This window comes from Acinetobacter sp. Gutcm_16, from assembly GCF_028649355.1.
In the GTDB taxonomy this organism is placed as follows: Bacteria; Pseudomonadota; Gammaproteobacteria; order Pseudomonadales; family Moraxellaceae; genus Acinetobacter; species Acinetobacter johnsonii.
On sequence record NZ_JAQSUV010000032.1, the window covers coordinates 1 to 57,671 of the forward strand.

The following is a 57,671-nucleotide window of genomic DNA, read 5'->3' on the forward strand; positions in this document are numbered from 1 at the left end:
CGGTAATCCTCCCATAAATAACCGAAGTTAAAAGTAGAGGTTAAGCAGCCATTAGAGGTGGCCTTCCTTTGTTAGCTTGGTGTGGTCTTTCATGATTGTAATGCCACAGCCAATCAGTTGCGTAATCCTGAACTTCTTCTAACGTATCAAACAAATGCTTGCTCAGCCAACTATAACGTATAGTCCGATTATATCGTTCAATATACGCATTCTGCTGTGGCTTACCCGGTTGAATATATTCAATACGAATACCGTGCTCAATAGCCCAGCGCACAAATTCGTGACTGATAAACTCGGGGCCATTATCACATCGGATCACTAACGGTTTTTCTCTCCACTCCAGCAATTGATTCAACGTACGAATGACCCTAATTGTGGGCAATAAGAACCCTGCTTCAATGGCTAGGCCTTCGCGGCGGTAATCATCAATCACATTCAATAATCGAAACTTGCGACCATCGGAAAGTTGATCATGCATAAAATCCAGTGACCAAACCTGGTTTGCACGTATTGGCTCTTTCAGTGGTTCAGGCACATGTCGTTTTAGTCTTCTTCTCGGTTTAATACGCAGATTCAGTGCCAACTCACAGTAAATGCGATAAACCCGCTTGTGATTCCAGCAGTGACTCTCAACATACCGTAAATACGAGAAGCATAGACCAAAGCCCCAATCGGTATTTTCCTCAGTGAGTTCAATGAGCTGTTCTGCAATGAGCACATTGTCATCACTGAGTCTAGCCTGATAACGGTAGCAGGTTTCACTTATGCCAAATGCAGTGCAAGCTAAACGGATACTAACAGCATGTTGGGCCACTGCCTGTTGAGCCATCTGACGTCGACAAGATGGCTTTACCACTTTTTTGACATCGCTTCCTGAATAATTTCTGCTTTTAATCGTTCTTCAGCATACATTTTTTTTAGTCTGGTATTTTCTGTTTCCAACTCTTTCAGCCGTGCCATCAAAGATGTATCCATGCCGCCATATTTAGCACGCCATTTATAGAAGGTTGCATTACTCATACCATGTTCACGACAAAGGGCCGCAACAGGTGTACCAGACTCCGCTTGCTTCAAGATGGACATGATCTGGCTGTCAGTAAATTTAGATGTTTTCATGCAGAATCTCCTGCTTGTATCTTAAGAGAAAATTCTACTTTTAAATCCTATTATTTTTAGGGGGGATTACCCCCCTATCTCTAAATTTACATAAGATTAAGGTAGCTAATAAGTTTTGTCCAAATTTATTTTACTTTCATAGTCTTAATAATATATTTGTCAACTAAACCCATATTCATACGACTTTCTAACTAGATTCATTGAGTAAACAAGCTGAGAGTTGTTAGACTTCAACTAATGTTTTGACTTTAAAATAATTTATGAAATTTTTACTTATTTTAGTTTTGGGGCTCACTTCCATCCAAGTTTATGCAAAAAAATGCGCTGACTTTTCTACTCAGCAACAAGCACAGAAATGGTACGAACAACGCAAAAAATCAGGACAAACAGGCTGGAAAAGTTTAGACCGCGACGGCGATGGTGAATTTTGACGGGATGCAGAGGTTGTGGAGAAGTAGTTTTTCTCAGGTTGAGCTAGATAATGTTGTGTATTTCAGATCAAATTTTGATAAAAAAAATCCAGAAAAAAATAGTTAAGATTGTGTGAGAACTGAAGGATTATGAGATTGCAAAGAGTTAAGCATCTGTAATTAATTTTGATTTTACCTTTGCAATAATTATACATGCAGATCTTTGGTATAGTGCAACAGTTTCTCGATCTATTCAAAACTACAACTACACCCCACCTAAAAACCGTTTTTCACTATGAAAATGACATTAATCCCCGTACTAGCTATTTCATGTTTATTCTTAACGTCTTGTAAAGCATCATCTGATAAAGATGATATTGACCAATTTGTAAAAGTAGATCTGAAAAACTATGCAACTGATAACTATAGAGTTTTTATCGAAGCTAATAAAAACTTTTCTAATGACCCCGCATTAAAAGAGACGCTTTTTAATAATACATACGTAAAGCTGGAAACAGCTCGTAGTCTTTTAAGTGAAGAATATCCTGATTGGGTGGAAGGTTTAGACCGCAATGGTTTCGATTATGCAGATCTCAATACGATATGCTGGATGATGGTCTATATGGAAAATTATGTAGGCGAAATTGATGAGACGTATAGAAAAGATCTTAAAGTTGAAACTCTAAGTGACGTACATCGACTCTATGTAGAAAGAAAAAAGGTCATCAAATTAAGAGATAGTAAAGAACAAACCGCTAAGAATTTTGTTGAAGTCTGCATGTAGTTTTCTATGGGCAGTATTTGATGGCTATGAAAGACCATTATCAGAAATTCGAAAAATGGGAGATTAAACAATGAACAAATTTAAAATACTACTTATTCTTATTGCTAGTTTTACAGCAGCCTGCAGTCAAGCAGACAACTCTAACAAATTGACTGAACAGGAAGTCGAGAATGATTTAAAAAATGCAAGAGAAGCTTCCCTCTATGCACAGTTTAATCAAATGTATTATACAAAATTTGTTTTTAGCGCTGCTTATGATGAGGTTAATCAAGTTTCAAAAACTAATGATCAGTTATTGAATTTTGCTAGTTATCAGGCCCACGCAATTAAAACTACCTACGATACTTTAGGCTTAAATTTATCTGAGGACCTTAAAGCACTTTCGGTAGGAAAAAATAGTACCATGACAATCAATGCCTTAGATTCTTTATGTGTAAGTAATAAATTTATTGAGAAATACTCAGCTGTAAAACTTAAATCAGGAAGCAAAATACCTCCAGATATAAAAGAACTTTCAGATAAGGCTCTGACACTTCAACCTGAAATTGAAAGAATTCTGACTAAAGCACCTAATCCAATGGGTGATATTCAGTGTTTAAAATTGAAATAACATCTGTCTCTGGCAGCTTTGTGATTCATATATAAAGGAACGAACTTACTGATATGGAGAGACCAAATTTAACTCATAAAATGAAAGTCTACTCTGGGAAAAGAGGATCAAATGGTGAGTAATTTCACTGCCTCAACCCCACAACTATACCCAAGTGACTTATCAATAGTATGAGTCACTTGTTCAATAATCCAATCTCCCACAATCCCCTCGCGAAACCCCACAAGAGTAAGTGGCTTTTCGGCTGAGATTTCAGGATTACCTGGTAAATTTAAAATTAATGGCTCTTCACTACGGCGCTCTACTTACGCAAAATCCTGAACCATCTAGATAATAATTATTTTTCAAAAACATAGCTAATCTGATATTATTGATAATCATTCTTAATAACACTTTATAAAATATAATATGACCGATTTATCAACAAACTTTAACGACACCCGCCTCATCAAATCTTGGTTTGGATTTATTTTAGGGTTGTTCTGCGTTGGAATTAGCATAATAGCTTTATTTGAAGAAGTGAATTTAAAAGGCATCCTTAGAACTTTAGGCTTTCTATGCTTTTGGTATCCTTGGTGTCAACTACCCGTTAAGAATTACCCGCTATCAAAATTTTTCCGTAAGAAAACAGAAGGCGAAAAATTAAATAAACTGGCTAGCTACTTAACAATCATTGGTTTACTTTTACTCATAAGCGCTGCAGTTTTGTTTTAGTGAATTTGATTAAGTTTCGCTCATGTTAAATGAATTAATCACAAAGAAACCATGATAGTGCGCTGAACCCTATCATGGTTTCAAATAAGATATTGATGCTCAATGTAAAATTTCAAGATTTTTGCTGAAGGTACTTTATGTTTATTCTAAATAATCTTTATAATATATATTTATCACCAATAATAATGAATAGATTTTAAATCATGAGTTTTTTCACAGAATTACAAGTTAGACATACTGATTTCGATGAACTTGATCTCCCATCCCAAAAAAATAAAATTTTAGAAATATTAACTAATGATGGCATTCATGAAGACGTTTACACCAGTCTAGTGACTGCATTTAGTGAAGGAAAAGAAGGACTGAATATTGATCCTATTTATTGCTTTGAACTTATAGAAAAAATAGCAGAATTGTTCCCTAATTCTAATTTTGAGTGTCGTGGACTTGGTGAGGAATATTTTTATACATGGATTATTTGTGTTGAAAATGGTCACGTGATTTTTAAAAATCAACCATGGGAAAGTGAAAATCCCTTTGTTTAAATCTGTCCTATATAACAAAATGGCAGTTATGCAAATTTCCAAAAAAAGCGAGGAATTTCTCCTCGCTTTTTTACTCAATCAATAAATTAGAAATTATATTTTAATTGAGCATTAACACCATTAAAGCCATCAAAAGCACTAACGTGTGTGTAAGCTACTTCCGCTGCCAAGTTTGGAGTAAAGTTATAGCCAGCGCCAGCTTGAACGATTAAACCTGAATCATCTTCGCTCGTAGAAACTGTATAGCCTCGAAAAGTTGCATCCACATCAAGGTCAACACGCGCATAACCAGCCATACCTTTAGCATAGAAGTTGTTTGCTAAAGGATATTTAGCTGTTAAACCAATACCATAGTATTGAACATCGGCATCAGTTCTTACACCAAATTCATCTAAATCGCCATCGAACTCGATGTCATTTACAGATTTATTCCAGAATACTTCAGCACCAACATATTCATTAAATTGTAAGCCACCATTTAGGCCTAGAAAATGTACATCAACATCATCGTTATTTAAAAATGTATAGCCAGCACCTACATATGGCTGAATTGTTGTACTACCAGCATTTGCTGTAGTTGCTGCGATAGCCCCAAGAAGTGATACTAAAAGCAGTTTTTTCATTGTATATCTCATTAATATTAAAGTTATATAAAAACCTATAAATCATAGATTTAAAAGGCTTGCATATATTGTTAGCATAATTAATAATTTGCAATAAATTTATACCAATTAATAAAATATTTTCTGATTATTTGATCAATAAACAACCAACCGAATTAATTATAATAAATCTTCTATTTAATATAATAGAGCAGTATCCGAAACTGCCATCATATGAGAGCAACTTCAATCCATACACTGAACACAAACAGTGACATGAACTTTTGTCTAAATCGAATGCAGTATGCAGCCTGATAACAATATGCACAGCAGTAAAGTACGGCGCTAAAATTTTATATAAGATCTTGCTTTAGGCCTATATTTTAAAGGTATGCTAAATATACTTAAATGGTTGCATTCTCTTGACTAAAATTGCTTATGCTAAATGCACTATTTAATATGGAATTTAAGTAAGTGCTCAAGAGAATCATGCATTTTTCGTTTATCGTATTAACATTAAGTACAAGTAGTTTAAGCTCTGCAGATTGGATTAAAGAGTCAAGCAATGCAACGGAAGCAAAAACAATTCAACTACGTCAGCATATTCACCAACATCCAGAACTGGGGAATATGGAATATGAAACTTCGAAGTTAGTACAAAAAGAATTAAAATCATATGGTATTGAAGTTAAAACAGGTTTCGCAAAGACAGGTGTAATTGGTATTTTAAGAGGCTCCCAATCTGGTCCAATTATGGCTTTGAGAGCGGATATGGATGCCCTTCCAATGCAAGAAAAAACGAATCTTATATTTGCTAGCCAAACTAAAGCCATGTATCAAGGCAAAGAAAGTTTTGTCATGCATGCTTGTGGTCATGATGCACATACTGCAATGTTATTAGGTGCCGCGAAAGTACTAGCAGCAAACAAAGATAAGATTGCTGGTACTGTAGTATTTGTATTTCAACCAGCTGAAGAAGGTGGAGCAGATATTGATAACTTTAGCCAAGGAGATCAGATCGGTTCACGTAAAATGATAGCAGATGGGGCTTTAAAATCGGTTAAACCGGAGGTAATTTTCGGTTTACACGTGATTGCTGGAATACCTAGTGGACATCTCCATTATAAATCAGGTGCCATTTTGAACAGTGCGGATAACTTAAGAATTCAAGTAAAAGGACAACAAGTACATGGCTCTATGCCATGGGCAGGGCGAGATCCTATTGTTGCCTCAGCTCAGATGATTAATCAACTTCAAACTATAATTAGCCGTCGTAGTGATTTAAGTAAAGGTATGGGAGTGGTGAGTATAGGGAATATTCAGGCTGGTACTGCAGGCAATATTATTCCTGAACAAGTTTCTATGCTGGGTAGCATTCGTTCAAATAATGAAGATATTCGCCAAAATATCTTAAGTACTATACCTAAGATGATTGAACATACCGCTATTGCTAACGATGTAACCGCGACAGTCGAGTTATCAAGTTATGCTCCTGTAACTATGAACCATCCAGCATTAACCGAAGCCATGGGGCCTACTTTTAAAGCTGTAGCAGGCGATCAAGTTAAGATTTTAGACAATAATGCAAGTGCAAGTGAAGACTTTGCTTATTATGGTAAGTTGATGCCGTCACTGTTTGTCTTTTTAGGTGCGACTCCTAAACAACAGGATTTAACTAAAGCTGCACCCAATCATAGCCCCTATTTTATTGTTGATGATGCAACATTAAAAACAGGGGTGGAAACGCATGTACGTTTTATTATGGATTACCCCAAAGTAGCTAATAAGGTACAAATGGCATGGAAGAATACATTATAGTCTTTGAATTTTAAGCTAAATTTAGGGGATTGATTATCCAATATCCCCTACTTCACACCCATTTCTTAAAGGACATGGTTCACCATCCAGTATGTTTTCAAGCATGCTCTGCATCTGTTGTAATTGAACTATCTTCTCTTGGATCGCACCTAACTTCTCCAACAAAATTGCATGAAATTGAGTAGCAGGAATTTCGCTCACATTAACAAGAAGAATGATTTGCTTGATTTCAGCCAGAGTAAAGCCAAGGTTTTTGGCAGTCTGAATTAATTTCAATTGTTGCACAGTCTGTTCGGGATAATCTTTGTAGCCATTACCGCGCACAAAAGATTGAATCAACTCCATTTTTTCATAAAAACGAATGGTATCTCGACTCAAATTAATCTGTCGTGAAAGTTCGCCGATCAGCATATTCCACTTCCTATAATATTTTTTAAAACACTTGACCATGGAGTTTACTCCATGGTTTAGCGTAAGTAATAACAAAATAACCGAGTTTAGTTTTATGTCTACAATATCTCAAACCGCTTTAGTTGTGGGAGCAACAGGATTTATCGGCAAATTCCTTGTAGCACGACTACTTCGCGATAATGCGCGGGTGTTTATTATTTGCCGTAACATCAATGAGCAAGCACCTCAGTAATGAAGCTATTAAGGCAGCTCAGGCACTCAACACCGTGCTTGAGCGCAACCCGGACATTGTGTCCAAAATTCTATCTTCAGTAGAAAAAGCACATAAGCAAAGTAATATTCCAAACTTTGGCCAAGCATTGGATGAATATGAAAATCTGCACTTACCCAAGAAGAAACTTGCCAAAAACACCTTGGTCAATGTCACGGCGAACATTGGTAAATATCAGGATATATGGGGGCAGTTCTATTGCACCGACATTACCCTACTCATGATTTCTGAATACCTGAAACAGCAGACCGACTTTCAGGCAGAAAAGCACCGTTCACAGCTTATCGACATTTGGAAATACTTTGTGGCCAACGGTTGGGCACCTGAAAATATTGCAGAGAAAACCTTAAAGCCGATACGACCAGAAAAGGTCAGAACGCGACATTCCAACGAATCTCTGGAAATTGTAAAAGCTGTTTGCCCGCCTTGGTTAAAACTAGCGATTGATTTGGCACTGCATTCTATTCAACGGCGTGCCGATCTGGTGGTAATGGAACGCTCAAGCATTAACATCAAAGACAACACCATGACCGCACTGCAGCATAAATCGCTGAATTACGACAATCCTGTGTTTATTGAAGTGGATATGCATCCTGAGCTACGGGAAGTCGTATTGCTGTGTATAGGGCATTCGATGCGACTACGCTGCCCTTACCTGATTGCAACGCGACCAGACCGCATTAACGAGCAAATCCGTAATGCGAAACTGCATCCTTTTGCTGTAACTGAGGATCACATTACCAAGCAGTTTAAAAAGTATCGGGACTTGTCAGGCGCGTATGATCATTTAGAACTAAACCAACGACCATCGCTGCATGACACTTACGTGCCTTGGGCATTTATAACATCACGCAGAAGTATGGAAAGAAGTACGCGCAGGCACTGGCTGGCCACGCAACTGTGAAGATGACGGATCACTATTTAGAGGGTCACGAAGCACCTAAACCAGAGCGGATTAGCTATCGTTAGTCTTGCCAATAAGCTGATGCTTCCATTTCATGGATCATCAGCTTTTGATTTCATATAATCGCCAGTATGTTAAATGGGATCAAATAGGTTGAAAATTCTTTTACCAGGGTAATCGTTCAAATACTTATATCGGCTATGTCTATAATATTCGTTCCAATAACTTACCATTCTTTGATATGTTAGATTTTTAAGTTCATGATTATTATTTATAAATTCAATAAAAAATTCTTTATTTTTTTCCATAAATGGATATATATCATTGATGATTTCTACGACATATTCGCCAACTAACAAAAATATATAAGGGATCATAAAGTCTTGAAATTCGATTTCTATAAGTTTTTTGACCATTTCTTGACGTAAATAACCATCAGAGTGTCTAGAATAAAGACAGTAAATTATCGAAAGCTCTTGAGTGGATAAACTATTAAGCTGTGAAAAGTTGGGCAAATCATTATAGATTCTATAAGGAATTTCTAAAATATCTCCATTCAAGCAAACTACTCTTTGCCCTACTGCATTAATGTCAGTTAATAAACTTTTAATAGCTTCTATTCGCTGAATAGGAAAAGCTTGTTCTAATATATTTTTCATTGACTTTAATTAAGTAAAAATCCCTTTAGCAATCTACTAATTTTTTAATATTTTTACAATTAACATAATGCATGTTATATGAAATAAAAAATTTTTCTATCCATTTGATATTTATATAAATTAAAATTTCATATAATCACCATTGTGTTAAATTGGCGAATCAGATCCATCCCCCAGTAATAAAATCTCCTGAATCATATCCAATAGAGTAACCAATCTTTCTCTCTGGGTAAGCAGTTTTATAATGATTCATTGACGCTTGTGCCAGTTTAAGTGCATAAGCTAAGAACAAAGGATATTCAGCATAATTATCCAGTTCTGTTTCATCTGCTAAATCTTCAATAGATCGTAAAATTTCAGAGCTAAAAGCGCCTTGCTCAGGATAGTATGTTTTAGCTTCAGACATCCAATCTAAGTTATCTTCTTCTGCAATGTATTGATCTAATACTGCAAAATATAGATATCCATTATCAGAAAGACCAAACCAAAATCCTTGCTCAATAAAGGGAAAAGCCTCTTTTTCTAAAGAGTCAATTACGTGGGCTGCTAAACTTTTAACTTCTGTTGTGTAATCTAATTCTTTGAATAGATCCCAACTTTTGCTTGGCTGCATTTCATGACAATGATTGATGATCGTTGTCATGAAATTATCAATATCTAGATCATTTTTATGAAGATCAATTTCTTTAAAGATTTTTACGAAGTCAAATGACATAAACAGCCTACATTTTTCCAAAATTTAATTAAGTAAGAATAGATGTCCAATTACTTATTGATTTAGCTACCGTTAATAATTGCTTTTAAGTTTAAATGGGCGAGTTTTCCACATTGGGGAATTACGCCATTCCCCGAAACTACCCCGAATATCCTCCCCCGAAAACAAAAAGCCCACTTTTTAAGTGGGCTTTAAGTAGCTGAATTAACAGCTATATTTGGTAGGCATATCCAGACTCGAACTGGAGACCTCTACGATGTCAACGTAGCGCTCTAACCAACTGAGCTATACGCCTATATGCCATGCATAATATTCACTTTTAAAATACATGACAAGCGCTATTTCTTGTTTTTTAAAGCAGATGCACAAGTTTTAAGCATTCTTTTAAATTGTTGAATATTTTTTGAATTTAACGTTTTGGAATAACGCATTTGTTGATAATAATCAGCTGCCTGATGAAATAAAACTTGCTGTTCAGGTTTAACTTCTTGAGCTAAACGTAACAACCATTGATTTACCGTTTCGGCATCTTGCTTACGCTGCTCAGCCGTTAAGCTTCGCGAAAAAGACTGAATGGCTACGTCATATTCAGAAGTTTGAGCACGTTTATGCCAAGATATAACACACCAGTACAGTAAAACTAATCCACCAATGCTAATCATAATCAGCAATACCAATGAATAACTGGATTGGAGTCCTAGCTTCTGTAACCAACCTCGTTGAGTCTCTGCATTATAGCCAACCACCTTACTTTGCCATTGGTAACTTGCATAGTCACTCCAAATGCGCATTTTGTTTAATACCGAATAGCGCTGTACATGCCATCGACTACTCTCACCCCAAACACTGGTATCTTGGCTCATTAAATCTTGCATACCCTGTTCAATACGCTGCGGTGCAATCATGGCTGTTGGGTCATAGCGTTTCCAGCGCCCATCCACAAAGACTTCCGTCCATGCGTGCGCATCTAACTGTCGAACTTCCCAGCTTTTTGCATCTGGTGAAGGCTGACCACCTTGATACCCAACCACAATACGCGCTGGAATTCCCGCATAACGCATCAGCATCACGAAGCTAGAAGCATAATGTTCACAAAAACCCTGTTTGGATTGAAACAAAAACTCATCAATACGATGCTGTCCCAACAAGCCTGGCTGCAAGGTATAGCTAAAGCCATTGTTGCGATACCATTGCAAAACATTTTGGATATAACGTTTCGGGTTCTCGTCACTTTGCTTAAACAGCTGCTGTGCCAATTGCTGCGCTTTCAAGTCCATGTGCTCAGGCGCTTTTAAGTTTATGCTTCGTTGTATTTTAGATAATTCACTTTGGGAAAATTGAACATTTCCCATCCATTGCAATGCAATAGGTTCCACCCGCTGCACTTGACGATAAGCCTGAATACTCCAATCCTGACGTAGCTGATAACGTCGCTCTAAGGGTTGTGAATATTCCAATGCCATAATCCACGGAATCGCGACATCAGCAGGTAAATATTGATAGTTCCATTTTTTGGATGTAGAGATTTGCGTTAATGTATCATCCGAAATACCTTGTTGATTAATAAAACTACTGGTCCACTTTTGCCCATCATATTGATCCAAGACCATCGCGCGCCAATAAAGCTGCGAACGATTGGGCAGCTGAGTGACATCACCGATAATACGAAAAGCCAAATGACTGGACTGGGATAATTGCGCAATATCTCCAGGCGACATACTGTCACTCATCCCTGTCACCGCCTTATTTTCAGGAATTGGAATATGCCAAAGTGGGGGTAAACGCGGAAAAAAGATAAACAACAGCACAAAAAAAGGCAGTGCGAGACCTACAAATTTAATGACGTGTTTTGCATCTTGCCTTAATGCCATACGATTCGAGTTTTCAGATGCAAAAGCATGGGTTTGCACTCGATACAGCCCCAACAAACAACTCAATAAACAGAGTAAAGCCATCACTGCCGTCATAAATGACTGACTATGTAAAAACATACTCGCCACAACAAATAAAGCAAAGTTAAACAGAATAATCACATCACGCTGCGTTTTGGTTTCTAAAGCTTTAGCAAAGAGAAAGATACTTAAAACGGCTACGCCCGCTTCCACCCCTAAAAAGCTTTGATAGCTCCCAAAAGTGACCACTAGAGCAACAAGGGTCAAAATGTAAATTGCCCATTTCGGGAAATGGTTGCCCGTGGATTTCATGAAATACCATAGACAGCCGATACAAATGGCGAAAATGACACTCAATAGCACAGGACTAAAACTTAGTTGTGTGATCCAAATCAAACTCAGTGTCAGCACAATGGCAATACGAATAGAAGAGTGCATATTACTCACCTATGCCTGCGCCAAAAGTAATTTGGCTTGAAGGTACTGTTCTCGCCCTATCCCTTTGGCCAGTTCAGTATGAGGTAAATACAGGGCATAGGCGTATTGTAACTGCTCACATTGTTCAACCAAGCCCATCATTAAGCTTAATTTTTCTTCATGTGAAGGACTCGGCATATGTGCATAGTGGATGTCTAAACTGTGTTGATCCTGATGTTGTTCAAAGACCTTAATAAATAAACCTTGTCCTTGTGCCACTTGTTTCCATGAAACCGCCTGTAAAGAGTCACCCTCTTTAAAATTTCGCAATTCTCGGAATTCATCCATGTCCGGTTCAAAACTGTGCTGTTGCTGTTTATTTTCTGCCGCTAAAGACTTAGTTTTAGGCGCGATCCACACAGGTGCTTGGATAAAAAAATAACTCCAAGCGCGAACGAGACCAAATGGATAAGTCGAGTAAATTTTAATCTCTGGAAAACTAAACTGTCCGCGCTCTTTGGGAAAAAAATTTAAATCGACCACCTGATGGGTATCTTGAATAAACAACTGTTCTATATGATCAGCATAAGTAATCCAGAGGTATCGAGGCTGCGAATGCAATTGTTTGAAATGCATTTGTAATTGCAATGCACTCTCAACCTGCCCTATTTCAGGGAATACAAGGTCAATACTTAAGCCATGTAGCTGCTTAAAGGTCAAATAAAAACTCATACACAGCACGGCACTGATTAAAAAACAAAACGCTAAAATTAAATTATTGGCATAATTCACCCCAGCAATAAAGGTGATTAAAATCAGCACTACATACACATATCCTTGCTGATAAATAAACACCAGTACATCTTTTTGGGTCAGTTGTTTTTCAGCTTTGAATTGAAAGCGTTTATTTATCCAGTTTTGCCACAGCATGCGTCAGCTTATCCTATCAGTGAACTTTGACTTGCTTCATAAGTTGCTCAGTTTCAGCTTCACCCAGCCCTATTCGATGCGCGGTCACTGCGACAAATACAGCCTGTACATCATCCGGTGTAACAAATGCACGGGCTTTAACCAAAGCATATGCTTGTGCTGCTTTCTTCAAAGCCAGTACGCCACGTGTAGATAACCCATGTCGACCTTTACGGGTCTCAGCCGCCAAATCTAAAATATAGTCCAAGACTTCCTCAGACAGATAAATCTGTGGCACCAAAGTTTGTAAGGCCAGAATGTCTTGTTCGGAAAATACTGTCATCAACTGCTGAATCAAGTCATGACGGGATTGTTGCTGCAATAAAGCCTTTTCTGCCTGACGGGATGGATAACCCAAAGATAAACGCATAAGAAAACGGTCGAGCTGTGACTCTGGTAGTGCATAAGTTCCACTTTGAAAAAGTGGGTTTTGCGTTGCAATTACCCAAAAAGGCTGCGGTAGTACATAACGACTTGCATCGATTGTCACCACACCCTCTTCCATCGCCTCTAAGAGCGCACTCTGCGTTTTCGGACTACAGCGGTTAATTTCATCTGCGAGTAAAATTTGAGTAAAAATTGGCCCTTGCTTAAACTCAAACAGATGTTCTTTTTGGTTAAACATATTCACCCCAATCACATCGCTTGCCAGCATGTCATTGGTAAACTGAATCCGTTTAAATTGAAGACCAGCCAAATGGGCCAAGCTACTGGCCAATGTGGTTTTGCCTAAACCGGGCAAGTCTTCAAATAAGATATGCCCACCAGCTAAAAGGCTGCATAAGGCTAATTGGGTTTGTTGATTTTTATCTAAAACGATTTGATTAACTTGATTGAGGAATTCTTGGATTTTTGGATAAAAAATACTTAACTGTGATTCATCGAGCATGTCATATTGCAACGTTTCTACCGTTTTCTCTTTTCCCCAAAGCACCTTATTCTCCCCAATCAAAATATAAATCAAGGTTTAACATACAGGTTTTTCAACCATACTCAAAGGCGATCCTTATAAATATTCAATGATTTGCGTATGAATAACTTCCCTCACATCAAGCTATTGTTTCACTGCAGATTTCAACTGATCTTTTAAAGTATCTGCGCTCATTGAAAATGATGGAGATGATTTCTCTGCTTGCTTAATCAATTCTATGAGTCGTGCATTGATTGGCGCCTGTCTACCACATTGCTCTGCAAGTTTTAAAACCTCACCATTAATCCAGTCGACCTCTGTGGGGCGACCTGCAATTAAATCATCTTGCATAGACGACCGGGCTAGTGGATCGATTGCCAACATTTTACGACTTAATAATTTAAATAATGGATTGGGTAAACTCAGTAATTTTGGAATCAAATGGGTCGGAACTGCGGTTAACTTTGCAGGTTTAATTTGTGCATAATCAAGCAGCTCTATAGCTTCCTGCTGCGCCATTGCCACACATTGGCGATATTTACGAATCGACAATTGTTCCTTTAGCGGTTTTTTTGACAATGCATTGATTGAATTATTTAAATTAAGTAAAAGCTTGGCCCACTGCACAGCCAGCATGTCTTTTTCAAAAACAATCTCTAAACCTGCTTTTTGAAATGCATTCTCAAGCAAATTTTGATTCGGATATTGCTTAACACTTAATGCACCAGAGGTACCTTGATGATAATGCCCAGCTTCTTGCGTGGCGACGTTAAAAGGAACCATCCCCTCTAAAATCATCGGCCCTTGCAAAACCCTTTTTAAAATAGGGACATTACTTAAACCATTTTGAAAGCTGATGATCAGCGGTGTTTTAGCCCCTAGATATTCTTTAAGTTCATGCGCAACTTGTTCGGTTGCCGCCGATTTCACACAAATTAAAATAACATCGGCATCCACAACCTGAGTAGGATCGGTCGTTAGTTTGAGTTGATGAGGTGCAAGTTTGATCTTTTTGCCTAAATAATCAGTTAAGACTAAGCCCCATTGGGAAAGCTCTGCATGAATACGTGGACGCGTGATAAAAGTAACATCATTACCTGCAGCAACCAACCTTCCGCCTAAATAACACCCAATGCTTCCAGCACCATAAATATATATTTTCATTCAATTTCCCTTTGCAAACATTCCAGTATTTTAAGAGCTCTAATAATCAAAAGCTGTCCGATATACGACATGAACCTTTTATGCCTCACACTCCGTGTTCGTTATGATTTAAGCCGTGATGTAACAACTTGCTTCATGCAAAAAGTACACTGTCGAATCTAACACGAGCAACCGCATGTAATTGAGTATTTTCACAAAAAAACGGCACCGAAGTGCCGTCTTTGAATTGATTAATTATATTAACATGGGCACTTTTTCATGCCATTCGTTGCAGATGGATAACGTGCATCCACACAATGACGATAAAAAGTTTTAGCATCCATCGCTTCTAAATCAGGATGGTGCTTTTTCATATGCTCCAAATAGTTTGGATAATCAGGCACCCCCACCATCAAGCGAAAACTTTGCTGCAAACGTTGCCACAATGTCGCAATTCGAGACCAATTTTTAGGGTTCAGAATCAAATCTTTCTGCGACATCACGGTCATTTTAATGATTTTATAAATCATCGTTTTTCCACTTTTAGCAAATTTTAGATTCATCTGACTCTCCTTAATGTCCAGCTTTTGATGGCTGAATGTCTTCAGGATCACGATAAATGGCTTCTGCTTCATGCACAGTCGGAACTGGGCTTGCCAATGCACGACGAATCACTTTAATCGCAGCAAACAGCATCACAATCGCCACAATCATAAAGAATCCACACAATGCAGCATTGATCTGATTCGACATCGCAACAGTCTGCATTTCAGCAACCGTTTTTGCTGGTGCTAAAATTTCATTGTTTGCAATTGCATTGTTAAAGCGTTCAGCTTGTGCCAAGAAACCAATTTTCGGATTTTCGTGGAAAATTTTCTGCCAGCCCGCTGTCATACAAGTTACCAACAAGAATATGGTCGGGATAATCGTAACCCATACATATTTCTCTTTCTTCATTTTGAAGAGGATAACCGTACCTAAGATCAATGCCATTGCCGCAAGCATCTGGTTACCCACACCAAACAGTGGCCATAAGCTATTGATTCCCCCGAGCGGATCGACGACACCTTGGTAAACAAAGAAGCCCCAACCTGAAACCGCAACTGCTGTACCCAACAAGTTTCCGAAGAAGTTATGTGAGTTTTTCACCGCAGGAATCACAATACCCACGGTATCTTGCACCATGAAACGACATGCGCGCGTACCCGCATCAACTGCCGTTAAAATAAATAGTGCTTCAAATAAAATGGCAAAGTGATACCAAAACGCCATCATTTCACGGCTATTGAAAATTTCCGTAATGATGTGAGCCATACCAATAGCAAAAGTTGGCGCACCGCCAGTACGTGAAAGGATGGTACTTTCACCCACTTCTTGAGCCAGTAAAGTTAATGTTTCTGGAGTAACAACAAAACCTAAGTTACGAACAGCTTCAGCTGCGGTGTCTACACTTGTACCCAGTAAAGCGGCTGGTGAGTTAATCGCAAAATACACACCCGGATCAAGCACTGCGGCACAGATCAGAGCCATGATTGCAACAAATGACTCCATGAGCATACCGCCATATCCAATCATTCGAATATCACGTTCATTGTTCACAAGTTTCGGCGTGGTGCCTGACGACACTAAAGCGTGGAAACCTGAAATTGCTCCACAGGCAATGGTAATAAATAAGAATGGGAACATTGAACCTGCAAACACAGGGCCAGTACCATCAATAAATTGCGTGAACGCTGGTAGCTTCATTTCTGGCATTGCGAAAATAATACCGACTGCCAAACCTGCAATGACACCAATCTTTAGGAAGGTTGATAAGTAATCGCGTGGCGCAAGCAATAACCACACAGGCAGTGCCGAAGCCACGAAACCATAAATAATCAGCGCCCAAGTCAACTGAGTGCCCGACAGTGTAAAGAACGCACCCCAATATGGATGCTGTGCAATATTTTCACCGTAGACAATACCGAGCATCATCAAAACGAAACCAATAATAGATACTTCTGCAATTTTACCTGGGCGGATAAAACGCATGTAAATCCCCATAAAGAGCGCAATTGGAATCGTTGCCGCAATACTAAATACGCCCCATGGGCTGTGTGCAAGTGCTTTGACCACGACCAATGCCAAAACTGCAAGGATAATAATCATTACCCCCAATGCACCAAGCATGACCACAATACCTGCAAAAGTTCCAAGCTCTTGCTTTGCCATTTCACCGAGTGAACGTCCATCACGACGGGTAGAAATAAACAACACCAAAAAGTCTTGTACTGCACCTGCAAGCACTACACCGACAAGTAACCAAATCGTGCCAGGTAAATAGCCCATTTGCGCTGCTAAAATAGGCCCTACTAATGGACCTGCACCTGCAATCGCTGCAAAGTGATGTCCAAATAGAACGCTTTTGTTGGTTGGAACATAGTCCAGACCATCATTCAAACGATGCGCGGGAGTTAAGCGACGTTCATCAAGCTCAAAAACTTTATTTGCAATAAATAAACTATAGAAGCGATAAGCAATACTATAAATACAGCCCGCAGCAAGTACGAGCCAGATGGCATTGACATGCTCACCACGACTCAGTGCCAATATCCCAAACGAGACTGCACCGATGATGGCTACCAGTAGCCAGATGATTTTTGAAGTCAGGGTTGACTTCGGCTGAACAGATTCCATTTCAATCCCTCATATTTGTTGCATTCAATCAGCGTCTTTAATTATTCGAGGTACTGCTGTTTTCCTTTGCGACTTTACTCTGCATCTCCTTGTTTTGATCTAATACTTTGGCATAAAAAAAGGGATGATTTTCATCATCCCTTCCGATAATAGTCTATTTTTAAACCATTATGCACGTTCTAAATAATCGCCAGTACGAGTATCTACACGAACGCTTTCCTCTTGCTGTACAAATAATGGAACACGTACTACAGCACCTGTTTCCAATTTTGCAGGTTTACCACCACCGCCAGAAGTATCACCACGTACACCCGGATCAGTTTCAACAATTTTCAAAACTACGAAGTTTGGTGGGTTTACTGTTAACGGCACGCCATTGAACAACATAATGGTACATTTTTCATTTGAATCATCTTTTAACCATTTTGCAGCATCGCCCATTGCTGTTTTGTCAGCAGCGATCTGTTCAAATGATACAGGATCCATGAAATTCCACATTTCGCCGTCGTTGTACAAGTATTCCATTTCTACTTCTACAATGTCAGCCGCTTCTAAAGAATCACCAGACTTAAATGTTTTTTCTAAAACTTTACCAGAACGTAAATTACGTAGTTTTACGCGGTTAAATGCTTGACCTTTACCTGGCTTTACATATTCATTTTCCATGATTGAACATGGGTTACCATCAAGCATAACCTTAAGGCCTGACTTGAAATCATTCGTAGAATAATAGGCCATGACTGGCGCACTCCAAACTAACTAACTTAAATATTTATGTCTTTATCTTAGACACCAAAGCTTTGAAAAGCAGGGCCATAAAGATAGGGCATCTTTTTTGATGCCTCGTATTGTAAATGAGCAAGGTGTTATGAAGCAATGAAAATCCACTGCCTATAAGCCGAAGATCTTGATAAAATAGCCCTGTTCCGCGTGTTTTTGTGTATTGAAAAAGCCTTTTTAGACCACACACATCAGAACAACTCGTTTCGACATCACCCGATTTGATGACCTAACTTTCTTTTGACCTAGTATTTGACCCTTATTGCATGACTCATTATTTGTACCAAGAGCAAAATTGGCAAGCTCAACTCAGTGATTTAATTACTGATCCTTTAGAATTACTTAATATTCTAGAGCTTTCTCCTGAGCAACTGCTGTCAGGCGCACTGCTTGCATCAATCCAATTTAAACTCCGTGTTCCCCGTGCTTTTGTGACAAGAATGCAAAAAGGTAATCCGCTTGATCCTTTACTCCTTCAAGTCCTGCCCCATCATCTTGAGCTTGAAGAACATCCCGACTTCGTGACCGACCCCTTGGGTGAGGAACAAGCCAACCAACAACCCGGTGTTTTGCACAAATATAAAACTCGTTTCTTACTGACACTAACTGGGGCATGTGCCGTTCATTGTCGTTACTGTTTTCGTCGACATTTCCCCTATCAAGAGAACCTACCAAAGTCAGAAGATTGGATCAATATTCAACACTATATTCAGTCGCAACCTGACATTAATGAAGTCATTTTGAGTGGTGGAGACCCCTTAACGCTGTCCAATCGTAAAATAAAATTATGGATTGAACGCTTAGAAAGTATTCCCCAACTTAAATTTTTGAGAATTCACTCACGAGTTCCTATCGTAATGCCTAACCGTGTCGATGATGAGCTAATTTCCATCTTAAAAAACAGTAGGCTGCGCATTATTCTAGTGGTACACTCAAATCATGCATCGGAATTGGATGATTTTACCTGCCGTCAATTACAGCAATTAGTCGCAGAAAAAATCACCGTTTTCAATCAGGCGGTTTTATTGAAAGGGGTCAATGATCACGTTCAAATTTTGACAGATTTGAGCTACCGTTTATTCGATGCAGGTGTATTGCCATACTATTTACATGTTTTAGATAAAGTAAAAGGGGCTCACCATTTTGATTTAAACTCGCAAGACATTGATTTGCTGTATCAAGGATTATTGGCGAATCTACCCGGCTATCTGGTTCCCAAGCTGGTCAGGGAAATTGCGGGAGAAAAGAATAAGACACCACTTTTCGGGGTTTCAACTTTTTGAGTTAAATAATAACGATGATGACGACGAGTACTTCAGATATCTTCCAAAAACCAACTGAATTAAAGTTGGATAAGCTTAGTTTTTGCCCAAGCACAGTCAAAGGCTTACAAGAATGGTTAGCAAACTTATCCATTTTACAATTGGGTGACTCTTCTCGTTCCTTATTTCAAGCATTACTTGAAGTCTCCGAACTTCAAGTCAGTGAAACACTTCGCTTTGATTTAGTTCAATTGCTGCATCCAAATTTGGAAAATGTGCTTACCAGTTTAGAGAAACATTTTTTTAATCAAGGCCTCATCACCACTGACCGAAATGACCATATTATTGAGCTTGCCTTATTAATGCGTAGTCATTTTGCTAAAGTCTATATCGACATTGCAAAACGTGTTTCTCAGCAAATCACTCAAAATAAGTTTTCTCTATTTGCTTTTAATCAAAAAAAGAACCTACAAACGGCTCGAACCGTATCGAGTTATTATGCTTTACAACAACTGTCACTGCTGTTGTACCAACAACACTTGCTCTATAGTTCCCCGATTCCGGGTCAGTGGCTAGCAGCTCATCAACTCTTGGATTCTGCTATTCAAAATAACTTCTATTTGACCAACATTAATCAAATACAAGGCACGCAGCATCAACTGAGCAATATTAGTCAAGCCTATGCGCAGCTCATTCTATTGGATATTTTTAATACCCATCAAATCCGTCCAGGTGAGATTCAAGGGCTGTTTTTGTGTAGCTTTGATTGGGCGAAACTGATTCAAATTTTACCTAAAGAAACAACCTTATCTCGCTATATTGTCGATGCATCAAAAGATTATCCACCAACTTATAATTCTCAAAAAAACAGTCACATTCAGCCGAATATTTTTATCTCGACGCAAGCCCTGCTTGATCATCTCTCAGAGATGCAAACCAAACGCGCCGAGCCACTGTCTCGCGATGAGAAGATTTTCCTTACCCCTGCTTTGCATTTTCACATTCATAACTTATTGACCAATAATATTGAACGTAAGCATGAACGTTATGAATACTCTGCCCAATTACAAATTTGTTTTGGCCTATCAGTCGCACATTTCTATTTGTCTAAAGGCAAGAACTTTAATGAAACTTTAGAGCTAGAAGGCAACTACAACTTTCAGAATGAAAGTCACGTGATCAACTCCATGAACAGTAATATTCCTGTGGAGACGAGTTCTGCTCGTATGATTGATCGTGAATCGAAACAAATCTACCCTGCCGAAGTTTTAGATATTAGTGTGAATGGTTACCGTATCCGCTGGACTGGACCAACACCTGCACATTTAAAAACAGGTGAGTTTATTTTGGTCCAAGAAAATGCGCATAGCCAATGGCGCGGTGGTGTGATTCGCTGGATTAAACAATCGAGTGAAAAAAGCTTGGAACTGGGTTTAGAAATCTTAGCGCAAGATCTTTTCCCATGTGCTGTTATGGTAAAAACAGACCGAACCACTCAGAACTATCAGCCTGCGTTACTGGTACAAACGTCCCAGCTAGATGAAGTACAGACCAGTCTCATTGTGCCGGGTTCGAATATGTACCGAGAAAAACAAACTATACACTTACGCTTAGGTGATGAAGATCTTAAAATTTATTTAGTAAAAGCACATTTAATTACACAAAGTTTTATTCGTTTTGATTATGAATTATTGAATGACCAACAAGAGCCATTGGTTCAAAGTTTTATTCAAAAGCAAATGAATGCTATTAAGAATCACGATTTATGGGAAGCATTGAAGTGAGAAATCCATTATTATCTAAAAAGTTAAAACGTACGGAAACACGTTTACTCATTATTGATGATAATCAGATCCGTTATAACCAAATTCGTGACCTTTTAACTTCTAGCGATCATCAAGTCCATGCCACCTTACTGGATGACTTGCAAAACTTTGAAAAACAGCTTCATCTGCCTTGGGACGTGGTGATTTTTGGTCGCGCCTATGACTTAAAGTATGAACAAGCACTGACTTTGATTCGCAACTCTAACCAAGTCAATTTACCACTGATTTTATTAAAGCCAGATGAATATCAATCAACCCAATACGCAAGTTTTATTCGTAAAGGGGTCTATGATATTTTGGACTTAGAAGAAGCGGATAACTTTTACTTAGGTCTACTGCGTGCGCTGTCATTAAGTCGTTTATTGCAAAGCCAACAACAACTCATGAATGAGCTTGAAACAGCGCAAAGCCAAGCACAGGCTTTAGTTGAAGAAAGCAATAAAGCCATCGCTTTAATTCAAGAAGGGATTCATGTTTCAGCCAATGCTGAATACTTACAACTGTTCGGCTTAAGCTCTGAAGATGATATTATTGGTCAACCCCTGCTTGATATTCTCCAGCCGAAAGATGTAAACGATTTCAAAGTACGCTTTAAGAAAATTTCACAAGGTCAGTTTGATTTAGGTGCTTTTGAAGTTGCTACTCTCAATAATAATGCCCAAACTAAAAATCCTTTAAAGGTTGAATTTTTAGCTGCACCTGAAGAGGATGCACTCCAACTGACGATTGAAGTCGAATCTGAACGACCTGCTGCTCCATCGATCAACACTGAAAAACACGCGATAAAACCTAATACGTATCAACAAATTAACCGCGCTATGACCAAACAGCCTTCTGATCAGAATGCTTTGGTTAGCTTTGCACTCAGCTCTTGTCCAGATGAAATTTTTAAAGCCAACTGGGCAACCACGCGTGATTATTTTAACAATATTTACAGTTTTTTAAATGAACAGACTCATATTCCTCTGTTTAAGGCGGGTGGGCAAACCATCGTTGGTTTATTCCAAGCAGAATCACAGGCCAAACTTGAATCTAAGCTGATTGCCTTAAATGCGCTCACCAAACCACAGCTCATCACGGTAGAAAAAAATAGCTATCCCGTAAATTTGCGCATTGGCTACACTTTACTGAAAGGTGAAATTTCAAATCAAGATCAGTTTGAAAACTTATTGTGCTCAGCCTTTAAAACCGCTTTACCGACCAATCAAGACGATTGCGAAATTGAGCAAAAAGCCAGTATTGATACGCCTGTAATTGAGTTGATTAATCCTATAGTCAGCGATACTTTAGACACTCAAAAAACAGCAAATGAACCTACGGTGCTTAAAGCCTTACATCTTGCATTAGAGCGTGGCGAGATTCATCTTAAATATCAACAGCTTTACGACAAAGAAGACACTAATTTATACACCTATGAAGTTACTAGTGGCTTTATTTATGGTAATACCTGGAAAGATATATCGAGCCTCAAAGAGTTAAGTGAAGACCACGAACTTTCTATTAAACTTGACCGCTGGATTTTAGTTGAGTCCTGTAAACAGCTACACAATTTTATAACTCAGTATCCTGAAGCAAAGTTGATTGTAAACTTAAACAAAGCCGTACTGTTGAATGACCGCTCTTTCCCTGAATTTATCGCCAAACTGATTACCATTGTACGCAGCAAGTTAAGTCACCCAATTACCCTTCAGTTCTCTGAGGATGATATCAGCCAAAACATTGCTGAAGCGCAAAAATACATTGCCCAGCTTCGCCAATTTGGTGCTGAAGTTTCAATTCGTGACTTTGGTAATAGCATTTATAGTGAATCTATCCTACGTCAGCTCGATATCAACAATCTCACTTTACATGAAAACTTAACTCGCATGCTCAATAGCGACGCCAACACGGAAGAGTTGCAAGAAAAAGTTGCGGTATATCATCAATTGAAAAACATTCAAATTATGCTGCGTGATCTGAATGATATGACGTCATTTGCCAATGCATGGAATGTCGATGCCCGCTTCATTCAAGGCGATTATTTCCAAAAGAAACTCGATCATCTGATTGATGTGCAGGATCAGTAAAGCTTTGACCTTGGATACTAACCTCTAAATTTCAAGACCCCTATACGGGGTCTTTTATTATATGGTCTAACTAGCAGCCCTATGACTCTGTATTCAAATATCATAGGCATAAAAAAAACGGGCAAATGCCCGTTTTTTTCTTTTGCTATTAGTCGCGTTTGATAGAACGTGACATGCCAGCAAAACGTTGTTTGAACTTGTCGATACGACCGCCAGTGTCAACGTTCTTTTGCTTACCAGTGTAGAATGGGTGGCAAGCTGAACATACGTCTAGGTAAACAGTTTCTTTACCAAGTGCTGAACGAGTTTCGATTACGTTACCGCAAGAACATGTAGCAACTAAAGTTTGGTATTTTGGGTGAATATCGGCGCGCATCGTCGATTACTCCATAAAAATTAAAGAAGGTTTTGCTGTCATCGCAATTGATCACTCTCAAAATTGAGGAAAGGGCCACTTAATTAAATTAAGTTGCAGATCAACACCATAACAGACCATTCTTTTGGCCCACCGAGACGGATACCGTCAGAGCTAAGCACAACAAGTGGCAAATATTATACGAGATATAGTATCAGATAGCCAATTATTCTTTCGTTTCAATTTCAGATTGCTTGGCCCAATAGTTAGCAATAATCCCACACACCATCAGCTGGATTTGATGAAAAATCATAATCGGTAAAACAATCATCCCCAAAGGTTGTCCAATAAAAAGAATCTGTGCCATTGGAACACCACTAGCCAAAGTCTTTTTTGAACCACAGAAAAAAATGGTTTTCTGATCGGCACGGTTAAAGCCTAACCAACGTGGTAAAAACAACCCAAGCAACATAATAATCGTCAATAAGACTGAACACACAATAATCAATAGGATTAACGTACCAACACTCACCTCTTGCCATAGGCCCGCTACCACAGCACTGCTGAAAGCACCGTACACCACCATTAATATCGAACCCTGATCGAATGCTTTGACGATGCTTGGCATTTTCTGCATATACGGAAATACATATGGTCGAAGTAGCTGTCCAAGGACAAACGGAACCAACAGCAATAAGGTGATTTGAAGAATAGACGAGGTTGGATCAAAACCATGCTCTGACTGCCCCAAAATGAAAAAGGCTACCATCACAGGGGTAATAAACATCCCGATCAAATTTGAAAATGATGCACTACATACCGCCCCAGCCACATTGCCTTGCGCGACCGAAGTAAACGCAATTGAAGATTGTACTGTCGATGGCAAAAAGCACATAAACAAAAAGCCCCAATACAACTCCTGCCCAAGTAGTGGTACCAATACAGGTTTTGCAAGCAAACCTAAAACGGGAAAAAGGATGAAGGTAAATGCAAAAACCAACGCGTGGAGTTTCCAATGCATCATGCCCTGAATCACGGCTTCACGGGATAGTTTAGCACCATGCAAAAAGAATAATATCGCAATTGCGACCGTCGTCAGTACACCAAATACACTGGCAGCTTGACCTGAAACAGGGACAAAGCTGGCTAAGAGCACCATAACAAATAGCAATAACGTAAACCGATCGAGTGCCAATAATTTCAACATACCAACATCCTGTCATTCCTCTAAAAATGAAAAAGCCCAGCGACTAATTTACCTTTGGGTAAATTCATCTTACTGAGCTATATAAATAAAGCTAGCTTTTACAGGATATGTTCAATATTTTTTTAATTAATACTGTGCATACACGCTGCATATGACCTAATAACAGCTTAGTTATTACGTGCATTATTATCTTGTTGAATCAGTTCAATTTTATAGCCATCTGGATCTTCTACAAAGGCAATAACCGTTACGCCACCCTTCATTGGTCCGGCTTCACGCACGACATTACCACCGCGCGCTTTGATGTCCTCACAAGCTTTATAAGCATCATCTACAGCAATGGCAATATGACCGTAAGCATTACCTAATTCATAGCTGTCCGTATCCCAGTTATGTGTCAGCTCTAAAACCGTATGATTTTCCTCATCACCATAACCCACAAATGCCAAGGTAAAACGACCTTCTTCATAATCACGCTTACGAAGTAAAGTCATACCAAGCACTTCAGTATAGAACGCCAAAGATTGTTCTAAATTGCCTACACGTAGCATGGTATGTAGCATGCGCATTGGAATTTCCTCATGATTTATTCTCAGCCCCCAATATAGGCAAAGCCGTCCTATATTTCAAACCTCAACCATAAAAAAAGCAGCCACAAGGGCTACTTTTTTAATTCGAGACAAGTCGATGCTTTAACTTTGTTCAGCGGCATGCTCTCGTAGAAGTTTCGCTACCCAGACCACTAGGATTAAAATGGGGATTCCAATGAGCGTGGTCAGCAAGAAGAAATTTGGATAGCCAATATTGGACACAATTGTCCCTGAGTAACCACCTAGAATTTTGGGTGTTAAAGTCATCAATGAACTAAAAATCGCATACTGAACCGCAGTAAAAGATACACTGGTCAAACTTGATAGAAATGCAATAAATGCAGCACCAGCTAAACCTGATGCCAAGTTATCAACAATAATCGCAAAATACAGCCAGTTTGAACTATATTCCTTAATCACCTTCCCTTTAACTTCTAACTGTCCATCAACCGCTTTATTCAAGTTGATTGGTTGAAGATCAACATCTAAAGTTGCAGATTTTTCAGCTGCAGGATTCACCTGATAATTCAGTGCAGTGTGTTGTTGCGCACGCTCATTTTGCATCAATACGGCATTCAGCTTTTTAGAATTTGAATCAAGGAGCTGTTTCGCGGGAATTGCTGCGCTAAACACACCTTCTTTGTCTAACTTTGCATCAAAGCTTTGACCATCTAAGCTCAATTGAATCCTTTGGTTTTCAGCCAATGTAGCAAGGTATTGACCTCGTACTACGATACTTCCTTCAGACTCTCGTTGATCAATCACATTATCAGCCGTGATCGGTAGCAATAGCAATGCCGTAGATGCACCCGTTTGACTGATATAAGGCAATGTGACCGAAACAGGCTCTGAAGTATCATTTTGAAAACTGGCCGTTGCAGTTAGACTTTCATGTGCCTGAAGCTGCTCAACAGGAACTTTAATTGCCCATGCACCTGTCTCATCCGCTTGAGCTTTGAAACTTTGCTCACCAACATTGATCACAACATCATTTAAAGGTTGTCCTGATTTGACCAAACCAATAAAAATAAGATTAGTTGAACTAGCTAAAATTGCACCGACAAACATCAACTTCATGATGTTCATGCGCTGTGCCAGTAGCCCTCCTAAAAAGCCACCAACCAAACTAAAAATCACCCCATAAACTTTCACCGCTTCAGCAATCTGTTCTTTGGTAAAGTTTAAGTCTTGATAAAACACATTGGAGATCACACCTGCAATAATGTCGGAAATACGGTAAAATCCAATCAACAACAGCAATACCAACGCCAATTTCACGCCATAACGCTTAAAGAAGTCTGCAACAGGATTCACCCATGTTTCATAGGCCATTTGTTTGTTCACAGCACCCATTTTGACTAGGCTTGAACCCACCACAAATGCAACAGCACCAGAGCCAATAAAACGTAAAGCCTCAAAACAAAACAGTGCAAAACTATCTTTGATCGACCAGAGCTGGATCAGCATTTCAGTGAACTTGCCTGAATAAATATAGCTCAGTACAAAACTCACCACAGATACAAAGAAAACTGCCACTAAACGATAATAATCTACGCGTTTATATTCTTTACGTACCCGATCAACTTGTGGCTCACGTATACATAAAGTGGTCACAATCCCAACCGACATGACTGCCGCCATTGCCAAATACGTCCACTTCCATGCCTCATAAATATAGTTGCCCTTAGCTGTACCCAAATAAGCCGCTAAAAATAACGCGCCTGCACCCGCAACGATCATGCCGATGCGATAACCAGCGTTATAGGTTGAAGCCAACACCGTTTGCATTTGCGTTTCTGCCAGCTCAATACGATAGGCATCAATCACAATATCTTGTGTCGCAGCAGAAAAACCTAAAAGCACAGCACCCGCAGCCATTTGGTAAAGATAGCTCTGACCAAGAGACGGATCTGAAAAAGCCATGATAGAAATGGCACAGATAATTAAGAGTTGTGCGATCAATAACCACGCACGGCGACGACCCAATAATTTGGTCAGCACTGGTACAGGCAATTCATCGACCAAAGGGGCCCAAACAAATTTGAATGAATAACCCAGAGCTGCCCAACTAAAAAAAGTCACCGCGCTCTTATCAATACCTGCTTCCCCTAGCCATAAAGATAAGCTCGAGAAAATTAACAGGATTGGGATACCTGCTGAGAAACCCAAAAACAGCATGATCAACGCACGGCGATCTAAAAATGCAGTAAAGGCGGATTTCCATCCTGAAGATTGTGTTGTCATTACGTTTTTGTTGTCTTAAAACCAATGCTGCTATTCAAACCCTTAATACAATTTGTTTCAACCTGATTTATAAAATCAATGTTCTATTTTTGTCGACAAACACTGCGACTTTGCTTGATCTTTTGCATTAAACCTGTATACCTTTAAGTTTCTAACGCAATCTTTAGTTTCGGATTTCAAAGTGACCCAAAAACACGATCAAATGAGCTCTTCTATATCTGTACCACCCGCATTAAATAGTCAAGAAAATCCAGAAAACAACCTTAGTTCAGCATTTGACCAACCCGAAATTCAAACGACCTTAGCAAAGACACAACTTCAAGCAGAGCAACTGACGCACACACCTGCTCTGGATAAGATTCCAGCCTCAACGCGTCGTATTAAACCGCTCAATAATTTTTTAGGGCAAGACCGCGCACGTGCTTCAGTTGAAGCAGGCATTTCCTTACCTTACTCTGGCTATAACATCTTTGCCGTAGGAACAGCTGGCTTGGGCAAGCGCACCATGGTCAAGCGTTTACTCCAGCAACACGCCAAAAATATGCCGACACCAAACGATTGGGTTTACGTTTATAATTTTAAAAGCCCACGTCAACCGATTGCTTTAGAGCTGCCTGCGGGTCAGGCAGTAAAATTTCAAACCATGTTACATCAAACATGGCAAACCACTTTAAAGCAGCTCGAGCGTCGCTTTACTGCTGAAACCTACCACAACCGTATAGAAGCCATTCGCCAACAAACAGGTGATGTTCAGCAACAAGCATTGATTGAATTGACCCAAGAAGGTGAAGAACTCGACCTCAAGCTGATCTCTCGTAATGATGAGCACTGCTTTATCCCTGTCCAGTATGTAGACGATAAAGTATTGGAAATGACGCAGGCCGACATCAATGCGTTAAGCCCTAAAGAACGTTCTGAAATTAATGCCAATATACGCCACATGGACAAAAAACTTGAGCGTTTAGGCATGCATTTAGGCGACTTGGAGGAAGACGCCCGCGATAAAGTTCAAGTGTTGAATCGCGATATTGCCAAGCAAGTTTTATTACCTAAAGTCGAACAGTTACTGACTAAGTTTACTGAGGTTGAAGGCTTAAAAGACTATTTAAAATATTATGCTGAAGACATTATTAACAATGTCGAGGTTGTGCTCGAACAAGAAGAAGATGACTTTACCCCAGGCCTGTTTAGTCGTATCCCTTCGCGCTACCAAGCCAATGTGATTGTGTCGCATAAACCCAATGCTGGCGCACCGGTTATTTTTGAAGATTTCCCCACACATTACAACTTACTTGGCCACGTAGAGCAACTGACTCAACATGGCACCATTACTACAGACTTTACCCTAATCCGCCCAGGGACATTGCATAAAGCCAATGGTGGTTTTTTAATGTTAGAAGCAGAACAACTGCTTGAACAGCCTTATGCATGGCAAGGTCTAAAACGTGCTTTAAAATCAGGCCAGCTGAAACTTTCTTCACTTGAGCATATGTTGACACTGACGGGAAGTATTTCAATTGAACCTGAGGCAATCCCACTGAATTTGAAAGTGGTTTTATTGGCTGAGCCTGAAATTTACTATGAAATACTCGAAGTAGAACCTGAGCTTGGCAGTGTCTTTAAAATCCGTGCCGACTTTACTGATACGTTGCAGCGTAATGAAGTAAATGAACAAGCCTATATGCAACTGATTGCAGACTATGTACAGGCCGACAAACTGCTTCCTTTCGATCGATCTGCACTTTCTGCACTTTTGACCGACTCTAGCCGTCAAGCCGAAGACCAAAGCTCCTTATCTCTACATGCCCTCACTTTGGGTGATTTGATTCGTGAGGCGCATCATCATGCCTTCCAATCAGGCGATAAGATGGTCTCGGATCAACACATTAATATGGCATTAGATCATCGTAAATATCGCTTAGGCTATTTACGAGAACTCTATTGGCAGGATTTGTCACGTGGTACGCAGCTCATCGAAACGCGCGGACACCGTCTCGGTCAAATTAATGCGCTTTCCGTCATTCACTATGCAGATGTTGAATTTGGCTTACCGTCACGTCTCACAGCATCCGTGTATCAAGGCGGCGGCGATATTCTAGATATTGAACGTAGTGTTGAACTCGGTGGCTCTTTGCATGCGAAAGGTGTGCTATTGATGTCATCTTTCTTAAAAGCACATTTTGGTCGTGAGCAAACGCTACACTTCTCTGCTGCGCTTGCTTTTGAACAAAGCTATGGTCAAGTCGATGGTGACAGTGCTACGGTTGCAGAACTCTCTGCTTTAATCTCAGCGATTAGCCAACTCCCGATTGATCAGTCTTGGGCGATTACTGGCTCAATGAACCAATTAGGTCAAGTTCAACCAATTGGTGGTGTCAATGCGAAAATTGAAGGCTTCTTCGATGCATGTAAACTTCAAGGTTTAACTGGTAAACAAGGTGTGATTATTCCGCGTCAAAACATGCAACATTTAATGTTACGTAAAGACGTGATTGAAGCGGTTTCAAATGGCCAGTTCCACATTCATGCTATAGATACGATTGATCAAGCGCTTGAACTACTTATGGCTCGACCAGTCGGCACTTTAGACAAGAAAGGGCGCTATACCAAGAAGTCCATTTATGCGGCGGTGATGGATCAGCTAGATTATTGGCAAGCCATTGAAGATGGTGCTGAGTTTGAAGAAGAGCCGAAGAAAAAGAAAAAAAAGAAGAAGGACAAAAAAAAGGCAAAAGCTGAAAAGAAGACCGTTGCAACTGAAAATGCATCGGAACACACTTCTGAAGCCATAAGCACAGTAACTACAGCGGATTAACCCTTTCCCTCAAACAAAAAAAAAGCGCCTCAATGGCGCTTTTTTTACAACTGAAGATTAAGCTTCAGGTGCTGGACTATGCTGCTCAACTAAAGGTTGTAATTCACCTTTTTGGAACATGTCTAGAATAATGTCACTACCACCAATCAACTCACCGTTGATCCATAACTGTGGGAATGTAGGCCAGTTTGCAATTTGTGGTAACAAAGCACGAATATCTGGATTTTCAAGAATATTCACATAAGCAAACGGACGACCAATTTGACTAAGCGCTTCTACAGCACGTGCAGAGAAACCACATTGTGGAAACTGTGGGGTGCCTTTCATATAAAGAAGTACAGCGTGTTTTGCAATTTGGTCACGAATTAACGCTTCGGTATCGCGTGCTTGTTCAGTCATTGATCAATCCTCAACTAATCTAACCCGCATTATACCCAAAACGTAGAAAAACAGTATGCCTAAAGCAATATTTCGACTTTTATTTAGATTTAGGCTTTAAAACTACAAGCATAATTGCTTAATATTGGATTTCACTTACCCTCTAACAGATAAGAGTTAGTCATGAATAACATTACCCTTGCTCCTGTACAAACTGATCAACCCTCTCATTTGATGCCAGTATTTGGCCGTCAGCCGATCAGCTTTGTCCGAGGTCGAGGCTCTTATCTGTACACAGAAGATGGTACTGAATACTTTGATGCGCTAACGGGTATTGCAGTCTGTGGTTTAGGCCATGCTCATCCTGTCATTGCAGAAGCGATTGCAGAACAAGCTGCAACGCTCATTCATACTAGCAACTTGTTTGAAGTGCCTTGGCAAACGGCTGCAGCACAAAAACTTGCTGAAGTTGCTGGCATGGAAGAAGTGTTCTTTTCAAACAGTGGTGCAGAATCCAATGAAGGTGCAATCAAAATTGCCCGTAAATTTGGCTACATGCAAGGCATTGCCAATCCAAAAATCATTGTTGCAGAGCACTCATTCCATGGGCGTACCATGGCAACGTTATCAGCAACAGGCAACAAAAAAGTCCAAGAAGGCTTTGGCCCATTGGTTGAAGGTTTTATTCGTGTCCCATTCGGCGACATTGAAGCCATTGAAGAAGCTGCAATCAATCATCCTGACATTGTCGCAATCTTTGTCGAACCAATTCAGGGCGAAGGTGGGGTCAACACTGCTCCGCAAGGCTTTAGCTACTTGGAAGAGATTCGTCAGATCTGTAATCAGCATAACTGGCTGATGATGTTGGACGAAGTTCAAACTGGTAATGGCCGTACAGGCGAATACTTTGCCTACCAACACACCAACATCATTCCTGATGTACTCACCACAGCCAAAGGTTTAGGCAATGGTTTTCCCATTGGTGCGGTGATGACTCAAGGTCGTGGTATAGGCGTGCTGACAGCAGGTAACCACGGTTCAACATATAGTGGCTCAGCATTGGGTTCACGTGTGGTATATACCATCATCGACATTATGCAAAAAGAAAACATTGTACAAAATGCGGCTGAACAAGGTGCTTACATCGTAGAACAACTGCGTAACCAACTTGCCGATCAAAATGTGATTGTACGTGGCTTTGGTTTGATGATTGGTGTGGAACTACCAAAAGCATGTGGTGACTTGGTCAACATCGCTCGTGACGAATACCACACCATTATTAACGTCACCGCAGGTTCTGTGGTGCGTTTACTGCCAACCTTGAACATTACCAAAGAACAGGCGGATCAACTGATTGAACGTCTAGTGAAAATGATTAAAGCTTACTTGGCTTAAGACAAAAAAGTCTGGTTCTAAAATTGCTTTTTGCATATTTCAGAACCAGACTTTTTGAAATGAATCGGCCAACTAAATATTAAAGTTTCGGATCACGCATTTGCACCAAGTTTGCATTGGTTTTAGTCAAGGTTTCTATCACTTTATTCATGACTGCTGGTACCAAGGCATCTGCCATTTGCGCTGCTTGTAAGCCTAACTTCTCACCTAAAGTCGGTTTCTTACGCGTTGAGATGACATAAACATCATGATCGGTCAGCAAATTAAGCAAATAAGCATCTGAAGTTTGTAACTGATCGACCAAATTCAAATCTAAAGCATCTTGGCCATACCAGTGCTCACCTGTCGCTACTTTCTCAACATTGAGTTGTGGACGGTATTTTTCAACAAAGTGTTTAAACAGCACATGCGTCTGTTGTAGCTCTTCTTCAAACTTCGCCTTACCTTCTGCTGTATTTTCACCAAACATCGTCACTGTACGTTTATATTGGCCTGCTGTGTACAGCTCAAAATCGATATTGTGTTCTTTTAGCAGACGATTAAAGTTAGGAACTTGCGCGACCACACCAATTGAACCGACAACCGCAAAAGGTGCAGCAATAATCTGATTGGCGATACATGCCATCATATAACCGCCACTCGCTGCAACTTTGTCGACACAGATAGTGAGATTGAAACCTGCATCACGTAAACGTACCAACTGTGCAGCAGCCAAACCATAACCATGCACCATACCGCCTGGGCTTTCTAAACGTACCACAACGCGATCACGCCCTACTTTGGCTGTCGCTAAAATCAAGGTGATTTCTTCACGCAAGCTATCTACCGCTGTTGCCGCAGTATCACCTTTAAAATCTAGAATATAAACTTTTTGATTGGCCTTTTTACGATGGCGTGACTCTTTCGCTAACTGCTGAGTCAGCTGCAATAACTCCAATTTAGAGGCTGTTGTTTGCGCAATTTTTTTACGTTGTTCATTGATACGCGCATTTAAATGTGTAATTCGAATTTCAGCGGGAAGTTTCGGTAAATGAAATAACATAGAAATTATATTCTCTAAAATAATACGTCTGTATATGACCTAGATTAGGTCAATGGCATTTTTTTTCAATAGCCATTTTTTGTTTTATTCTGTAATGCGCTATCTTTCACACTTAATCATTTACAAGATGAGTCAATCTCTCAGGCAGCACACCTTCGCATCATTTGTCCAATATGACTCCAATAGGCAATGTCCATCATCGTGGCTATTTCATCACCAAACCAAATGCTCGCGTATAAAAAACAGAGCACTTAGGCTCTGTTTTTTCAAATATTTCAAGTTGTGCGTATTAACCGAAACGACCTGTAATATAGGCTTCAGTTAACTGATGATCTGGCTGAGTGAAGACTTTCTCGGTTGAGTTCACTTCAATCAAGTCACCTAAATGGAAGTAAGCGGTACGGTCTGATACACGTGCAGCCTGCTGCATCGAGTGCGTCACAATTGCAATCGTATACTGCGTTGAAAGCTCAGAAATAAGCTCTTCCACTTTCGCTGTTGCAATCGGGTCAAGCGCTGAACATGGCTCATCCATCAGAATCACTTCTGGACTTACCGCAATGGTACGTGCAATACATAAACGCTGCTGCTGACCACCCGACAAGCCCGTGCCCGGTTGGTTTAAACGGTCTTTGACTTCGTCCCAAAGGCCCGCTTTACGTAAGCTGTTTTCTACAATTTCTTCTAAGTCATACTTATCACGCGCCAAACCATGCAGTTTAGGGCCATAAGCCACGTTATCAAAAATTGACTTTGGGAATGGGTTTGGTTTCTGAAATACCATACCTACTTGAGCGCGAAGCAGTACCACATCTAGGTTTGGGTCATAAATATCTTGATTATCCAACATCACTTTACCCGTCACACGACAGCTATCAATGGTGTCGTTCATACGGTTCAAAGTACGTAAGAAGGTCGATTTACCGCAGCCCGATGGCCCAATAAATGCAATCACTTCATTTTCGTAGATATTCAGATCAATCCCTTTAATCGCTTCAGCTTCGCCATAGTAAACATGTACATCTGAAGTGCTGAGTTTGACTTGTCCTTGTGCCTGATCTTTCTTAGCAGAAGTCTGTGTATCAAACTGCGACACAAAAGAAGTACCCTGCTGACCTGAGGTCGTATTCGGGTTTGTAAATTGAGTGTGTTCTTGATTCACTGTTTGATCCTGATCTAAGGAATTTTTAACAACGGTATTCATATTTTGCCCTCACTTACCAACGGACTTCAAATTTCTTACGTAACCAAATTGCAATACTGTTGAGTCCAATCATCATTGCAAGCAGAACAATAATCGCAGCCGCTGTACGTCCTTCGAAGAAGTTACGCAGCTCATTACCTTGCCACAAGAAAATCTGTACAGGTAAAGCACTCGATTGATCAAATGGAGTTGTAGGTACACTTGCAACAAATGCACTCATACCAATTAATAACAGTGGTGCAGTCTCACCTAATGCTTGTGCTACACCAATAATTGCACCCGTTAGAATCCCCGGTAGTGCAAGTGGTAAAACGTGATGAAATACAGTTTGTACACGTGAAGCACCTAACCCTAAAGCAGCCTGACGAATTGAAGGAGGTACAGCTTTCAACGATGCACGTGTCGTAATAATCACCGTTGGTAAAGTCATTAAGCTCAGTACCAAACCACCGACCAATGGCGCAGAAAGCGGTAAATGCATCCAGCCAATAAAAATCGCAGCACCGAGCAAACCAAAAACAATTGATGGTACAGCCGCAAGGTTGTTAATGTTGACTTCAATGACATCAGTGATCCAGTTCTTAGGTGCAAATTCTTCAAGATAAATTGCAGATGCCACACCAATTGGAATCGAAATAATGATCACGATCAGCATCATGAACAGCGACCCCATGAATGCCCCTGCTAAACCTGAAGTTGCAGGAGAACTACGCGAGTCTGGACTGACGAAGATGTTGGTATTGAAAGTATTTTCCATGACCCCTGAAGCTTTCATTTCATCGGCAAGTTGACGAACTTCTGGGCTCAACTGTTGCTGTTCATCAGGCAAACTACGGTCAATATTTTCTGCGAGCCACACATCAACGTTTGCATCGGCAAGCACTTTAATGTCTTCTTTTTTACCTACCAATGATGGATCTTTCATCACCATATCACGTAAGCGATACGCTTCCGAGCTCGTATATAAAGAAGCCAAATCATCGCGTTTAGAAGCAAGTGCTGGGTCTTTTGCAATCATGGCATTCACGATTAAAGCATCCCAATCCACCATGCCCATTTCAGTTTGCCAAGCAATAAAACGCTCCTCAAACTGCGCTGGAGATTCGCCTGCACGCTGTACTGGTTTTGCACCTGTCGTAATAATGGCAGGGTCAAAGTACACGGGTAAACTCATGCTACTTTGCCAAAAAGCAGGTAAGCCTTTCGATAAAATACTACCAAAAAGTAACGCGACAAAGAATAAACCTGCAATCACTGCCGAGAAACCAAAGAAACGAAAGGTTTTTTCTTTACGGTGACGTTTTGCCAATGAATTACTGATCGTTTGCTTACGCTTTTCTCGTAATTCTGCCGCATGTTGTGGATCAAATACTTGATCTGCTGTGCTATTAGAAGTCGTCATTAGTCGTATTGCTCACGATATTTACGCACGATGTACAGTGCAACAATGTTCAAACCAAGCGTAATTACAAAGAGGGTCAGACCTAGTGCAAATGCCACCAAAGCTTGCGGGCTTGCAAAGTCAGTATCACCAGTCAATTGGTTTACGATGGTAATGGTCACAGTTGAAATGGCTTCAAGTGGATTGGCATGCAATAAAGGACTATTCCCTGCTGCAAGCACCACAATCATGGTCTCACCGATGGCACGTGATGCTGCAAGCAAGAACGCGCCGATAATGCCTGGAAGTGCTGCTGGTATCACTACCTGACGAATGGTTTCAGACTTTGTCGCGCCTAAACCTAATGAACCATCACGTAATGAACGTGGTACCTGCGTGATAATGTCGTCAGACAGCGATGAAACGAAAGGAATAATCATGATACCCATGACGAAACCAGCAGTGAGTGCGCTAGTTGCGTTGATGTGTAAACCAACGGATTCACCAAGCATTTTAAAGAATGGGCCAATGATCATCAGTGCAAATACACCGTAAACAATGGTTGGAATCCCTGCGAGCACTTCAATGGTTGGTTTTGCCCATGAGCGGAAACCAGAAGATGCATATTCAGCAAGATAGATTGCGATCATTAAACCTACAGGGACTGCAACTAAGAGTGCAATACCACTGACCATTAAGGTGCCCCAAAGTAGCGGAAGCAAACCATAACTGCCATCTGCACTACCTGAAGTACTAAAGCCGGGGTTCCATTCTGTACCGAAGAAAAAGTCGAGTGGACTCACAAAGTGGAAGAATCGCATTGCCTCGCTGAACATCGACATCACGATACCAATCGTGGTTAGAATCGCAACACCAGAACAGAGCGCAAGTGCAACATTGATGGTTTTTTCAACTTGGTTACGCGCGCGAAACTGAGTTGCAATGCGCTTTTTCGCAGCGACTAAACCTGCCAACGCCGCACAAATCACCACTGCAATTTTTGCAAATGTACCAATGCTTTGAAACTTCGCCAGTTGCTCCGCAGCAGCAAGCTCATACGCGGCTGGTGTATCTGTTACACCAAAACCAGAGGCAATCGCTTCCACACGGTTGATCAACACATCTGTACTAGCAGCATCTAAAGTTGCAGCGACTTGTGCTGGCACGTGATTTAACACCACATGATTCAAAACATTTGGTTCAACAATATTCCAAACAATCAAAATTAAAAAAGCAGGGATACCACACCACAAAGCCACTAACGCACCGTAATACCCCGGACGTGAGTGTAATTTTGCAGAATTATTTCCCTTACCTGCTAAGTTACGGCTCTGACTTAAGCCCATTTGATAGGCTATGGCGATCAGTGCCAATAACACACCTATAAGTAGCAGATTCATGTATTCTCCACGGTTCTTTCAATTTTCATTATTTGAAAAAACTTAATCCTAGTAAAAAACGTCAAAGGTAGGACTTGCCTACCGTTGACTGTTTCTACGCTTAATTACTTAACCGCTTTGCCTGCTTTGAAGTTCGCAAGAACTGCTGCACGCTCTTTGTCTGACATTGAGATCAAACCAGCACGCTCAAGCTTAGAACCTTTACCTGATACTTTCTTGCTGATGAAGTATTCAGTGTATTCTTTTAAGCCTCTGATTGATTTCAAGTGCTCACCCTTCACATAGAAGAATAATGGGCGAGAAACTGGGTATGAACCATTCAAAATTGTCTTTTCAGATGGTGCAACATTGTTCACTGTAGCTACGCGTAACTTGTCACGGTTTTGGTCGTAAAAACCTAAACCAAACACACCCACTGCGCTAGGCGACGTTTTTAAGCGCGCCAAAGTTTCAGTGTAGTCACCCGCAATCTCAATCACTTTGCCGTCTTTACGGAAAGTTGAACATGCTTTCTTTTGTGCATCTTTATCCATTGCTTTGATTGCTGCATAAGTTTCACAGCCTGCATCAACCATTTTTTCTTGGAACACTTCACGTGTACCGTGGTTTGATGCTGGAATCACTAAAGTGATTGGTTCGTTTGGAAGGCTTTTGTCAATTTGGTTCCAACGTGTATATGGGTTTGCAACCATTTTACCGTTAGATGGTAACTGCGCTGCTAAAGCTGCATAGACGTGCTGTGGACGTAATTTGTAGGCTGCTTTGCTTGCATTTGAAGCAAACACAATACCGTCATAACCAATTTTGATTTCGATCACTTGGTTCACACCAGCTTTTTTACAAGCAGCTAATTCTGTATCTTTAATTTTACGAGATGCGTTTGCGATATCGATGGTGTTGTCGCCCACACCATTACAGAACTGTTTCAAGCCACCTGAAGAACCGCCAGAACCAACAACTGGTGCTTTAAATTGTGGGAAAGTATTGCCAAATTCTTCAGCAACAATACTTGCATAAGGTAAAACTGTTGAAGAACCCGCAATTTGAATGGTGTCACGAGCTGCGTTTGCCGTAGTTGCTACAGCTGCCCCAGAAACTACTACTGCAAGTGCGATATGGTTTAAGCGCATATTTGTTATCTCACATATTAAACATTTTGGAGTACGCCACTTTTTATTCAGTCTTGTACTTTTTTGGATAACTGCATTTTGATTTCAGAATATGACAAGCAAGTTACAGCATTGTGACACTTTCATGATGTTTATTTTTATTTGTCCATGATTCGTTACACTTTGTTGTGTGACATTTTCTATAAACATACCGATAAATATCACACTACACCACATGATTTAATAATTCATTTTTTTAAAGACTACTTTATTACAACACCACTTAAAAAACCAAATAAAAACAAAAAAACTTTTTAAAATCAACAACCAACAAATGAGACTTCAATATTCCCATTTTACTGATTTTAATATTTAATTTCATATAAAACCCAGCAAAAGACGTTGTCGACAACCCAGACAGTGTGTATATATATTATACAGATACAAAAAAAATGCCGTACAACACCATCATTCTCATTATTACAATTAGAGGGTTCATCATGATTTATAGATTATCTTTTGCTCTACTCTTAACCACTAGCATGGTCCAAAATGCCCTCGCCGTTGAGGGTGGTATTGGGCGCCCCATTACAGGCATGCAAGTTCAGCCTTACAATGCCATCCTTCCCACTGAAAATGGCGGTGTACTCACTCTCTCTAGTATTTATTATGATGGGGGAATTTCAAAATCTAAAGAGGTCCCGATTATTGGTCAACTTAGTGCGGGTTTAGACTACAAGGTTTCTTATAACTTGCTTAATGGTATCTTCGTATGGAACAGTACAGATAAATGGTCTGTCGCTACCACTGTTGGAATTCCCGTCCAATATACCGATATCCGTGGCTCAATCAATAATTTAGATGCGGAACAGTCAACCACCAAAATTGGAGATGCGGTCTTTTCCCCAGTTTCCTTCAACTACCACTTCAGCCCAGTAATGCATGGTTTATTTGGAGTTTCTATCTACGCGCCTACTGGAAGTTATGACAAAAATATCGTGAGCAACGCAGGACAAAATACATGGACCTTTGTCCCTAATGTTGCATTTACTAAAATTTTCCCAACTGGAAATGCTGAAATCAGCACCAACATTGCCTACGAGATTTATACTAAAAACGATGCCACAGACTATGAAAATGGTGATCTTTTCCGAATGGACATTCTCGGTCTAAAACGTTTTGGTGACGTAGGTAGTGATGGGTTAGGCGCTGGAGCAGTTTTTGGATGGATTCAACAGACTACGGATGACAAAAGTAACTTAGGCGATCGTTTTGACGGTTTTAAAGGTAAAGCCCTTGGTATTGGACCTATCCTTACTTATGAGAAGAAATTAAGTGAAACCACCGCACTTTCTGCATCGTTTCGTGGCGTCTACGAGTTTGATGTTAAAAACCGCCCTGAAGGTGAAGCATACCAACTCACTGTAAATTATCAGTTCTAACCAAGCGACTATCACCTCAAATCAATCAAGCTGTGATCTATTATGATCTGAGCATCCAATTCCACGAGGGAGAAAGTTCATAAAGGCCTTCTCTCTATATTCTTTAGAAAATCACGCCGAATAATTGAAGTTTCCAAGCAAACGGCTTTACCTTATATTTTCTAGCAGTTTAAGAAACCAAAGTGTAAACAGATCGCATCTTTTGACCCAAATCTTCTCACCTATGTAAGATTTTAAAAATATGATTGAATCTTTCAGTAGACTATTGATATCTGATTATTACTGAGTGCAGAATTATAGTAAGCCCTTCTCTTTCTGCTCTTATTGTTAGAAATGCATTTGGTTATTAAGCAAACCATGTCATGAGTTAATTGTTTCAAAAGATTCACATACATCATCAATGATGAGAAAGATTTGCTTATACTTAAGGTTATTTTCTTGATATTAAAACCATTAAAGAAAATCATTTGCCTGTTGAAAATCAAAAGCCCGAATATTTAGCTTTAGTCTTAAGCATTGAAGCTCATTTTCCTGAAAATCATAGTTCAAGCAGATATCGAAAACTACTTCATAGAAAAATAAAGCTTCTCCAACATAATTAAAATTAGAAACTTAGCCAGTGATGTTATGTTTCTTAATATTTAGAACACATAAAAAAGGAGCTGATATCAGCTCCTTTTTTAACACAAACAATCGATTAAGCAATTGCAGGTGTATAGGTTCCATCTGCGATTGAACCTTTGATACGATCCGCTTCTGCAAGGACAAGACCAAGCAGGTTCTTCACGTTATCTAAAGTCGCAACTGGACTTAAAGTCGTCATTTTCAAAGATTGATTTTGACCTACTTTAGTTACGCCAATATTCGCTTCACCACGTGCAAACAATTCATCTGCAACGTTTTGGTTTAAGGTATCAAGCAATTCTACTGGATAGCCTTCTGGAACCACACGGAACAATACAGATGCAAATTGTGGATCAACCAACATCTCTAAACCGGCAGTTGCATTGATATAATCAGCAACGTCACGAGTTAAAGTAACACCGTGGTCAATCATAGAACCATACAGTTCTTCACCAAGCGCTTCAACGGTCATCCAAAGCTTCAACGCATCGAAACGACGTGTTGTTTGAAGTGACTTAGACACGAGGTTAGGCACGCCATGCTCTTCGTCATAAGCAGAGTTTAAATACTCAGCTTCATAGTGCATGAAACGATAGTTCGCTTCGTCTTTGAGCAAGAATGCACCACAAGAGATGGTTTGGAAGTAATGCTTATGGAAATCCAGCGTAATTGAGTCAGAAAGCTCAATACCATCCAACATATCGCGATGATTGTTCGATAGGATTAAAGCACCACCCCACGCCGCATCGATGTGCATCCACGCGCCATATTTGTTGGTGATTTCACGAATTTGCTTCAGTGGATCAATTGCACCTGCATCGGTCGTACCCGCAGTTGCAACTACACACGCCACAATCTTACCTTCAGCCTGAAGGTGAGCCATGGTTTTTTCAAGTGCATCCACATCCATCTGCGCGTTCTCGTTCACAGGAACGGTCACAACTGATTGGAAACCCATGCCCATCATCGCCATGTTCTTTTGCACAGAAAAGTGTGCATTTTCAGAACAAATGACTTTGACGTTACGCATCGCATCGCCCGGCACGCCATCACGCTGTACAGACCACGGATTACCGTTTTCGTCTTTCCAGTTTTTTGCAATACATGCATCACGTGCAAGCAATACACCCATCAAGTTTGACTGTGTGCCACCAGAAGTGAACACACCTGCTTGACCTGCACCATAACCCACTTTTTGACGAAGCCAGTCAATCAACTGAACTTCCATCAATGAACCTGCAGGACTTTGGTCCCAAGAATCCATTGATTGATTCGTTGCATTGATCAGCACTTCAGCAATTTGACTGGTCACCATGGTTGGACAGTGCAAATGTGCGAGCGAGTGCGGATGATGGACTTTTAAGCTTTTGTTTAAGAAAAGCTCAACCATACGTTCAAGTGACTTTTGTACACCCAAACCCTCTTTAGAAGGATTAAATGCAATCGCACTGCGGAGCTCTTTGATGCTACCGCCCGTGTACATTTTGTCGTTTTGCAACCATGCTGCAACTGCTTTAGTCGCTTGGTCCATTGCTGACGAGTAGTCAGCAATGGATGCAGCATCATTGCAGAGTAACGCCTTACGGTGTTCTGCAAAATCAACCATGATTACGCGCCTCGAGTTGCAACAAGTGCTTCAGCAATTGCTTTCTTGAAGCGAGAAACCGCTTCAACACATTCATCATGAGTGATGATCAATGGGCAAAGTAAACGAATAACTGTGCCGTTACGGCCGCCTTTTTCTAACAACAATTTGTTGTTAAAGCATGCCGCTTGAATCGCTGCTGCCAATTGACCATCTGCAGGTAAAGACCCCATATGGTCCGCTGGTTTACGCTCATCAACAATTTCAACACCAATCATCAAACCACGACCACGCACGTTACCGATACATGGGAACTCTTGAGCAAGCTTTTTAAATTCAGCTTGTAAGAAATCACCACGTTCTTGTGCATTTTGCGCAAGGTTTTGTTCTTTGATGGTTTTGATCGTTGCAAGACCAGTACCCATTGCCAACTGGTTACCACGGAAAGTACCCGTGTGACCTGCTGGCTGCCAAGCATCAAACTTACGTTTAATACCCAATACAGCAAGTGGTAAGCTACCACCAACGGCTTTAGACATTACCACTACGTCAGGTTCAATACCCGCATGTTCAAATGCGAACATTTTGCCTGAACGTGCAAAGCCTGCTTGAACTTCGTCAAGAATCAACACAATGTTGTGTTTTTCAGTCACTTCGCGGATTTTTTTCAACCATTTGGTTGGCGCTGTTACCACACCGCCTTCACCTTGAATTGCTTCAAGAATGACAGCAGCTGGCTTGGTTACACCACTTTCAACATCTTCAATGAAGTTTTCAAAGAAATATGTCAAAGCATCCACACCCGCTTCACCACCTAAACCAAGTGGGCAACGGTATTCATGCGGATACGGCATAAATTGAACGCCTGGCATTAAACCATTTACAGCATTTTTCGCAGACAGATTACCTGTCATTGCAAGAGCGCCGTGCGTCATGCCATGGTAACCACCAGAGAAACTAATCACTGTGCTACGACCGGTATACGTCTTCGCTAATTTAATTGCTGCTTCCGTACCATCTGCACCAGATGGACCACAGAACTGTAAACAATACTCTTCCTTACCGCCTGGTAATTGTTCAAGTAATGCTTCAGTAAATGCATCTTTTAAAGGTGTCGTTAAATCCAAAGTATGTAAAGGAAGACCACTTGCAAGTGTATCTTGAATACTTTGAATTACCGCAGGATGATTATGGCCCAAAGCCAATGTTCCTGCCCCAGCTAAACAATCGAGGTACTCTGTACCTTCAACATCAGTAACCCAGCAGCCTAATGCTTTGGCTATCGCTAACGGCAATTTCCGTGGATAGCTACGAACATTGGATTCCATCTGACTTTGGCGAGTCAAATAGTATTCGTTAGTAGTATTAGTGGCAGGGTTTACAGAAGAAACGCTCATATCGAATTACCATCTCTGATATGGGTTGAAAGAAATAAGTCGGGTGACTTTTGGTCCTTTGACTCGGCGCTTTATAAATTCTAGTTAGATAGCGTTTGGATACTTCATAACTAGGAGGCGGATGATACAGAAATTTTCAATAAAATAAACAGCTTTTGGACATTATCTGCCAGAAATTTACTAAAAAAATATATCATGCCAAACCATAGCTTAAATTATCCTCTTATAGTGTGACAACGTAAAGAAAAGCCGATGAATTTATTTATTTTTCAACTTCGCCACAAAAATTCAAAATACCCACCTTGATTGAAAAATAAGTTTTTGAAATAACTAGCTTTATCTAGGTTTTTCTGAAAAATATTTTATACCTTTTTTTACAATCGAACCACAATATTTTCGCAAATTCACCACAAATTGGCTTTAAGCTTTTTACAAATGTTGCAAAACTCCTCCTAAATAAAAAAGGAATAAAAATGCGTCAATTCTTCATCCCAGCAATCGCGCTTAGTGCTTTATTTAGCTCAGCAGTTTTTGCTCAGTCTGAGAACCAATTAAACTACAATATTGTCAATGTTCAGGCCGAGGCAACACGCCAAGTATCTAATGATTTAATGAATGCAACGCTTTACATTGAACGGAGTAACAAACAACCTGCCGAACTCGCTACACAAATTACGCAGCTCATGAATCAAGCCACAGCTTTAGCTCGTAAATATCCAAGCGTTAAAGTCGAAACAGGTTCTCAAACCACCTACCCAATTTACAACGATGACAACCAAAAGTTAAAAGAATGGCGTGGTCGTGCTGAAATTAATTTAGAAAGTACCGATTTTAAAGCAGCGAGCCAGCTGATTGGTGAGCTACAGCAAAACTTCCAAACGCAGTCAATCGGCTTTAGTGTGTCCGACACACAACGTAAGAAAGTGGAAAATGAGCTGATTGTTGAAGCATCGAAAAACTTTCAACAGCGTGCGCAATCATTAGCACAAGCATGGAGTAAGTCAGGTTATAACTTGGTTAACTTAAACATTAATACCAGCAACTACTACCCTCGCCCAGTCATGATGCGTGCAGAAAGTGCAAAATTTGCAGCAGCTGATGCACCAATGCAAGATGTTGCAGGCGGCGAATCCAAAATTACTGTGAATGCAAATGGTACTGTTCAACTTAAATAACAGATTTCATTCAAATTCATCTCAAAAGCTACGTTTATCGTGGCTTTTTTATTGTGTGTCCATCAAGAAAATTTTAATTCGCCTATTAATTCTAGTGTTTTAATTGCAATAAGTGATAATGGTTATTATTTGATTTCAACAAAGTTCAGCATATGATAGCCGCGCTCTTTATTATGGATTGCGCACAAAAGAATGATTTCATCACGTCTTCATCTGCAGGATCGCAGATTATTCAAAGCCAAACAACTCAGCATTGCGATTGGGCTTTCTATGAGCTGCTTGACCTATGCACAAGCAGAAGAACTCACTGAAGCAACGAGCAACAATGTACTTCCGACCATCAAACTTGAAGCACAAGGCAACTGGTTAGAAGATGCCAATGCAGAGAAAGTGCAAAAGCATGCAGGCGCTCGTACGATTATTACTCGCAATCGCTTAGATGAAGTTGCTGCGACTTCAATTAAAGATGCCCTGAAGCAAGTGCCTGGTGTTCAAGTCCAAGAAAATAATGGTACTGGTGGCAGTGATGTTTCACTCAATATTGGTGTTCGTGGTTTAGCCTCTCGTTTATCTCCTCGTTCTACAGTATTGCTTGATGGCGTCCCACTATCATTTGCGCCTTATGGACAACCTCAGCTTTCTCTAGCACCAGTATCATTAGGCAATATTGAATCTGTAGATGTGGTTCGTGGAGCAGGTTCTGTACGTTTTGGTCCGCAGAACGTTGGCGGTATCATTAACTTTACAACTCGCGCGATTCCTCAAGAGTTTGCAGGTAATGTCAGCCTAACGACCGAATATGCTTCGGGTACAGATCAAGTTAAATATAGCCCGAATCTATTTGTAGGCGGAACCTTAGATAATGGTTTAGGCCTTGCTCTGCTATATTCGGGTACAAAAGGTGATGGCTACCGTGAAGCCAATAATAAAACTGACATTGACGATGTCATGTTAAAAACGGCCTATCAAATTACAGATGCTGATGCGATTGCCTTAAACCTACATCACTATGAAGGTTATGGAGAAATGCCTGAAGGCTTAACTGCCGAAAAATATGCACAAAACCCTTATCAGTCAAATAAATCACGTAATTATTTCTCTGGCCGCCGCTCAGATGTGTCTTTCCGCTATACACATCAAGATGAAAAAAATAACTTTGAATTGCTGACCTATTATATTGACTCATTTCGCACGAGCGACTTAGAGACAGATGTTAGTGCAACGACTTCGCGTATGGACACATCTCCACGCGACTACAAAGTATTTGCCATTGAACCGCGCTGGTCTCGTGCATACCAATTAGGCAACTCAAATAGCGAATTCACTATCGGCTATCGTTATTTAGATGAAGATAGTTCTGAGTTCTCAGGTCGCTCATCTACATATGCATTGAATGCACCTGTGACCGAAATTAAAGCACGTACCACGAGTGAAGGTGGCACTAAAGCACATGCAATTTATGCAGATAACCGCTTCGATTTAGGGAACTGGGTCATCACACCAGGACTACGTTTTGAATCAATTGAAACGCATAACAATTTTACTGCCTATAACCAAGGCGTAGCAGTTAATACCGTTTCACCCAAAATTGATTCAGATGAGTTTTTACCCAGCCTATCGGTTATGTATAAAGCGACAGACAATTGGAACATTTTTGCCAATGCGGGCGTTTCATTCGGCCCACAGCAATACAACCAATTGGCACGTTTAGAAGGTGGTATTGCACAAAGTACAACTGATGGCTTACATCCTGAAAAGTCCAATAACTATGAAATTGGTACAAAGTATTTAGGCAATGGTCTAAATGCAGAATTAACCGCGTTTTATTTAGACTTCAAAAAAGAGTTAATTTTAGAACGTGATGCCCAGAACAATGGCATTTGGACAGACTTAGGCGCAACCAGCCACAAAGGCGTAGAACTTGGTCTGGCTTATGACTTTGCTTATTTGACCGATGCGCTTGAGGGCTTAAAACTCTATAGCAACTACACCTTCACCAAAGCTGTGGCTGAAGCAGGTGACTTTGAAGACAAAGACCTTCCGTTCTACTCACGCCACACAGCCAATGTTGGTTTAGGCTATAAAGTGAATCAATGGAGCGTCAATGCAGATATGTTTGCGCAATCTAAGCAGCATTCTCCAGGTTCGGGTGATACCTATCAAACTGACGAATCGGCTGATGGAAAATTAGGTGATATTCCAGGTTATTCCACTTTTGCCGTGCGTACAGCGTATGACTTTGGCGAGCAATTCCACGGTTTAAAAATCGCGGGTGGCGTTAAAAACGTGTTTGATAAACAATATTTCACACGTTCTACTGACTCAACAGGCGGAAAATATGTAGGGCAACCACGTACCTTCTACCTTCAAACGTCATTTGATTTCTAAAACTGAAAGCCAATTAGTTCAACTACATTGAACTGTTAAAAAAGACTACATTTTTGTGGTCTTTTTTATTTTAACAATATGACAAAATTATGACTATCTTCCATACTTTATAAACACAATCCACTTTCATGACTCTTTCAGAACTTAATTTATCGCTTTTTTCATGGATTAATGCTTCTCCTGAAGCCAGTAATACCAGCATTCATTTTGCCATTTTCATCGCCAATGACCTGCTCTATTGCATGATTTTACTGTTTGCTTGGTTTTGGCTACGTGGTAACTATGACACTAAAAAGCAGATATTGAAGGCGTTTATTTTTACCAGTATCGCCATTTTGATCAGCCAATGTATTTCTCATGTGTATTATCACCCACGGCCTTTCGTCATGGAGGTCGGACGCACTCTCATTTACCATGCACCCAATGGCTCTTTCCCGAGTGATCATATGCTGATTTTTAGCAGTATCGCTTTTTCTTATCTCTTCTCTGCACAGCGTAAACTAGGAGTCTTTATCTTGATCATGGCTTGGCTGGTTGCATGGTCACGTGTCTATCTTGGTGTGCACTTCCCTTTAGATATGCTCGGCGCTTTTCAATTGGCTTTTGCCTTAAACTTCTTTGGATTAAAGCTTTGGAATCTCTATAAAGATAAAATCATGCAATGGGCACTCACCATTCACTTTTACTTATTTAAGCCACTTATTCAAAAAGGCTATATCAAATAACTTTTGCTTTAAAACAAAAAATCCCGCTCGAAAGCGGGATTTTTTTTAATGCGTTTAAATCAGTAGATCGCCATGTGGTTGCGATGAATCATCTCAAGTGAACGTGCTTCACCTAGAACTTGGTGAACTTTATCTGACGCCAAGCCCTTTACCAGCTCCGCAGAGCGCGAACTAAAGTTGACACGCCCGACCGCAACACGGCCACCTTGGATATCAACACATTCAACCACGTCACCGCGTTCAAAATGCCCTTCCACAGCTTTCACACCAACTGGAAGTAAACTACGATGATTATCTTTAATGGCTTTGACAGCACCATCATCCAACACTAAACGACCCGCAGTTTGTAAGTGAGCCGCCAACCACTGTTGATGAGCGGTAATGCGGTCATTATCTGTAATAAACAATGTCCCGAGCATTTCACCATCCATCAAACGTTCAAGCACATTGTCGCTTTCACCACTGGCAATCAGCGTTGGACAGCCAGACTTTGCAGCTAAGCGTGCAGCACGGACTTTGGTCAACATACCACCACGACCAAACTTACCACCACCGCCAGCCATATCAAACAAACTCTCATCTAGAGCACGCACGGTATGGAACAATTTCGCGTCTGGATTTGAACGTGGGTCTGAGTCAAACATACCCTGCTGATCAGTCAAAATAATTAACAAATCCGCATGGACTTGACCTGCAACCATTGCTGCCAGCGTATCATTGTCACCAAAGCGAATTTCATCGGTCGAAACCGTGTCATTCTCGTTGATCACAGGAATAACATGCCATTCAATCAAGTTCTGTAAAGCGTCACATGAGTTCAAATAACGACGACGGTCTGCCAAGTCATCATGGGTTAATAACACTTGCGCAGTCTGAATGTGATGTTTTTCAAGCACACTTGACCACGTATGAATAAGGCCCATCTGACCAATGGCAGCACACGCCTGAAGACTGGGTAGATCGGTGGGTCGGCTGTCTAGCTTCATACGAACCATACCTTCAGCCACAGCTCCTGACGACACCAGAATAATCTCATGTCCTGCATTGTGTAGATCTGCAATTTGTTTCGCCCAATGCGAAATTGCATCTATATCTAAACCTTGCCCATTTGCTGTGAGTAAAGATGATCCGATTTTAACAACGATTCGTTTACAAGCTTCGAGCTTACGTTGCCCATCTACCACTTCTATCATCTTGTCCTCAGTTACTCATTACGAGCTTAACGTACGTAAAACACTTCCACTTCGCCGTCATCTTCATCATCGTCTTCATCATCATCAGCCAACAGGCCTGCAAGGCGTTGTTGACGACGCATTTCACGATATGCTTCTTTAGCGGCAATCGTTTGTTCGCGTGTTTCAGCTTCAAGCTGCTCACGGAATGCTTTTACTTCAGCTGCATAGTCAGGATCTTCAAGCTCACGTTCACGTTGTTGCTCAATTTGATCCATCAGGTAATACACAACTGGTTTTGTCCCTTCAGACATCAAACCTGAAGTTTTGAATACAGGACCATCCCACTGCATTTCATCTAAGATATGCTGACACCATTCATCACGCGTATCGTCTGCAAGTTGGTCAACTTTGTTTAACACTAGAACGATAGGTAACTTTGAAAGAGTCGGAGAGAATTTCTCTAACTCAGCCAAGATTGCTTTTGCATTGTATGCAGGATCTGAACCATCAATCGGCTGAACATCCACAATGTGAAGCAAAATACGCGTACGCGCCAAGTGCTTTAAGAAACGAATACCAAGACCTGCCCCCTCAGAAGCCCCTTCAATCAAGCCTGGAATGTCCGCCATAACAAATGAACGGTGACTGTCTGCATCGACTACACCAAGGTTTGGAATCATCGTGGTAAACGGATAGTCTGCAACCTTAGGTTTTGCTGCTGATACGGCACGAATAAACGTCGATTTACCTGCATTTGGCATACCTAGTAAGCCAACATCGGCCAGTACTTTTAGCTCTAAACGAATTTCACGGAATTCACCTTTAAAACCATGGGTACACTTACGTGGCGAACGGTTCGTCGATGATTTAAAGTGAGTATTACCCAAACCACCATCACCACCCGCTGCGACAAGCACACGCTGACCACTTTCAACCAAGTCGCCAATAATGTCACCTGAGTCAGTATCAACAATGGTTGTACCTACAGGAACCTTTAATACGGTGTCTTCACCACCACGGCCTGCGCAGTTCGCGCCACGACCATTTTTAGCTCGCTCCGCACGGAAGCGGCGAGTATAACGGAAGTCTACAAGGGTACTGGTATTATCATCAGCTTCGATAAATACGCTGCCACCACGACCACCATCACCACCGTCTGGACCACCAAAAGGTACAAATTTTTCACGGCGAAAACTGGCTACGCCATTGCCACCGTCGCCAGCCTCTACGGTAATGACTGCTTCATCAACAAAGCGCATGCTGCCAATCCTCTAAATACTTTAAAACCGCATATTCTGCCATATTTTACAAAATTTCTCGAATAGAATTATTCAGCGAAACATGAAATTTAGTCACAAAAATGCCAAAATCTAAATTTTCGACACTTTTCACCTGATTTTATTCATTTTTTAATTTAAATGTGCTGACCATTTAGTCGTTAGGCCACTCTTCAACTCATTTTATTCAATCCTAATCAACTTTTACTCCAAGAAGGATTTTCACATCAAAATAGCGCACTAAAAAAGTAGATTGTTTGATCACAAGACTTTTTCACAACCAGAAATTCGAATCAGCTCTAATCCACTTCCGCACTCCTGAGGAATTCACTATTAAAGCGCAATTAAGGATTATCACAATCAATCCACAATACTTGTCATCTTTTATTTTAAAGCTGCTACTCGCTCCTTGCTTTCTAGAATTTCAGGCAAACTTTTTTCAATCCAACCAATCAAATACATGGTTTTCTCAGCGGCTTGAAAACCCAAGATCGTCAATTGGTACTCTACTTTGGGCGGCACCACAGGATAGACCGTCCGTAGAATAAAGCCATCATGCTCAAGCGTTTTGAGTGTCTGAGAAAGCATTTTCTCACTCACTCCTTCTATACGCTGCTTGAGCTCACTAAAACGATGTACGCCATCACTTAAACAGCGCAACACCAGTACCGACCATTTACTCGTAAGATGCTCCAAAATTTCACGAGATGGACACTCCGTGGATAAAACTTGACCTAACAATTTGCTTGTCGCATAGGTGTGCATCATTTCTCTCCATTTAGTTTATTACTTACTTTTTGGTACGTACTTACATTTAGTAAGTTAACAGATTAAGATACAACCATCAAGTATAGAAAACAACCAACATAGGTGAATTATGAAAATTGCAATCACAGGCGCAACAGGACAACTTGGCAACCTCGTTATAGAGCAACTTTTGCAGCTGACCGCTGCCCAGAATATTGTTGTGCTGGTTCGTAACATTGATAGAGCTGAACATTTCAAAGCGCAAGGTATTGAGCTGCGTGAGTTTGATTATGACCGCCCTGAAACATTAGTTCCTGCTCTATTAGGAATAGATAAGTTATTACTCATTTCAGCCAATGAAATTGGTCGTCGTACGCCTCAACACCAAGCAGTGATTGATGCTGCGAAAGTGGCCGGCGTGCCTTATCTTGCTTATACCAGCCTACTTCGTGCAGATACCTCTCCACTCGGCTTAGCCCAAGAACACCGTGAAACCGAAAAACTAATTCAAGACAGTGGAATCACTTATACCTTCTTAAGAAATAACTGGTATAGCGAAAACTACCTTGCAGGTGTTGCTCACACTATTGAAATTGGGACGCTTTTTGGCGCAGCTCAAGATGGCCGAATTAGCTCAGCATCACGTATAGATTATGCTGAAGCTGCAGCGAAAGTCCTAACCTCAACAGGTCATGAGAATAAGACCTATGAACTAGCGGGTTCTGAAAGTTTTATTAAAGCTGATTTGGCTCAATTCATCAGTCAGGCAACACATAAGCCAGTCATCTATCAAAATTTGTCTGCCGATGACCTGCGTCAAGGCTTAATTCAAGCCAGCCTCCCATCACACTTGATTGATGTGATTGTGGATGCCGATGTGCAGACCGCCAAAGGCGCGATGTACAGCAACAGTAAAGACTTAGAACATTTGATTGGACGTAACACCACCAGCATTCAAAATGCAATCAAAGCCGCACTTTAAGCCACTCATTTAATTTTCACATTCAAACACCACCAATGATTGGTGGTGTTTTTTATGGATGAATGTTCTTCACGGGTAGTGTCATATTCATCTCCAAGTTCGCCGTCGTACTTCGCTCTATGTTGTACATGGTGGCATTGAAGCTTGCTATTTTTCGCATAGTCATTGGGTCATTCAAATTTAACTGTGGTGCAAACTGATGCAACACATGCAGTCGTACTTGCTCATCAAACTCAAAATAGACCAAACCATTAAACATAATTTTGATTGGGATCTGATAGTCCTGCTTTAAATGAAATGGTACAGCCAGCTTAATCGGAATATCTAAAGTGAGTGGGAACTTAGGCAATAGTTTATTTTGATAAATTAGATCTGTAGTTGTCTCCAACGGCATGTTCTCATCAATGAGTACCTCGGTTTGATAATCAACAGATACTGAAACGGGTACTTCTACTTCAAACTCTAAATTTGCCAAATATTTCCCAGTCAAAGGTAGGTTGATTTTCTGATCGATTTTCAGTTGCGTATCCAAAGTCCCAACGGATTGGGTTTCTAAATAATTACCCACTTGGATTTTTGTCGGTAAAGAGTCTGATAGTTGAATTTGTGCTTCACTCGCAGACACTTGCATACTGGCTTGAATATTCAGGTACAACCAAAACAGCGCACCCACTAAAATTACAACACACACAAAACTCAATACAAGCCGCTTCGCAGACTGGAATATCCACATACTCCCTCCTATGGCTTCACGTGTTCTTGAGGTTGAGGTTTTTCACGCAGTAATTGCAAGCTATTAAGTGGAATTTTCAACTCCCCCTGCTTGATTTCAATTGGCAATGTATTTTGTACATCCACCGACGCTTTCAATGCTGTTTTAATTGGAACGTTTAAATGCCCTTGTATTGGAATATTGGTCTTAACCACTGTATTTACTGGAATATGTAGATTTTCTTTCAGTACTGTTTTCACAGGTGCATCAAATTTGAGGTGTACTTGCTGTTCTAGTGGCACATCGATATGAATCGGCACATCCAACTGAATTGGAATATTTCCTTTTAAAGGCAAAGTCACATCTCGCCCCATGACTTTCACTTGCACCTTAGTATCCACAGGCATGCTCTGATTAATTTTCAAGGTTTCACGCACTGGAATGGTGGTTTTAATCGGAACCTGATTATCAAAATATACCCGTGGAGTCAGCGTTTGGGTCAGTGGAATATTCAGGTTTTCACGAATCGGAATTTCTGCATTAACGCGTCCTGTGACATCAACATCTAAGGCATCATGAATTTTAACCTCGGCTTGTAAAGGCTCTTGCAAATCAATACTGACTTTTTGATTTTCTAAGGGAATATAAATATTAAAGTGTTTAAACGTCCAAATAGCGATAATTACACCGCATACAGATGCCAACACAATGAATGCCAATCCACTTAGCATATGCTTCAGTTGCAAATTCAAATTCCTTTTGTTTTATTTTCTTTTATCTGACAAATATCATCCTTTTGTCAGCTTAGAAAGTCTAAGGGGCTGTATACCAACCAGACTCTTTAATTTTTATCATCCTATTTTACACAGTACATTTTGATTATTCTAAGTAAATAAGTAGGAATTAAACATTGGCAACTCTTACCATTCAAGCGAATACTTATGTCACCCCGCTGCCCCTAATCAGCTTTAACACATACAACAACGCAAAAAAAAGAGCCTCAATTGAGGCTCTTTTTAGTCGCTATTACAAATTATGCATTTGTTTCAGCTGGAATTTTTGGATAGCTTACGCCGCCCATTTGCTCTGCAATACGTAACACTTGGCAGCTATAACCAACTTCATTATCGTACCAAACATATGCAGTTAAACGGTTGCCCGAAGTGATTGTTGCTTGCGCATCAAATACACCCGCAGTACGTGAACCGATAAAGTCAGATGATACAACTTCAGTCGAGTTGGTATAACCGATCTGACCTTGAAGGCTAGAGCTGATTGAAATTTTACGAATGTATTCGTTCACTTCATCACGATCAACTTCTTTATCTAAAGTTAAGTTCAAAATCGCAAGTGAAACGTTTGGTGTTGGAACACGTACAGAGTTACCTGTTAATTTACCTTGAAGTGCTGGAAGTGCTTTAGCAACCGCTTTAGCCGCACCTGTTTCAGTAATCACCATGTTCAACGTTGCAGCACGACCACGACGGTCTGCTTTATGGTAGTTGTCAATTAAGTTCTGGTCGTTTGTGAACGAGTGAACTGTTTCAACGTGACCATTCAACACTGTGTATTTGTCATGCAAAACTTTGAGTGTTGGTGTAATTGCGTTGGTTGTACAGCTTGCAGCAGAGATAATAGTATCTTCATCAAGAATGTCAGCTTGGTTCACACCAAACACCACGTTCTTCATGTCGCCTTTACCTGGTGCAGTCAAGATCACACGTGCAGCGCCTGGGCACTTCAGGTGTTGAGCAAGACCTTCCGCATCACGCCATTTACCCGTGTTGTCGATCACTAACGCATTGCTAATACCATAGTCGGTATAATCAACTTCAGTTGGGTTCGACGCATAAATGACTTTAATGAATTGACCATTTGCAATGATTGCTTCGTTTTCTTCATCAACAGAAATCGTACCAGAGAATGGACCATGGATTGAGTCACGGCGTAATAAAGACGCACGTTTTTCCAAATCACCATCAGATGACTTACGAACCACAATCGCTTTTAGGTTCAAACCACGGCCAAGACCAGACTGACCAATCATTAAACGTGCAAGAATACGACCGATACGACCAAAACCGTAAAGAACAACGTCACGACCTTCTACTGAAGTCGCACGACCTTCTACAGATTTAACAGCGGCTGCAACAAATGTATCAACATCGTCACCTTGCTCTTTAAACGCAACAGCTAATTTGCCTAGATCAATTTCAGCAGTACCAATATTTTCAATTTTAGCCAACGCTTCAAGAATTGGGAACGTGTGTACAACTGAAAGCTCAACGTCCATCATACGAGTGAAACGGTGTGCTTTTAAAATTTGGATAACTGAACGGTTAACTAAAGAACGCCCAAACACTGAAACCACAATATTTTTTTCACGGTAAAGCTGACCGATCAAAGCGATCATTTGTTCCGCGATTTCTTCACGGTTTTTCCAGCGACCTTGGTGTTCTGCGTGTAGGGCGATGATAGTCTCTTTGCTCACAGATACGTCCTCTAATTAATTTAATCTAAGCATAAATTTTAAAACCCAACAATTGTAAAGGATTTAACGCCAAGTTTGAATCGAAAGCTGTAAATGCATGATGTTTTTTGTCGTATATTCATTATTAATTTAAGAAATGATTGCATTTAGTCTTATGATTTTGCAGTATAAAAATTAAAAAAATATTTTTTAGATAAAAAATAAACAGTTACACAAATGATGTTTTATCAAACAGTCAACTATTCTTAAAGGGCAATAAACAAATCAGGAACTTGCTTATCGCCCAAATTCCAGCGCAATGACAGCTCCGAACATCATCAAATTAGTCTGAATGTTGCTGTTTTTCAAAATGCTCAATATTTCGTTCGAGCTGTTTTTTATTTTGTTGCTGTTTATATAAATGCAACAAGCCTTCAATAATAAGCAATAAGACTGCAAACCAAATTGGAATATAAGTAAACCACTCACCTGCCTCTATACGCTCTCCCATGGCAACTGATGCTCCTGCTAATAAAACAGGCTCCAAATAACTCAGCAAACCAAAGATCACAAAAGGTAAATAACGACTCGCGAGTATATAACTTCCGAGTCCCATTGCACTTAAGAAACCCAATCCAATGACCGCCAAAATCAGATGTGGAAACTCTTGTATCAAAGCCAAACTATCGCTATGCACAAAGCCCAAATAAAACGCGACAGGTAAAATTAAAAACAGATCCCACCAGAAGCCACCCAAATGATCCGTTTTACAAACACGGCGCAGGAAGAAATACAAAGGATAAGCCAAAGCGATATAAACCGTTTCCCATGCCATGCTACCAATACGCCAAATTTCATGTCCTACCCCAAGCACAGCAAAGGCTACCGCGGCCATTTGCCAGCGGGATAGTTTTTCCTTGTAAAGGATGCAACCAACCAACACCATGACCAAAGGCAGTAAAAAATAGCCGAGTGATACTTGTAGACCACGACCATTCATGGGCCCCCATAAAAATAGCCACAACTGCGTGGTACATAAAACTGAACTAAACAATAACCAAGCAAACATCCAAGGTTGTTTAAAGAGACGCTTAAACAACTCCGAAATGAGTTTTAAATCACCACTCCACCACATGAATGCGGTTAAAAAGGGTAAAGTCGAAAGCATACGCCAAGCAAAAGTTTGTTCACTATCTAAGGGCTTTAAAAAAAAGGTATAAAAATACAAAACCCCAAAAGTGACGGATGCTAAAACCGATAGTGCAACACCTTTATACATCCTTCACCCCACATTGAATTACACGATTTTTTACTAGGTTCCGATTATAAAGCGTTCGACTGTATAAAGCTTTATTATTCAAGTTTTAAAATACGTATATGAAACTAAAAAAGCCATGCTTCAGCATGGCTTTCAAGACTTAATAAATTTTACTTTTGCAATTGTTTGGTATGAATCAGATCATTCAAGTCATAACCCACTGACTTTGCATATTCTAAGTATTCATTAATGACTTTTTGGTCTGGCTGAGGCGAGCGAGAAAGCACCCACATATATTTACGGCGTGGCTCACCCACTAAAACCGTTTCATAGTCATCATCAATTTTTAAAATCCAATAATCCCCCCGTGCCACAGGTAACCAACGCACCGCCTCAGGTAAAAAACTCACTTTCAACTTACTATTAAAAGGTGGGTTTTGTACAAATGCTTCACCTATGGACTGCATCAGCTTACCATCTTGGGTATAACAGCGGTTATCTACTGTCACATTGCCATTTTCATTCAGGGTATAAGTAGCCGAGACATTAGTTCCGCATTTATTTTGGAAGTACATGGGCTTACGTGCAATTTCGTACCAAACCCCCAAATAACGGTCTAATTCAACCTTATCCACCACGGCTAAGGGTTTGCTTTGGGCGTAAGCCATGGTTGCCATGCCTAACCCGACTAAAACAGCACCACCTACAGCAATTTTGGCAAGCGTAAACCCCGCCTTTGGAAGATTTGCAGACATAAACTGTACCTTTAATATTTCAGAATTTATGATCTAAAAATAAACATCTCTTTAAAAAATAATGCTTTTTGCCCAAATTACTGTAGCGTTATGTAAATGCAACTTAGGTTAGAAGTTGCGCCTTTAAGCGCAAAATTTCATCTCGTAGACGTGCAGCTTGCTCAAACTGTAGCTCTTTAGAAGCTTTTAACATTTCTTTTTCCAGCTTAGTTAAGTGCTTGGCAAGAAGTTTCGGATCGGACAGCAAGTGCTGTTCATCTGCACTGAGCGTTTGATGTTGATCTGTGATACCACTTTCAACTTGATCATCTGTCAGCACTTCGCCTGTATCAATATCCT

Annotated in this window: 51 protein-coding genes and 1 tRNA gene (1 of these 52 running past the window's edge); 18 read left to right on the forward strand and 34 right to left on the reverse strand. The window is 40.3% G+C overall.

Annotated elements, in window-relative coordinates; all coding sequences use genetic code 11:
- Window positions 1-40: 40 nt before the first annotated feature.
- Window positions 41-1,116, reverse strand: a protein-coding gene (locus tag PTT44_RS09085; RefSeq protein WP_168159001.1) for an IS3 family transposase whose coding sequence is annotated in 2 segments (ribosomal slippage) — window positions 41-864 and window positions 864-1,116 — 1,077 coding nt in all. Because the reading frame shifts where the segments join, the coding sequence is not laid out codon by codon here.
- 260 nt (window positions 1,117-1,376) lie between these two features.
- On the opposite strand from PTT44_RS09085, the gene PTT44_RS09090 reads away from it, so the two are divergent.
- The 5 genes from PTT44_RS09090 (at window position 1,377) to PTT44_RS09110 (ending at window position 4,179) form a co-directional block, all read left to right on the forward strand.
- Window positions 1,377-1,547 carry a hypothetical protein gene (locus PTT44_RS09090; protein WP_168159002.1) on the forward strand — a complete coding sequence of 57 codons (171 nt, stop codon included), beginning with the start codon at window positions 1,377-1,379 and terminating at the stop codon, window positions 1,545-1,547.
- Between the two features lie 274 nt (window positions 1,548-1,821).
- Window positions 1,822-2,310 (forward strand): hypothetical protein, encoded by a 489-nt coding sequence (locus PTT44_RS09095; protein WP_168159003.1) that lies wholly within the window; start codon window positions 1,822-1,824, stop codon window positions 2,308-2,310.
- 70 nt (window positions 2,311-2,380) lie between these two features.
- Complete coding sequence (locus PTT44_RS09100) at window positions 2,381-2,920, forward strand: hypothetical protein (RefSeq protein WP_168159004.1); 540 nt, start codon at window positions 2,381-2,383, stop codon at window positions 2,918-2,920.
- Between the two features lie 408 nt (window positions 2,921-3,328).
- Window positions 3,329-3,634, forward strand: coding sequence for a hypothetical protein (locus PTT44_RS09105; RefSeq protein ID WP_168159005.1), 306 nt, complete (start codon window positions 3,329-3,331; stop codon window positions 3,632-3,634).
- A gap of 203 nt (window positions 3,635-3,837) precedes the next feature.
- Entirely contained in the window at window positions 3,838-4,179 is a 342-nt protein-coding gene (locus tag PTT44_RS09110; protein WP_168159006.1) for a hypothetical protein, read from the forward strand.
- An 86-nt stretch (window positions 4,180-4,265) separates the two neighbouring features.
- Here PTT44_RS09110 and PTT44_RS09115 read toward each other — a convergent pair whose 3' ends face one another.
- Window positions 4,266-4,802, reverse strand: a complete 537-nt coding sequence (locus PTT44_RS09115; RefSeq protein WP_168159007.1) for a porin family protein — start codon at window positions 4,800-4,802, stop codon at window positions 4,266-4,268.
- Between the two features lie 468 nt (window positions 4,803-5,270).
- Between PTT44_RS09115 and PTT44_RS09120 the strand changes: the two genes are divergently transcribed.
- The gene (locus PTT44_RS09120) at window positions 5,271-6,599 is read left to right on the forward strand and encodes an amidohydrolase (protein ID WP_168159008.1); all 1,329 of its coding nucleotides are present in this window, start codon (window positions 5,271-5,273) and stop codon (window positions 6,597-6,599) included.
- Window positions 6,600-6,632: 33 nt separating this feature from the next.
- Here PTT44_RS09120 and PTT44_RS09125 read toward each other — a convergent pair whose 3' ends face one another.
- On the reverse strand, window positions 6,633-7,010 hold the full coding sequence (locus tag PTT44_RS09125) for a MerR family transcriptional regulator (protein WP_168159009.1): 378 nt from the start codon (window positions 7,008-7,010) through the stop codon (window positions 6,633-6,635).
- A gap of 94 nt (window positions 7,011-7,104) precedes the next feature.
- Here PTT44_RS09125 and PTT44_RS09130 point away from each other — a divergent pair, with 94 nt between their 5' ends.
- Window positions 7,105-7,242: an SDR family oxidoreductase gene (locus tag PTT44_RS09130; RefSeq protein WP_168159010.1), complete on the forward strand. Its 138-nt coding sequence runs from the start codon at window positions 7,105-7,107 to the stop codon at window positions 7,240-7,242.
- Window positions 7,223-8,185, forward strand: a complete 963-nt coding sequence (locus PTT44_RS09135; protein WP_216076734.1) for a hypothetical protein — start codon at window positions 7,223-7,225, stop codon at window positions 8,183-8,185. The genes PTT44_RS09130 and PTT44_RS09135 overlap by 20 nt, the downstream gene beginning before the upstream one ends.
- Before the next feature lie 134 nt (window positions 8,186-8,319).
- On the opposite strand, the gene PTT44_RS09140 is transcribed toward PTT44_RS09135, so the two are convergent.
- The 10 genes from PTT44_RS09140 to efp all read right to left on the reverse strand — a co-directional run bounded on the left by PTT44_RS09140 (window position 8,320) and on the right by efp (window position 18,304).
- Window positions 8,320-8,844, reverse strand: a complete 525-nt coding sequence (locus tag PTT44_RS09140) for a hypothetical protein (RefSeq protein WP_168159011.1) — start codon at window positions 8,842-8,844, stop codon at window positions 8,320-8,322.
- A gap of 160 nt (window positions 8,845-9,004) precedes the next feature.
- Window positions 9,005-9,559 (reverse strand): hypothetical protein, encoded by a 555-nt coding sequence (locus tag PTT44_RS09145; RefSeq protein WP_168159012.1) that lies wholly within the window; start codon window positions 9,557-9,559, stop codon window positions 9,005-9,007.
- A 218-nt stretch (window positions 9,560-9,777) separates the two neighbouring features.
- Window positions 9,778-9,854, reverse strand: a tRNA-Val gene (locus PTT44_RS09150).
- A gap of 43 nt (window positions 9,855-9,897) precedes the next feature.
- The gene (locus PTT44_RS09155) at window positions 9,898-11,889 is read right to left on the reverse strand and encodes a transglutaminase family protein (protein WP_168159013.1); all 1,992 of its coding nucleotides are present in this window, start codon (window positions 11,887-11,889) and stop codon (window positions 9,898-9,900) included.
- 9 nt (window positions 11,890-11,898) lie between these two features.
- The gene (locus PTT44_RS09160) at window positions 11,899-12,798 is read right to left on the reverse strand and encodes a DUF58 domain-containing protein (RefSeq protein WP_168159014.1); all 900 of its coding nucleotides are present in this window, start codon (window positions 12,796-12,798) and stop codon (window positions 11,899-11,901) included.
- A gap of 16 nt (window positions 12,799-12,814) precedes the next feature.
- Window positions 12,815-13,771 (reverse strand): AAA family ATPase, encoded by a 957-nt coding sequence (locus PTT44_RS09165; protein ID WP_171527538.1) that lies wholly within the window; start codon window positions 13,769-13,771, stop codon window positions 12,815-12,817.
- A gap of 120 nt (window positions 13,772-13,891) precedes the next feature.
- Window positions 13,892-14,911: a 2-dehydropantoate 2-reductase gene (locus tag PTT44_RS09170; RefSeq protein WP_168159015.1), complete on the reverse strand. Its 1,020-nt coding sequence runs from the start codon at window positions 14,909-14,911 to the stop codon at window positions 13,892-13,894.
- A 239-nt stretch (window positions 14,912-15,150) separates the two neighbouring features.
- The gene (locus PTT44_RS09175; RefSeq protein WP_004693572.1) at window positions 15,151-15,453 is read right to left on the reverse strand and encodes a YbdD/YjiX family protein; all 303 of its coding nucleotides are present in this window, start codon (window positions 15,451-15,453) and stop codon (window positions 15,151-15,153) included.
- A 10-nt stretch (window positions 15,454-15,463) separates the two neighbouring features.
- Window positions 15,464-17,566 carry a carbon starvation CstA family protein gene (locus PTT44_RS09180; RefSeq protein ID WP_168159016.1) on the reverse strand — a complete coding sequence of 701 codons (2,103 nt, stop codon included), beginning with the start codon at window positions 17,564-17,566 and terminating at the stop codon, window positions 15,464-15,466.
- 168 nt (window positions 17,567-17,734) lie between these two features.
- Window positions 17,735-18,304, reverse strand: coding sequence for an elongation factor P (efp, locus tag PTT44_RS09185; protein WP_004693574.1), 570 nt, complete (start codon window positions 18,302-18,304; stop codon window positions 17,735-17,737).
- A 308-nt stretch (window positions 18,305-18,612) separates the two neighbouring features.
- On the opposite strand from efp, the gene epmB reads away from it, so the two are divergent.
- Genes epmB through PTT44_RS09200 form a run of 3 tightly spaced genes read left to right on the forward strand, consistent with a single transcriptional unit; the run spans window position 18,613 to window position 23,500 of the window.
- Complete coding sequence (gene epmB / locus PTT44_RS09190; RefSeq protein ID WP_168159017.1) at window positions 18,613-19,629, forward strand: EF-P beta-lysylation protein EpmB; 1,017 nt, start codon at window positions 18,613-18,615, stop codon at window positions 19,627-19,629.
- Window positions 19,630-19,646: 17 nt separating this feature from the next.
- Complete coding sequence (locus tag PTT44_RS09195; RefSeq protein WP_273795637.1) at window positions 19,647-21,392, forward strand: GTPase; 1,746 nt, start codon at window positions 19,647-19,649, stop codon at window positions 21,390-21,392.
- Window positions 21,374-23,500, forward strand: a complete 2,127-nt coding sequence (locus PTT44_RS09200) for a sensor domain-containing phosphodiesterase (RefSeq protein ID WP_168159018.1) — start codon at window positions 21,374-21,376, stop codon at window positions 23,498-23,500. The genes PTT44_RS09195 and PTT44_RS09200 overlap by 19 nt, the downstream gene beginning before the upstream one ends.
- A gap of 148 nt (window positions 23,501-23,648) precedes the next feature.
- Here PTT44_RS09200 and rpmE read toward each other — a convergent pair whose 3' ends face one another.
- From rpmE to PTT44_RS09220, 4 genes are all read right to left on the reverse strand, one after another.
- Window positions 23,649-23,876, reverse strand: coding sequence for a 50S ribosomal protein L31 (gene rpmE, locus PTT44_RS09205; protein ID WP_004693579.1), 228 nt, complete (start codon window positions 23,874-23,876; stop codon window positions 23,649-23,651).
- 205 nt (window positions 23,877-24,081) lie between these two features.
- The gene (locus tag PTT44_RS09210; RefSeq protein WP_062034584.1) at window positions 24,082-25,062 is read right to left on the reverse strand and encodes a bile acid:sodium symporter family protein; all 981 of its coding nucleotides are present in this window, start codon (window positions 25,060-25,062) and stop codon (window positions 24,082-24,084) included.
- Between the two features lie 167 nt (window positions 25,063-25,229).
- Window positions 25,230-25,631 (reverse strand): lactoylglutathione lyase, encoded by a 402-nt coding sequence (gloA, locus tag PTT44_RS09215; protein ID WP_058869446.1) that lies wholly within the window; start codon window positions 25,629-25,631, stop codon window positions 25,230-25,232.
- A gap of 123 nt (window positions 25,632-25,754) precedes the next feature.
- On the reverse strand, window positions 25,755-27,896 hold the full coding sequence (locus PTT44_RS09220; RefSeq protein WP_168159019.1) for an AmpG family muropeptide MFS transporter: 2,142 nt from the start codon (window positions 27,894-27,896) through the stop codon (window positions 25,755-25,757).
- Between the two features lie 181 nt (window positions 27,897-28,077).
- Here PTT44_RS09220 and PTT44_RS09225 point away from each other — a divergent pair, with 181 nt between their 5' ends.
- Window positions 28,078-30,711, forward strand: a complete 2,634-nt coding sequence (locus PTT44_RS09225) for a Lon protease family protein (RefSeq protein ID WP_168159020.1) — start codon at window positions 28,078-28,080, stop codon at window positions 30,709-30,711.
- 57 nt (window positions 30,712-30,768) lie between these two features.
- Here PTT44_RS09225 and grxD read toward each other — a convergent pair whose 3' ends face one another.
- Window positions 30,769-31,110 carry a Grx4 family monothiol glutaredoxin gene (gene grxD / locus PTT44_RS09230; RefSeq protein WP_004693588.1) on the reverse strand — a complete coding sequence of 114 codons (342 nt, stop codon included), beginning with the start codon at window positions 31,108-31,110 and terminating at the stop codon, window positions 30,769-30,771.
- Window positions 31,111-31,272: 162 nt separating this feature from the next.
- Here grxD and PTT44_RS09235 point away from each other — a divergent pair, with 162 nt between their 5' ends.
- Window positions 31,273-32,484, forward strand: coding sequence for an aspartate aminotransferase family protein (locus tag PTT44_RS09235; RefSeq protein ID WP_168159021.1), 1,212 nt, complete (start codon window positions 31,273-31,275; stop codon window positions 32,482-32,484).
- Window positions 32,485-32,563: 79 nt separating this feature from the next.
- Here PTT44_RS09235 and sohB read toward each other — a convergent pair whose 3' ends face one another.
- From sohB to PTT44_RS09260, 5 genes are all read right to left on the reverse strand, one after another.
- Window positions 32,564-33,535 carry a protease SohB gene (sohB, locus tag PTT44_RS09240; protein WP_337960671.1) on the reverse strand — a complete coding sequence of 324 codons (972 nt, stop codon included), beginning with the start codon at window positions 33,533-33,535 and terminating at the stop codon, window positions 32,564-32,566.
- A 280-nt stretch (window positions 33,536-33,815) separates the two neighbouring features.
- Window positions 33,816-34,730 (reverse strand): phosphate ABC transporter ATP-binding protein PstB, encoded by a 915-nt coding sequence (gene pstB / locus PTT44_RS09245; RefSeq protein WP_004693593.1) that lies wholly within the window; start codon window positions 34,728-34,730, stop codon window positions 33,816-33,818.
- Between the two features lie 13 nt (window positions 34,731-34,743).
- Window positions 34,744-36,132, reverse strand: a complete 1,389-nt coding sequence (gene pstA / locus PTT44_RS09250) for a phosphate ABC transporter permease PstA (protein ID WP_168159023.1) — start codon at window positions 36,130-36,132, stop codon at window positions 34,744-34,746.
- Complete coding sequence (gene pstC / locus PTT44_RS09255) at window positions 36,132-37,511, reverse strand: phosphate ABC transporter permease subunit PstC (RefSeq protein WP_004980352.1); 1,380 nt, start codon at window positions 37,509-37,511, stop codon at window positions 36,132-36,134. Before pstC ends, pstA begins: the two co-directional genes overlap by 1 nt.
- A 104-nt stretch (window positions 37,512-37,615) precedes the next feature.
- Window positions 37,616-38,641 (reverse strand): substrate-binding domain-containing protein, encoded by a 1,026-nt coding sequence (locus PTT44_RS09260; protein WP_168159024.1) that lies wholly within the window; start codon window positions 38,639-38,641, stop codon window positions 37,616-37,618.
- Window positions 38,642-39,120: 479 nt separating this feature from the next.
- Between PTT44_RS09260 and PTT44_RS09265 the strand changes: the two genes are divergently transcribed.
- Window positions 39,121-40,062 (forward strand): SphA family protein, encoded by a 942-nt coding sequence (locus PTT44_RS09265; protein WP_168159025.1) that lies wholly within the window; start codon window positions 39,121-39,123, stop codon window positions 40,060-40,062.
- 697 nt (window positions 40,063-40,759) lie between these two features.
- Here the strand turns inward: PTT44_RS09265 and PTT44_RS09270 are convergent.
- The gene (locus PTT44_RS09270) at window positions 40,760-42,292 is read right to left on the reverse strand and encodes a pyridoxal phosphate-dependent decarboxylase family protein (protein WP_125273101.1); all 1,533 of its coding nucleotides are present in this window, start codon (window positions 42,290-42,292) and stop codon (window positions 40,760-40,762) included.
- Window positions 42,293-42,294: 2 nt separating this feature from the next.
- Window positions 42,295-43,668: a diaminobutyrate--2-oxoglutarate transaminase gene (locus PTT44_RS09275; RefSeq protein ID WP_004693606.1), complete on the reverse strand. Its 1,374-nt coding sequence runs from the start codon at window positions 43,666-43,668 to the stop codon at window positions 42,295-42,297.
- 473 nt (window positions 43,669-44,141) lie between these two features.
- Between PTT44_RS09275 and PTT44_RS09280 the strand changes: the two genes are divergently transcribed.
- From PTT44_RS09280 to PTT44_RS09290, 3 genes are all read left to right on the forward strand, one after another.
- Window positions 44,142-44,843, forward strand: coding sequence for an SIMPL domain-containing protein (locus PTT44_RS09280; protein ID WP_004693610.1), 702 nt, complete (start codon window positions 44,142-44,144; stop codon window positions 44,841-44,843).
- A 192-nt stretch (window positions 44,844-45,035) separates the two neighbouring features.
- Window positions 45,036-47,231 (forward strand): TonB-dependent receptor family protein, encoded by a 2,196-nt coding sequence (locus PTT44_RS09285; protein ID WP_168159026.1) that lies wholly within the window; start codon window positions 45,036-45,038, stop codon window positions 47,229-47,231.
- Between the two features lie 128 nt (window positions 47,232-47,359).
- Window positions 47,360-47,956: a phosphatase PAP2 family protein gene (locus tag PTT44_RS09290; RefSeq protein WP_168159027.1), complete on the forward strand. Its 597-nt coding sequence runs from the start codon at window positions 47,360-47,362 to the stop codon at window positions 47,954-47,956.
- A gap of 59 nt (window positions 47,957-48,015) precedes the next feature.
- Here PTT44_RS09290 and proB read toward each other — a convergent pair whose 3' ends face one another.
- The 3 genes from proB to PTT44_RS09305 all read right to left on the reverse strand — a co-directional run bounded on the left by proB (window position 48,016) and on the right by PTT44_RS09305 (window position 51,173).
- Complete coding sequence (gene proB / locus PTT44_RS09295; protein ID WP_062034593.1) at window positions 48,016-49,149, reverse strand: glutamate 5-kinase; 1,134 nt, start codon at window positions 49,147-49,149, stop codon at window positions 48,016-48,018.
- 26 nt (window positions 49,150-49,175) lie between these two features.
- Window positions 49,176-50,390, reverse strand: coding sequence for an Obg family GTPase CgtA (gene cgtA / locus PTT44_RS09300; RefSeq protein WP_168159028.1), 1,215 nt, complete (start codon window positions 50,388-50,390; stop codon window positions 49,176-49,178).
- A gap of 402 nt (window positions 50,391-50,792) precedes the next feature.
- The gene (locus PTT44_RS09305) at window positions 50,793-51,173 is read right to left on the reverse strand and encodes a winged helix-turn-helix transcriptional regulator (protein ID WP_273795638.1); all 381 of its coding nucleotides are present in this window, start codon (window positions 51,171-51,173) and stop codon (window positions 50,793-50,795) included.
- Between the two features lie 112 nt (window positions 51,174-51,285).
- Here PTT44_RS09305 and PTT44_RS09310 point away from each other — a divergent pair, with 112 nt between their 5' ends.
- Window positions 51,286-52,137, forward strand: coding sequence for an SDR family oxidoreductase (locus PTT44_RS09310; protein WP_168159029.1), 852 nt, complete (start codon window positions 51,286-51,288; stop codon window positions 52,135-52,137).
- 52 nt (window positions 52,138-52,189) lie between these two features.
- Here the strand turns inward: PTT44_RS09310 and PTT44_RS09315 are convergent, their stop codons facing one another.
- The 6 genes from PTT44_RS09315 to uvrB form a co-directional block, all read right to left on the reverse strand.
- Window positions 52,190-52,870 carry a hypothetical protein gene (locus tag PTT44_RS09315; RefSeq protein WP_168159030.1) on the reverse strand — a complete coding sequence of 227 codons (681 nt, stop codon included), beginning with the start codon at window positions 52,868-52,870 and terminating at the stop codon, window positions 52,190-52,192.
- 8 nt (window positions 52,871-52,878) lie between these two features.
- Window positions 52,879-53,580 carry an MFS transporter gene (locus tag PTT44_RS09320; protein WP_171527547.1) on the reverse strand — a complete coding sequence of 234 codons (702 nt, stop codon included), beginning with the start codon at window positions 53,578-53,580 and terminating at the stop codon, window positions 52,879-52,881.
- Window positions 53,581-53,882: 302 nt separating this feature from the next.
- Complete coding sequence (locus tag PTT44_RS09325; RefSeq protein ID WP_168159032.1) at window positions 53,883-55,340, reverse strand: glyceraldehyde-3-phosphate dehydrogenase; 1,458 nt, start codon at window positions 55,338-55,340, stop codon at window positions 53,883-53,885.
- Between the two features lie 322 nt (window positions 55,341-55,662).
- Window positions 55,663-56,598, reverse strand: a complete 936-nt coding sequence (gene rarD, locus PTT44_RS09330) for an EamA family transporter RarD (protein WP_168159033.1) — start codon at window positions 56,596-56,598, stop codon at window positions 55,663-55,665.
- Window positions 56,599-56,747: 149 nt separating this feature from the next.
- Window positions 56,748-57,332: a lipocalin family protein gene (locus PTT44_RS09335; RefSeq protein ID WP_168159034.1), complete on the reverse strand. Its 585-nt coding sequence runs from the start codon at window positions 57,330-57,332 to the stop codon at window positions 56,748-56,750.
- A 103-nt stretch (window positions 57,333-57,435) separates the two neighbouring features.
- Window positions 57,436-57,671, reverse strand: the end of a protein-coding gene (uvrB, locus tag PTT44_RS09340) for an excinuclease ABC subunit UvrB (protein WP_168159035.1). 1,786 nt of this gene lie beyond the right edge of the window; only the last 236 of its 2,022 coding nucleotides appear in the window; the start codon falls outside the window, past its right edge; the stop codon is at window positions 57,436-57,438.

Excerpts from the sequence above, each read along its gene's own strand:
- PTT44_RS09090 (WP_168159002.1), top strand. The coding sequence starts at position 1,377 with ATGAAATTTTTACTTATTTTAGTTTTGGGGCTCACTTCCATCCAAGTT.
- PTT44_RS09095 (WP_168159003.1), top strand. The coding sequence starts at position 1,822 with ATGAAAATGACATTAATCCCCGTACTAGCTATTTCATGTTTATTCTTA.
- PTT44_RS09100 (WP_168159004.1), top strand. The coding sequence starts at position 2,381 with ATGAACAAATTTAAAATACTACTTATTCTTATTGCTAGTTTTACAGCA.
- PTT44_RS09105 (WP_168159005.1), top strand. The coding sequence starts at position 3,329 with ATGACCGATTTATCAACAAACTTTAACGACACCCGCCTCATCAAATCT.
- PTT44_RS09110 (WP_168159006.1), top strand. The coding sequence starts at position 3,838 with ATGAGTTTTTTCACAGAATTACAAGTTAGACATACTGATTTCGATGAA.
- PTT44_RS09115 (WP_168159007.1), bottom strand. The coding sequence starts at position 4,802 with ATGAAAAAACTGCTTTTAGTATCACTTCTTGGGGCTATCGCAGCAACT.
- PTT44_RS09120 (WP_168159008.1), top strand. The coding sequence starts at position 5,271 with ATGCATTTTTCGTTTATCGTATTAACATTAAGTACAAGTAGTTTAAGC.
- PTT44_RS09125 (WP_168159009.1), bottom strand. The coding sequence starts at position 7,010 with ATGCTGATCGGCGAACTTTCACGACAGATTAATTTGAGTCGAGATACC.
- PTT44_RS09130 (WP_168159010.1), top strand. The coding sequence starts at position 7,105 with ATGTCTACAATATCTCAAACCGCTTTAGTTGTGGGAGCAACAGGATTT.
- PTT44_RS09135 (WP_216076734.1), top strand. The coding sequence starts at position 7,223 with ATGAGCAAGCACCTCAGTAATGAAGCTATTAAGGCAGCTCAGGCACTC.
- PTT44_RS09140 (WP_168159011.1), bottom strand. The coding sequence starts at position 8,844 with ATGAAAAATATATTAGAACAAGCTTTTCCTATTCAGCGAATAGAAGCT.
- PTT44_RS09145 (WP_168159012.1), bottom strand. The coding sequence starts at position 9,559 with ATGTCATTTGACTTCGTAAAAATCTTTAAAGAAATTGATCTTCATAAA.
- PTT44_RS09155 (WP_168159013.1), bottom strand. The coding sequence starts at position 11,889 with ATGCACTCTTCTATTCGTATTGCCATTGTGCTGACACTGAGTTTGATT.
- PTT44_RS09160 (WP_168159014.1), bottom strand. The coding sequence starts at position 12,798 with ATGCTGTGGCAAAACTGGATAAATAAACGCTTTCAATTCAAAGCTGAA.
- PTT44_RS09170 (WP_168159015.1), bottom strand. The coding sequence starts at position 14,911 with ATGAAAATATATATTTATGGTGCTGGAAGCATTGGGTGTTATTTAGGC.
- PTT44_RS09175 (WP_004693572.1), bottom strand. The coding sequence starts at position 15,453 with ATGAATCTAAAATTTGCTAAAAGTGGAAAAACGATGATTTATAAAATC.
- PTT44_RS09180 (WP_168159016.1), bottom strand. The coding sequence starts at position 17,566 with ATGGAATCTGTTCAGCCGAAGTCAACCCTGACTTCAAAAATCATCTGG.
- efp (WP_004693574.1), bottom strand. The coding sequence starts at position 18,304 with ATGGCCTATTATTCTACGAATGATTTCAAGTCAGGCCTTAAGGTTATG.
- epmB (WP_168159017.1), top strand. The coding sequence starts at position 18,613 with ATGACTCATTATTTGTACCAAGAGCAAAATTGGCAAGCTCAACTCAGT.
- PTT44_RS09195 (WP_273795637.1), top strand. The coding sequence starts at position 19,647 with ATGACGACGAGTACTTCAGATATCTTCCAAAAACCAACTGAATTAAAG.
- PTT44_RS09200 (WP_168159018.1), top strand. The coding sequence starts at position 21,374 with ATGGGAAGCATTGAAGTGAGAAATCCATTATTATCTAAAAAGTTAAAA.
- rpmE (WP_004693579.1), bottom strand. The coding sequence starts at position 23,876 with ATGCGCGCCGATATTCACCCAAAATACCAAACTTTAGTTGCTACATGT.
- PTT44_RS09210 (WP_062034584.1), bottom strand. The coding sequence starts at position 25,062 with ATGTTGAAATTATTGGCACTCGATCGGTTTACGTTATTGCTATTTGTT.
- gloA (WP_058869446.1), bottom strand. The coding sequence starts at position 25,631 with ATGCGCATGCTACATACCATGCTACGTGTAGGCAATTTAGAACAATCT.
- PTT44_RS09220 (WP_168159019.1), bottom strand. The coding sequence starts at position 27,896 with ATGACAACACAATCTTCAGGATGGAAATCCGCCTTTACTGCATTTTTA.
- grxD (WP_004693588.1), bottom strand. The coding sequence starts at position 31,110 with ATGACTGAACAAGCACGCGATACCGAAGCGTTAATTCGTGACCAAATT.
- PTT44_RS09235 (WP_168159021.1), top strand. The coding sequence starts at position 31,273 with ATGAATAACATTACCCTTGCTCCTGTACAAACTGATCAACCCTCTCAT.
- pstB (WP_004693593.1), bottom strand. The coding sequence starts at position 34,730 with ATGAATACCGTTGTTAAAAATTCCTTAGATCAGGATCAAACAGTGAAT.
- pstA (WP_168159023.1), bottom strand. The coding sequence starts at position 36,132 with ATGACGACTTCTAATAGCACAGCAGATCAAGTATTTGATCCACAACAT.
- pstC (WP_004980352.1), bottom strand. The coding sequence starts at position 37,511 with ATGAATCTGCTACTTATAGGTGTGTTATTGGCACTGATCGCCATAGCC.
- PTT44_RS09260 (WP_168159024.1), bottom strand. The coding sequence starts at position 38,641 with ATGCGCTTAAACCATATCGCACTTGCAGTAGTAGTTTCTGGGGCAGCT.
- PTT44_RS09265 (WP_168159025.1), top strand. The coding sequence starts at position 39,121 with ATGATTTATAGATTATCTTTTGCTCTACTCTTAACCACTAGCATGGTC.
- PTT44_RS09270 (WP_125273101.1), bottom strand. The coding sequence starts at position 42,292 with ATGGTTGATTTTGCAGAACACCGTAAGGCGTTACTCTGCAATGATGCT.
- PTT44_RS09275 (WP_004693606.1), bottom strand. The coding sequence starts at position 43,668 with ATGAGCGTTTCTTCTGTAAACCCTGCCACTAATACTACTAACGAATAC.
- PTT44_RS09280 (WP_004693610.1), top strand. The coding sequence starts at position 44,142 with ATGCGTCAATTCTTCATCCCAGCAATCGCGCTTAGTGCTTTATTTAGC.
- PTT44_RS09285 (WP_168159026.1), top strand. The coding sequence starts at position 45,036 with ATGATTTCATCACGTCTTCATCTGCAGGATCGCAGATTATTCAAAGCC.
- PTT44_RS09290 (WP_168159027.1), top strand. The coding sequence starts at position 47,360 with ATGACTCTTTCAGAACTTAATTTATCGCTTTTTTCATGGATTAATGCT.
- proB (WP_062034593.1), bottom strand. The coding sequence starts at position 49,149 with ATGATAGAAGTGGTAGATGGGCAACGTAAGCTCGAAGCTTGTAAACGA.
- cgtA (WP_168159028.1), bottom strand. The coding sequence starts at position 50,390 with ATGCGCTTTGTTGATGAAGCAGTCATTACCGTAGAGGCTGGCGACGGT.
- PTT44_RS09305 (WP_273795638.1), bottom strand. The coding sequence starts at position 51,173 with ATGCACACCTATGCGACAAGCAAATTGTTAGGTCAAGTTTTATCCACG.
- PTT44_RS09310 (WP_168159029.1), top strand. The coding sequence starts at position 51,286 with ATGAAAATTGCAATCACAGGCGCAACAGGACAACTTGGCAACCTCGTT.
- PTT44_RS09315 (WP_168159030.1), bottom strand. The coding sequence starts at position 52,870 with ATGTGGATATTCCAGTCTGCGAAGCGGCTTGTATTGAGTTTTGTGTGT.
- PTT44_RS09320 (WP_171527547.1), bottom strand. The coding sequence starts at position 53,580 with ATGCTAAGTGGATTGGCATTCATTGTGTTGGCATCTGTATGCGGTGTA.
- rarD (WP_168159033.1), bottom strand. The coding sequence starts at position 56,598 with ATGTATAAAGGTGTTGCACTATCGGTTTTAGCATCCGTCACTTTTGGG.
- PTT44_RS09335 (WP_168159034.1), bottom strand. The coding sequence starts at position 57,332 with ATGTCTGCAAATCTTCCAAAGGCGGGGTTTACGCTTGCCAAAATTGCT.